The sequence below is a fragment of the Microbacterium sp. UNCCL10 genome (assembly GCF_000746195.1).
GTDB classification, from domain to species: Bacteria; Actinomycetota; Actinomycetes; order Actinomycetales; family Microbacteriaceae; genus Microbacterium; species Microbacterium saccharophilum.
The window spans coordinates 172717-216360 of sequence record NZ_JQKT01000010.1; the positions used below are offsets into that span (position 1 = coordinate 172717).

36 protein-coding genes (1 of these 36 only partly in view) are annotated in these 43644 nt (G+C 70.6%); 12 read left to right on the forward strand and 24 right to left on the reverse strand.

The window, feature by feature from the left end:
* A protein-coding gene (locus BR85_RS12680; RefSeq protein ID WP_028496870.1) for an FAD-binding oxidoreductase crosses the window boundary here: on the forward strand, positions 1–45 show its 3' end. Its footprint begins 1323 nt before the window's first position; 45 of the gene's 1368 nt are visible here — the last part of the coding sequence; its start codon lies beyond the left edge, outside the window; the stop codon is at positions 43–45.
* A 565-nt stretch (positions 46–610) separates the two neighbouring features.
* Here the strand turns inward: BR85_RS12680 and BR85_RS12685 are convergent.
* The 6 genes from BR85_RS12685 to BR85_RS12710 form a co-directional block, all read right to left on the reverse strand.
* On the reverse strand, positions 611–1390 hold the full coding sequence (locus BR85_RS12685) for a glucosamine-6-phosphate deaminase (protein ID WP_028496871.1): 780 nt from the start codon (positions 1388–1390) through the stop codon (positions 611–613).
* The gene (locus BR85_RS12690; RefSeq protein ID WP_028496872.1) at positions 1383–2312 is read right to left on the reverse strand and encodes an ROK family protein; all 930 of its coding nucleotides are present in this window, start codon (positions 2310–2312) and stop codon (positions 1383–1385) included. Before BR85_RS12690 ends, BR85_RS12685 begins: the two co-directional genes overlap by 8 nt.
* Positions 2312–3196: a carbohydrate ABC transporter permease gene (locus tag BR85_RS12695; protein WP_424960595.1), complete on the reverse strand. Its 885-nt coding sequence runs from the start codon at positions 3194–3196 to the stop codon at positions 2312–2314. Before BR85_RS12695 ends, BR85_RS12690 begins: the two co-directional genes overlap by 1 nt.
* A 68-nt stretch (positions 3197–3264) precedes the next feature.
* Positions 3265–4230, reverse strand: a complete 966-nt coding sequence (locus BR85_RS12700) for a carbohydrate ABC transporter permease (protein WP_028496874.1) — start codon at positions 4228–4230, stop codon at positions 3265–3267.
* 62 nt (positions 4231–4292) lie between these two features.
* Positions 4293–5573: an extracellular solute-binding protein gene (locus BR85_RS12705; protein ID WP_028496875.1), complete on the reverse strand. Its 1281-nt coding sequence runs from the start codon at positions 5571–5573 to the stop codon at positions 4293–4295.
* A 59-nt stretch (positions 5574–5632) separates the two neighbouring features.
* Positions 5633–6772 carry an ROK family transcriptional regulator gene (locus tag BR85_RS12710; protein ID WP_036273001.1) on the reverse strand — a complete coding sequence of 380 codons (1140 nt, stop codon included), beginning with the start codon at positions 6770–6772 and terminating at the stop codon, positions 5633–5635.
* Positions 6773–6995: 223 nt separating this feature from the next.
* Between BR85_RS12710 and BR85_RS12715 the strand changes: the two genes are divergently transcribed.
* Both BR85_RS12715 and BR85_RS12720 read left to right on the forward strand, forming a co-directional pair.
* A complete protein-coding gene (locus BR85_RS12715; protein WP_028496877.1) occupies positions 6996–8468 on the forward strand; it encodes a L,D-transpeptidase family protein in 1473 nt (490 codons plus the stop codon).
* A 26-nt stretch (positions 8469–8494) separates the two neighbouring features.
* Positions 8495–9463, forward strand: a complete 969-nt coding sequence (locus BR85_RS12720; RefSeq protein ID WP_028496878.1) for an acetylxylan esterase — start codon at positions 8495–8497, stop codon at positions 9461–9463.
* A 130-nt stretch (positions 9464–9593) separates the two neighbouring features.
* Here BR85_RS12720 and BR85_RS12725 read toward each other — a convergent pair whose 3' ends face one another.
* Both BR85_RS12725 and BR85_RS12730 read right to left on the reverse strand, forming a co-directional pair.
* On the reverse strand, positions 9594–11717 hold the full coding sequence (locus BR85_RS12725; RefSeq protein WP_028496879.1) for an alpha-galactosidase: 2124 nt from the start codon (positions 11715–11717) through the stop codon (positions 9594–9596).
* Positions 11714–12703: a LacI family DNA-binding transcriptional regulator gene (locus BR85_RS12730; protein WP_231478711.1), complete on the reverse strand. Its 990-nt coding sequence runs from the start codon at positions 12701–12703 to the stop codon at positions 11714–11716. Before BR85_RS12730 ends, BR85_RS12725 begins: the two co-directional genes overlap by 4 nt.
* A 336-nt stretch (positions 12704–13039) precedes the next feature.
* Here BR85_RS12730 and BR85_RS12735 point away from each other — a divergent pair, with 336 nt between their 5' ends.
* From BR85_RS12735 to BR85_RS12765, 7 genes are all read left to right on the forward strand, one after another.
* Positions 13040–14356, forward strand: coding sequence for an ABC transporter substrate-binding protein (locus BR85_RS12735; protein WP_028496881.1), 1317 nt, complete (start codon positions 13040–13042; stop codon positions 14354–14356).
* An 89-nt stretch (positions 14357–14445) separates the two neighbouring features.
* A complete protein-coding gene (locus tag BR85_RS12740) occupies positions 14446–15426 on the forward strand; it encodes a carbohydrate ABC transporter permease (RefSeq protein WP_028496882.1) in 981 nt (326 codons plus the stop codon).
* On the forward strand, positions 15423–16337 hold the full coding sequence (locus tag BR85_RS12745) for a carbohydrate ABC transporter permease (protein ID WP_051526363.1): 915 nt from the start codon (positions 15423–15425) through the stop codon (positions 16335–16337). Before BR85_RS12740 ends, BR85_RS12745 begins: the two co-directional genes overlap by 4 nt.
* Positions 16334–18853 carry a glycoside hydrolase family 2 protein gene (locus tag BR85_RS12750; protein WP_028496884.1) on the forward strand — a complete coding sequence of 840 codons (2520 nt, stop codon included), beginning with the start codon at positions 16334–16336 and terminating at the stop codon, positions 18851–18853. The genes BR85_RS12745 and BR85_RS12750 overlap by 4 nt, the downstream gene beginning before the upstream one ends.
* Before the next feature lie 35 nt (positions 18854–18888).
* Positions 18889–19812 (forward strand): glycoside hydrolase family 113, encoded by a 924-nt coding sequence (locus BR85_RS12755; RefSeq protein WP_036273003.1) that lies wholly within the window; start codon positions 18889–18891, stop codon positions 19810–19812.
* A complete protein-coding gene (locus tag BR85_RS12760) occupies positions 19809–20726 on the forward strand; it encodes a BadF/BadG/BcrA/BcrD ATPase family protein (RefSeq protein WP_028496886.1) in 918 nt (305 codons plus the stop codon). Before BR85_RS12755 ends, BR85_RS12760 begins: the two co-directional genes overlap by 4 nt.
* Positions 20719–22503 (forward strand): ABC transporter ATP-binding protein, encoded by a 1785-nt coding sequence (locus BR85_RS12765; protein ID WP_081782795.1) that lies wholly within the window; start codon positions 20719–20721, stop codon positions 22501–22503. The genes BR85_RS12760 and BR85_RS12765 overlap by 8 nt, the downstream gene beginning before the upstream one ends.
* Positions 22504–22602: 99 nt before the next feature.
* Here BR85_RS12765 and BR85_RS12770 read toward each other — a convergent pair whose 3' ends face one another.
* The gene (locus tag BR85_RS12770; RefSeq protein WP_028496888.1) at positions 22603–24822 is read right to left on the reverse strand and encodes an NADP-dependent isocitrate dehydrogenase; all 2220 of its coding nucleotides are present in this window, start codon (positions 24820–24822) and stop codon (positions 22603–22605) included.
* A gap of 117 nt (positions 24823–24939) precedes the next feature.
* On the opposite strand from BR85_RS12770, the gene BR85_RS12775 reads away from it, so the two are divergent.
* Entirely contained in the window at positions 24940–25392 is a 453-nt protein-coding gene (locus BR85_RS12775) for a GNAT family N-acetyltransferase (protein ID WP_028496889.1), read from the forward strand.
* Between the two features lie 130 nt (positions 25393–25522).
* On the opposite strand, the gene BR85_RS12780 is transcribed toward BR85_RS12775, so the two are convergent.
* The 9 genes from BR85_RS12780 to BR85_RS12820 form a co-directional block, all read right to left on the reverse strand.
* Positions 25523–27340, reverse strand: coding sequence for an ABC transporter ATP-binding protein (locus tag BR85_RS12780; protein ID WP_028496890.1), 1818 nt, complete (start codon positions 27338–27340; stop codon positions 25523–25525).
* Positions 27337–29145 carry an ABC transporter ATP-binding protein gene (locus tag BR85_RS12785; RefSeq protein WP_028496891.1) on the reverse strand — a complete coding sequence of 603 codons (1809 nt, stop codon included), beginning with the start codon at positions 29143–29145 and terminating at the stop codon, positions 27337–27339. Before BR85_RS12785 ends, BR85_RS12780 begins: the two co-directional genes overlap by 4 nt.
* A 310-nt stretch (positions 29146–29455) precedes the next feature.
* A complete protein-coding gene (locus tag BR85_RS12790; protein WP_028496892.1) occupies positions 29456–29938 on the reverse strand; it encodes a methylated-DNA--[protein]-cysteine S-methyltransferase in 483 nt (160 codons plus the stop codon).
* Positions 29935–31458: an AlkA N-terminal domain-containing protein gene (locus tag BR85_RS12795; protein WP_028496893.1), complete on the reverse strand. Its 1524-nt coding sequence runs from the start codon at positions 31456–31458 to the stop codon at positions 29935–29937. The genes BR85_RS12790 and BR85_RS12795 overlap by 4 nt, the downstream gene beginning before the upstream one ends.
* Positions 31459–31560: 102 nt before the next feature.
* Positions 31561–33618, reverse strand: coding sequence for a hypothetical protein (locus BR85_RS12800; RefSeq protein ID WP_028496894.1), 2058 nt, complete (start codon positions 33616–33618; stop codon positions 31561–31563).
* 34 nt (positions 33619–33652) lie between these two features.
* The gene (locus tag BR85_RS12805; RefSeq protein ID WP_028496895.1) at positions 33653–34717 is read right to left on the reverse strand and encodes a glycoside hydrolase family 130 protein; all 1065 of its coding nucleotides are present in this window, start codon (positions 34715–34717) and stop codon (positions 33653–33655) included.
* 1 nt (position 34718) lies between these two features.
* Positions 34719–35558, reverse strand: coding sequence for a carbohydrate ABC transporter permease (locus BR85_RS12810; RefSeq protein ID WP_028496896.1), 840 nt, complete (start codon positions 35556–35558; stop codon positions 34719–34721).
* Positions 35555–36538, reverse strand: coding sequence for a carbohydrate ABC transporter permease (locus tag BR85_RS12815; protein ID WP_028496897.1), 984 nt, complete (start codon positions 36536–36538; stop codon positions 35555–35557). Before BR85_RS12815 ends, BR85_RS12810 begins: the two co-directional genes overlap by 4 nt.
* Position 36539: 1 nt before the next feature.
* Positions 36540–37826: an extracellular solute-binding protein gene (locus BR85_RS12820; protein WP_028496898.1), complete on the reverse strand. Its 1287-nt coding sequence runs from the start codon at positions 37824–37826 to the stop codon at positions 36540–36542.
* Between the two features lie 200 nt (positions 37827–38026).
* On the opposite strand from BR85_RS12820, the gene BR85_RS12825 reads away from it, so the two are divergent.
* Positions 38027–39451, forward strand: a complete 1425-nt coding sequence (locus BR85_RS12825; RefSeq protein ID WP_028496899.1) for a dihydrolipoyl dehydrogenase family protein — start codon at positions 38027–38029, stop codon at positions 39449–39451.
* On the opposite strand, the gene BR85_RS12830 is transcribed toward BR85_RS12825, so the two are convergent.
* The 6 genes from BR85_RS12830 to BR85_RS12855 form a co-directional block, all read right to left on the reverse strand.
* Positions 39430–40119 carry a hypothetical protein gene (locus BR85_RS12830; protein ID WP_028496900.1) on the reverse strand — a complete coding sequence of 230 codons (690 nt, stop codon included), beginning with the start codon at positions 40117–40119 and terminating at the stop codon, positions 39430–39432. The two genes, BR85_RS12825 and BR85_RS12830, sit on opposite strands and share 22 nt — an antisense overlap.
* Positions 40120–40129: 10 nt before the next feature.
* Entirely contained in the window at positions 40130–40936 is an 807-nt protein-coding gene (locus tag BR85_RS12835) for a hypothetical protein (protein WP_028496901.1), read from the reverse strand.
* Positions 40933–41595 carry a hypothetical protein gene (locus BR85_RS12840; protein WP_028496902.1) on the reverse strand — a complete coding sequence of 221 codons (663 nt, stop codon included), beginning with the start codon at positions 41593–41595 and terminating at the stop codon, positions 40933–40935. The genes BR85_RS12835 and BR85_RS12840 overlap by 4 nt, the downstream gene beginning before the upstream one ends.
* Positions 41592–42812 carry a hypothetical protein gene (locus BR85_RS12845; RefSeq protein WP_028496903.1) on the reverse strand — a complete coding sequence of 407 codons (1221 nt, stop codon included), beginning with the start codon at positions 42810–42812 and terminating at the stop codon, positions 41592–41594. The genes BR85_RS12840 and BR85_RS12845 overlap by 4 nt, the downstream gene beginning before the upstream one ends.
* A 19-nt stretch (positions 42813–42831) precedes the next feature.
* Positions 42832–43173 carry a hypothetical protein gene (locus BR85_RS12850; RefSeq protein ID WP_028496904.1) on the reverse strand — a complete coding sequence of 114 codons (342 nt, stop codon included), beginning with the start codon at positions 43171–43173 and terminating at the stop codon, positions 42832–42834.
* Positions 43174–43315: 142 nt separating this feature from the next.
* On the reverse strand, positions 43316–43603 hold the full coding sequence (locus BR85_RS12855; RefSeq protein ID WP_028496905.1) for a WXG100 family type VII secretion target: 288 nt from the start codon (positions 43601–43603) through the stop codon (positions 43316–43318).
* Positions 43604–43644: the final 41 nt, after the last annotated feature.

Sequence of the window (43644 nt, forward strand, 5' to 3'; positions counted from 1 at the left end):
GACCCGACCGGCATCCTCAACCCCGGCAAGGTCTTCGACTCCTGACTCGGCGTGGGCCCCCCGCTTCGCTCACCCGCGCCGACCTCGCTCGCCCGCGCCGGCCTCGTTCCCCCGCGCCGACACGTGGGTGCGTCGCCGCTCGACCCGCAGTTCGGCGCGGATGAACCGGGGCCACCTCGTTCGCCCGCGCCGAATGGTGGGTGTGCCGCCGCGTCACCCGCAGTTCGGCGCGGATGAACCGGGGCCACCTCGTTCCCCGCAGGGGCACATTGTTCATCCGCGCCAAAAGGTGGGTGCACCCCGCCTCGACCCGCACTTCGGCGCGGATGAATCCCGGCCACATGGCTCGCCCCGAGGGCACCTTGCTCGCTCGCGCCGAATGGTGGGTGCGCCGCCCCGGCACCCGCAGTTCGGCGCGGATGCCCTGAGGGCACCTCGTTCGCCCGCGCCGAATGGTGGGTGCACCCCGCCTCGACCCGCAGTTCGGCGCGGATGAACCCCTGCCACCTGGTTCGCCCGCGCCGAAACGTGGGTGCACCGCGCCTCCACCCGCACTTCGGCGCGGATGAATCCCCGCGCCGGCGAGGCGCGAGCCCAGGCCCCCGGCGGCCTACAGCCCTTGCCAGGCCGGCTTGTTCGCGAAGGCGTAGCGGTAGTAGTCGGCGTGGGTGAGCTCGGATGCCGCTTCCTCGTCGACGACGACCGTGACGTGCTCGTGCAGCTGGATCGCGGAGCCCGGCAGCGACGAGGTCACGGGGCCCTCCACGGCCCCGGCGATCGCGTGCGCCTTGCCGGCGCCGAAGGCGAGGAGGAAGAGGTGCCGGGCATCCAGGATCGTCCCGAGGCCCTGCGTGATGCAGTGCATCGGCACGTCGTCCACGGAGTCGAAGAACCGCGCGTTGTCCTCCCGGGTCTGCTGGATGAGCGTCTTCACGCGGGTGCGCGAGGCGAACGACGACCCGGGCTCGTTGAACCCGATGTGCCCCGACGTGCCGATGCCGAGGATCTGCAGGTCGATGCCGCCGGCCGCGGCGATCGCGCGCTCGTAGTCCTCGCCGGCGTGCTCGATGGTCTCCAGCGCCCCGTTGGGGGTCTGGATGCGCGCCGGGTCGAGACCGAGCGGCTCGACGACCTGCCGCGTGATGACGGTGCGGTAGCTCTCCGGATGCTGCGGATCGATGCCGACGTACTCGTCCAGGGCGAAGCCGCGCACCTGAGACACGTCGACTCCGGACAGGCGCGACCGCAGCGCCGCGTACACGGGCTCGGGCGTCGACCCGGTCGCGAGACCGAGCACGGCGTCGGGGCGCCGGGCGATGAGCGCCGCGATCTCGTCGGCGACGAGCGCGCCGGCATCCGCGGCGGTGGGGACGATGACCACTTCAGCCATGCGCGACGGCCTCCTGTTCGACGGGTACGGCATCGGAGCCGATCAGCGCCGCTCCGAGGGCCGCGGCGGGCGACCCGGCCGGCAGCAGCTCCACGCGCTCGGCGAGCGCCAGCGAGCGGACGAAAGCGGATGCCACGGCTCCCGCCTCCAACTCTGCGACCACGAGGCTCAGCATACGGTCGCCGAGCGCCGACACGCCTCCCCCCAGCACGACGGCGTCGACGTCGACGGTGAGGACCAGGAGGCGCACCGCGGCGGCCACGCCGAACGCGAGGCCGGCGCGCAGCCCGGTGGCCTCCGCGTCGCCGGCGTCGGCGGCGTCGAACACGTCCCGCACCGGCAGCGCACCGCCCCGGCCCCAGCGCTCGGCGATCGCCCCGCCGCCGGCGAACACCTCGATGCAGCCGCGCTGACCGCACCGGCAGAGCGGTCCGGCGGGGTCGATCGAGATGTGCCCGACCTCTCCCGCCGTGCCGCGTGCCCCGCGCCACAGCCGTCCGTCACGGACGAAGCCGGCGGCGACGCCGGTGCCCAGATTGAGGTACGCGACCGTCCCGTCGCCGCCGTGCAGCGCGTACGCGCCGCGCGCGGCGGCCTTGACGTCGTTCTCGACACGCACCGGCACGCCGAAGACCGACGTGATCGCGGCGGCGAGATCGAGCCGCTCGACCCCGAGGTTCACGGCGTGGGTCACCGTCGCCCCGTCGACCACCTGGCCCGGTGTCCCGATGCCGATCGACACGGCGTCCCCCGGTGCGGCGCCGGCCGCGGCGGCGAGCTCGGCGACGGCATCCACGATCGTCTGCGTCACGGCATCCGGACCCCACCCGGTCGCGCGGCGCACGCGCGCGAGGATGGCGCCGTCCGGCGCGACGGCCACCGCGTCGGTCTTGGATCCGCCGACGTCCAGTCCGACGCGCATCAGCCCTTCACTGCTCCCGAGACGAGGCCGCCCGTCATCCGCCCCTGGACGATGAGGAAGAAGATCATGACGGGAAGGGCGATCATCGTCGAGCCGGCCATGACGGCGCCCCAGTTCACCCCTCCGCCGACGGACGAGGCCTGGAAGGCGTTGAGCCACGGCATGAGCGTCAGGTTGTACCCGCTCATGAGCAGCAGCGCCATCGTGAACTCGTTCCACGCCTGGATGAAGGCGAAGATGCCGGTGGAGACGAGGCCGGGGGCCAGCAGCGGGAAGGTGACCTTCCAGAACGCCTGCGCCTTCGTGCAGCCATCGATCATCGCCGCCTCCTCGAGGTCGGCGGGGACGCCGGCGACGAAGCCCCGGAGCGTCCAGATCGTGAACGGGATGACGGATGCCGTGTAGACGATCCCGAGTCCCAGCACGGTGTTCATCAGCTGCCAGTCGTCGATCATCCCGTAGATCGTGAACATCATCGCCTCGCCGGGGATCATCTGGACGATGAGGACCGACACGATGAACCCCCGCCGCCCCCGGAAGTGGAAGCGGGCGACGGCGACGGATGCCAGGAACGCGAACAGCAGGGTCACCACGAGGACGCCGGCGGTCACCGTGAGGGTCGTGCCGAGCGCGTGCGGGAAGTCCGTCTGCCCGGGGGCGGCCTCGCGGTTCCACGCGGTGAGGAAGTTCGCGACGGTGAAATCGGCGGGGAAGAAGCTCGGCGAGCGGCTGATGATCTTCGCGTTGGGTGTGAACGCGAGGTTGACCATCCAGTAGACGGGGAAGACGGAGCAGACGAACACGAGGAGGGCCGCCGCGTTCAGCAGCCAGCGCGAGGCGACCTTCCGGCCGGAGGACCGGCGCGGGCCGCCCGCGGCCGGCACGGCCGGGGCGGCGGCGACCTCGTCCACCCCGACGGTGCCGAGCTGGGTGACGGGCGTGACCTGCGTGCTCACAGCTCCTCCTCCCTCAGCGTCGTGCGGACATACCCCCAGGAGAGGATGAGCAGCAGGATGACCATGAACACGCCGATGGCGGCGGTCTCGCCGAACTCGCCGACGCCCTGCCGGAACAGGTAGGTGCCGAGCACGTTGGTGTCGGCGGCGATCCCACCGCGGCTCTGCAGGGCATACACCTGCGTGAAGATCCGCAGGTTCCAGATGATCTGCAGCACCAGCACGACGGTCAGGATGCTGCGCAGGTACGGGAAGACGACGAGCCGGAAGCGGCTCCAGCCGGTCGCGCCGTCCAGGGAGCTCGCCTCGAGAACTTCAGCGGGGACCTGACCGAGTCCCGCGAAGGTCGTGAACGCGACGAACGGGATGCCCTGCCACACGACGATGATCGTGAGGACGAGGGCGAAGGAGAGCGGGTCGAGGAGCCAGGAGTGGTTCGACCACTCCCCCGAGGCGGTGACCGTGTTGAGGAGCCAGTTCACGACGCCGTACTCGGTGTCGAAGATCCAGCCCCAGACGACGGTCGCCGTCAGCGGCGGCATCGCCCACGCGAGCAGCAGGCCCACCGACACGAGGACGCGCCAGGGCCGGGTGAGACGGGTCATCAGCAGCGCGACGAGCACGCCGATCACGACGATGAGCGCCGTCAGGACCACCATGAGCGCGAGGCTGCGGACCAGGACCGCGGGGAAGTCGGACTGCGTGAACAGGCCGACGTAGTTGTCGAGGCCGACGAAGTTCGGCGCCGTGCCCTGGACCTTGTTCTTGACCGTGTAGTCGGTGAAGGACTGGATCACCATCAGGACGGCGGGGTAGCCGACCATCACCCCGAGGATGACGAGGGCCGGGGCCAGCAGTGTCCAGGCGCTGCGTGCGTCGCGGCGGCGTTTGGCCCGCTCCCGCGGCGTCGGCGACGGCGGGGTGCGGCGGGCCGTCGCACCTCGCGTCGTGATCGCGGTCATGCTCGTCTCCTTCGACGTCGCGGGGGTCCCGGCCCGGAGCCGGGCGGAACCCCCGCGGGCCGTCACTTGTTGAGGATCGCCTCGATCGCGGTGTCCAGCTCGGTGGCGATCTCGGTGACGTCGCCGCCCTGCGCGATCTTCACGAGCGCGTCCGGGATCAGCTGCGCGGCCTCGACCTCACCCCACTGCGGGCTCGCGGGCGTCCCCTTCGAGTTGACGAGCGCGGCTGCCTGCGCCTGCGCGGACGCGGTGTCCGGGAGCGCCGAGGCCGCCTCGACGAGGCCCGGGATGAGGCTCTGCGCGGCGAGGAGCTCCTGGTAGCCGGCGGAGAGCATGATCTTCAGGGCCGCCTTGGCCTTGCCCTGCGCGTCGCTCTTGAAGGCGACGGCGATGTTCGAGCCGCCGGCGAAGATCGGCGCAGGCTCACCGGCGGTCGCGCCCGGCAGCGGCATGGCGCCGAGGTCCTTGGCGAACGTGTCGGGGCAGCCCTCGGAGGTCTCCTCGCCTTCGACCTCCCACGGCCAGGAGCCGTTGAGGTTGCCCTCGGCCCAGGCGGGGGTCGAGAGGAATCCGACCTCGCCGGCGCAGAAGGCGATGTTCGCGGCCTTCTCGTTGCCGTCCACGGGAGCGTTGGTCGCATTCTCGTAGACGTCCTGCAGCATCTCGAGGCCCTCGATGCTCTCCGGGCTGGACAGCTGCGCGTCCCACGTGTCGCCGTCCTGCACGGCGATCTCGCCGCCGGCCGACCAGATGTAGGGCAACGCGTTGTACCAGTCCTTGCCGGGCGCGTAGATGCCGGAGACCGTCGCGGTCGTGAGCTCCTTGCCCCGCTCGACGTACTGCTCGAGGGTCTGGGGCAGGGTGTCGCCGACGATCTGGGGCGTGTAGAAGACGACGCGTCCGCCCGCGTAGTACGGCGCCGCGTAGAGCGTCCCGTCGAGCGTGCCGGCATCCACGAGGCCGGCGACCATCTCGCCCAGGTCGCCCTCGATGTCGCTCAGGTCGGCGAACAGGCCGGCGTCGGCGAAGCCGAGGGCCTGCGTGTTGCCCACCTCGACGACGTCGGGGGCGCTGTTGGACGAGAGTGCGGCGGTGTACGTGTTGGACACGTCATCCCACGTCTTCTGCTCGATCGTCAGGGTCCAGCCTTCGTTCTCGTCCTCGAACGTCTCCTTCAGGTAGTCGCGTGCGGTCTGCGGCGTGTCCGCTCCGACGAGCCATACGGTGAGTTCACCGGTGGCCGCATCCGACTGCTCCGGAGCGGAGGTGCCGCTCGCTGCGCAGCCGGCGAGCACGACAGCCGAAGCGCCGAGAAGCGCGAGGGCTCCGAGCTTGGTGTTCATGGTGTCTTCCTTCTGTTCACGGTGGGATGCTCCGGGCGTGCGGCCCGGGAGCGCTGGCGTCAGGACACCCCGAGCTGTCCGGACAGGACCATGACGGCGGCGCCGCGGAGGACGATGTCCTCGCCTTGCTCCGTCATCCGCACCTGGACGCCGTCGTGGAACTCGGCGAGGGTCCGGGTGCGCAACGTCTCGACGGTCGCCTGCGCGAGTGGTCCGTCGAGAAGATCAGAGGGGCCGGAGAGCACGATCTCCGACAGGTCGAGCGCGCCGACGACCGGTGCGAGGGCGATGCCGAGGCGCTCGCCCGCGTCGCGGAGCACCTCGACGCGGTCCGCGCCGGAGTCGCGCAGCCGCGCCGTCAGGGAGGGCGCGGAGAGCCACGCCTCGAGGCAGCCGATCTTCCCGCACACGCACACCGGTCCCCCGTCGGTGCCGACCGTGACATGGCCGATCTCGCCTGCCGCGAAGCGGCTGCCGCGCATCGGCTGTCCGCCGGAGAGGAGGGCGGAACCCACACCGCGGCCGACCTTGACGAGCATCAGGTCGTCGCCGGCGCCACCGAACGTGTACTCCGCGAGGACCGCCGCGTTGGCGTCGTTGGCGACGAGCACCGGCAGCGCGAGCGCGTCGGACAGGATGCCCTGCAGGTCCAGGCCGACCCAGCCGAAGTTCGGTGCGGCGAGCACGACGCCGTGGTCGTCGACGACGCCGGGCGTTCCGACGCCGACGCCCAGCACGGGCGCGTGCGCGTCGGCGACGAGGGCGCGGGCCAACGCCGTCACGACGTCGATCAGGTCGGCCGGCGCGTCCGGCACGGCGGCCTCGTGACGGGCGACGATCTCCCCGTCGAGCGTGAGGACTGCGCCCAGGAACGTGTCCGTGCCGGAGAGGTCGAGGCCGACGATCCGGTGGCCTTCCCGGTCGAGGTCGACGAGGATGGCGGGTTTTCCGGGGCCGGTGACCTCCCGCATCCCGCGCTCGGCGACGTAGCCGTCGGCGATGAGCTCGGCGACGAGGTCGGAGATGGTGACGCGGGTGAGTCCGGTCTCCCGGGAGAGGTCTGCCCGGCTCATGGCACCCTGGTGGAAGAGGGTCTGCAGGACGAGGGAGCGGTTGTGCGCCCGGGCGTGCTCCGGGAGGACCTTTGCGCCGTGGCGCAGCGTCCGCCCGCCACCGAAGGATCGGTGGGCGACGGTCATCGTCTCGCTCGTGCGTCGTTGCATGTTTGTTAGTAGAGCTTACGAATTAGGGTCGCGCAACCCAGGAGCAGCAATTTGTGAGGCGTGTTTACAAAGTCGTTACATTCGGCGCGGGCCGACGAGGATGACCGGCATTCGTGTCCGAAGTGTGACGTGAGGTGGATGGGGGCCGTCGCGTACCATAGGCAGGACGCGAAACGCGCGCGGGATGACGGGGTGTCACGTGACGGATGTAGCCACGAAGAACGGGGCGGAGGACTCTCCGTCGACGGCTGAGACGACGACGGTTCTCCCCGCCGCGGACTGGGCCCCGACCGAGACGGCTCCCGCCGCACAGTGGGCGACCCCGGAACCCGCGCGCCGCAAGCGCCATCTCGGCCTCTGGATCGGCATCCCCGCCGGCCTCGTCGTGGCCGGCGCCGTTGCCGCCTCCCTCGTCCTCATCGCCCCGGGTACGGCCGTCGCCGGCGTCCCGGTGGGTTTCCTGACGCCCGGCGCCGCGACCGACGCCATCCAGAGCCGCCTCGCGGAGACCACCGTCACCCTGGGCGACGGCGGCCCGACCCTGTCCGGCGCCGACCTCGGCGCAGCCATCGACGCGGAGGCCGCCGCCTCGACGGCGTTCGGCGAGCGCCCGATGTGGAATGTCACGCAGTGGTTCGGCGACGGCTACGAGGTGCCGCTCACCATCGACACCGACACGGCGATCGCCGCGCTCCGCGACGCCGCCCCCACGATGTTCACCGACCCGGTGGGGGCGACCATCGCGTTCGACGGCACCGCGTATGCCGTGACGCCTGCCATCCCGGGCGAGGGCATCGATGTGGAGAGCATCCGCGGCGCCCTCGAGGATGCCTTCGCCTCCGGCGAGTCCACCGTGACCGTCGCCGCGGAGCCCGCCCTCATCGAGGCTGCGACGACCACCGAGATCGCGCAGGGCACGGCCGCCTCCCTCAACGCCATGCTCGAGAAGATCGGCTTCTATGTCGGCGAGGAGCGCACGGTGCCCGTGCCTGCTGCGACGGCGGCCGACTGGCTCACGGTCGAGGCCGATGAGACCGGTGCGTTCTCGATCACCGCCGACCCCGCGAAGATCCAGACGTTCGTCGACACGCTGAAGAGCCAGGTCGACCAGGCGCCCGCCAACGCGACCGTGCTCGTCAACTCCGCAGGAACCGTGCTGCGGACCGCCGTCGAAGGCCAGGACGGGCGCACCCTCGGCGACACCTCCGGCGTCGCGAAGGACTTCGCGGACCAGCTCGCCGGCGGCGACGGCGTCTACGCGCTGCCCGTCGAGGTCGCGCCCCACACGACGACCGAGATCGTGCGCCTGCTCGAGGTCGACCTCAGCCAGCAGCGCCTCTACCTCAAGGAGAACGACGCCGTCGTCGAGAGCTGGCCGATCTCCAGCGGGCTCGACGTCTCCCCCACCTACCAGGGCCGCTACATGGTCAACTGGCACGTCCGTTCGCAGACCATGACCGCCAGCAACCCCGACAACCCGTACTGGAACTACGAGGTCGAGAACGTCGAGTGGGTCATGTACTTCAACGGCGACCAGGCGTTCCACGGCGTGTACTGGCACAACAACTTCGGCAACAAGATGAGCCATGGCTGCGTCGGGATGCCGAACTGGCGCGCCCAGCAGATCTACAACTGGGCGCCGAACGGCGTCGACGTGTGGATCCACGCCTGATCCTCGCCGCTCAGTAGTCTGGGGCCGTGCCCCGCTTCGACCTCTCCCCCGCCGATCTCGAGACCTACCTCCCGGACATCCGCGAGCCCGCGGACTTCGACGCGTTCTGGCAGGAGACCCTCGCCGCCTCCCGCGCCGTCGCGCGGCCGCCGGTCGTCAGCGCGGCGCCCTCGCCGCTGCGCACCCTCGACGTCTTCGACGTCACGTTCTCCGGGTTCGCGGGCGACCCGATCCGCGCCTGGCTGACCGTCCCGCGCGGCATCGAGGGTCCCCTGCCGGCTGTCGTCGAATACAACGGCTACGGCGGCGGGCGGGGCCTCCCGTTCGAGCGGATCGGCTGGGCGTCATCGGGGTACGCGCACCTCTTCATGGACACCCGCGGCCAGGGATCGACGTGGGGAACCGGTGGCGCGACCCCCGACCCGCACGGCAGCGGCCCCTCGGCATCCGGTTTCATGACCCGCGGGATCGACGACCCCGCCGAGTACTACTACCGCCGGGTCTTCACGGATGCCGTGCTGGCCGTCGACGCCGTCCGCTCGCTCGATACCGTGGACGCCGCCCGGGTGGCGGTGGCCGGCGGCAGTCAGGGCGGCGGCATCGCGCTCGCCGCCGCGGGGCTGTCGGAGGGCCTTGTCGCGGCCATGCCGGACGTGCCGTTCCTGTGCCATTTCGAGCGCGCCGTCGGCCTCACCGACCGCGACCCCTACCAGGAGATCGTGCGCTACCTCTCGACCCATCGCGGCGCCGAGGATCGCGTCTTCGAGACCCTGTCGTACTTCGACGGCGTGACGCTGGGCGCACGGGCCCGGACGGCGGCGCTGTTCTCCGTCGGGCTCCTCGACCCGATCTGCCCGCCGTCGACGGTGTACGCCGCGTTCAACCACTTCGGCGGGGACGACAAGGCCATCGAGGTGTACGCGCACAACGAGCACGAGGGCGGGCAGTCGTTCCACTGGCTCGCACAGACCGAGTTCCTCGCCGCGCGCGTCTGACCCGACCGGCATCCCGGCTTTCCGGCATCACTCCCCGCGAGACATCAACGGTGCACCGAGACAGCAGCCGGTAGCTGCGGTCTCGGTGCACCGATGCGGTCTCGCGGACAGGCGTCCGCGCGGGGCGGCGTCAGCGCGGCAGTGCCGTGAGGTGCAGGACGAACGCCTGCACCGGCCAGAGGCACGGGAGCTGCAGACCCACCCGGCCGAGCACCGATCCCGGGAGTTCGATCTCGCCGGCCGCGAACCACTCCGGCGTGATCCAGCCGTGCTTCGCCTCGCCCACCTCCGTGCACACGCGCACGCGGTACCGGCGCGTCGGATCCAGCCCCGGCAGACGCAGGCGCTCCGCGCGTGCATCCTCGAGGCTGCGCACGGTGGCCGCCACGACCACCGCCTCCTCCGCGGTGGTCGTCATCGTCACCCGCCAGGCGGGGTCGCGCAGGAACGGGTGGCTGACCGTGCCGGAGTGGAGCACGGGCCGCAGCGCGCGGTACAGCGCGGCAAAGCGCTCCACCGTGGCGCGCTCGTCGTCCGAGAACACCGAGATGTCGCACTCGAAGCCCGCGGAGCCCAGAAGGCTCGTCGCGAGACGGTAGGACAGGTCCGTCGTGCGTCCGGAGCTGTGCGAGTGCGCCGGGCCGACGTGTGCGCCGACGAGCTCCGGCGGCAACAGCAGACCCGTCCACAGCTGGATGTCCTGCCGCTCGACGGGGTCGTTCGAGTCGCTCGCCCAGACGCGATCGGTCACCGCGAGGATGCCGAGATCCGTGCGCGCGCCCCCGCTCGAGCAGGACTCGATCTCGAGGGCCGGGTGACGGCGGTGCAGCTCCTCCAGCAGGGCGTAGACCGCGTGCATCTGCGCATGGCCGCCGGGGCGACCCTCATGGGCGCTGTCCACGAGGTCGCGGTTGTGGTCCCACTTGATGAAGTCGATGCCGAGTTCGGTGACGAGGGCCGAGATCTGGTCACGGACGTGCGCGGTCGCTGCGGGGTGCGCCAGATCCAGCACGTACTGCGAACGCCAGGAGAGCCCCTCGGCGTGATCGAGGTGTCCTGGATCGTGCAGCAGCCAGTCCGGGTGGGCGCGGGCCGCATCGGAGTCGAGGCTGATCATCTCCGGCTCGAACCACAGCCCGAACTGCATCCCGAGCTCGTGGACACGATTCGCGAGCGGCGCCAGCCCGTCGGGCCAGACCGAGCGATCCACGACCCAGTCGCCCAGGCTGGTCGTGTCGTCCCGGCGACCCGCGAACCATCCGTCGTCGAGCACGAACCGTTCGATCCCGACCGCCGCGGCCTGCTCGGCGAGCGCCAGCAGGTGATCGGGGTCGTGATCGAAGTAGACCGCCTCCCACGTGTTGAGGGTCAACGGCCGTGGTGTCGAAGGGTGGCCCGGACGCGCGCGCATCCAGGTGTGGAAGCGCTCCGCGACACCGTCGAGTCCTGCGTCGGACCACGTGAACGCGACGCGTGGCGCGGTGTAGGACGCGCCGGCATCCAACACCACTTCGCCGGAGCGCAGGTACTCCCCTCCGCCCAGGAACGTCACCGCGTCGGTGATCCGATCCGTCCGGTAGGTCGTGTCGGACGACCAGGCCACGTGGGTCGCCCACACCTCGCCGCCCTGCCAGGACGGCTCACCGACCGTGAGCAGGGCCGCGGCGGGTGAATCATGACCCGGCCGGCCGCGGCGAGACTGACGGGCGACGGCCCCGGCGGGTACCGGGGTGACGACCGGGCGCTTCTCTCGGGTCCAGCGCCCGTCGAAGGTGGTCAGGTGGGTGACGCTCGTCGGAACCGGCAGAGTCGCCTCCGCCCATTCGATCTCGATCGGCGCGCCGTCATTGCGCACGGTGAGATCGACCCAGACCACACCCCCCGCTTCGATCGTCGCCGCCCAGCGCAGAGTGAGTCCGGAAGTGCCGTCGTGCGCGGTGATCGCGACGTCGGCCTCACCGGCATCCACCGTGTCGACGGTCCACCGGCAGCGATGGATGCCGGCCGCGGTGCGCACCTGGAGCTGCGGTCGGCCGGTCCACCCGTCCGCCTCGCTCGCGACGACGGGCATCTGCCAGGCGGCGTCGAGCGTGCCGGGCGCGACCTGGCGACTGAGCGCCGCTTCCAGACCGTCGAGGTCGTGCGCGGTCACCGCGTCGAGGTCGGCGCCCCAGTGGAGCACGTGGGGAAGCCCGACGTCGGGGACGCCGAGCACGAGTGCGACGCCGTGCGCCCGGGTGAGGACGATCGTCATGCGGGAGCCTCCATGGATGCCGGGCGCTCGCCCGTACCTCGTTCGATGATCCACGTGGGGAGCGTGATCTGTTGGATGAAGCCGCTCGGGTCCGCGATGCGCTCGAGGGCGAGCTGCGCCGCGCGGCGTCCGAGCTCGACAGGATCGTAGCTGACGACGGAGACCCCCAGGACATCGGCGGTGTCGAAGTCGTCGAACCCGATCAGGGCGGTGCTCTCGTCTTCCCGCTCACGGAGCACCCGCAAGGCGCCGATCGTCATGCGGTTGTTGCCCGCGATCACGGCGGTGGGGCGATCCGGACGGGCCATGAGCTCGCGCATCATGTCGGTCGTCGACAGGGTGGGGTCGTCGCGCAGCGTCTCCCACGCCGACGTGTCGACGACACCCGCTGCGGCCATCGTCTGGCGGAACCCGGCCAGCCGTTCCATCTGCGTGTAGACCGAGCTGGGGTTGCAGGCATACGCGATGCGCCGATGCCCCCGCTCCAGCAGGCGCCGGGTCGCATCGATGACGGCGGTGCGGTTGTCGAGCACGATGGCGTCCGCAGCGAGGTTGCGGGCCGGCCGATCGATCGCGATCACCGGCGTGCCGAGCTGGCGTTCTCCCTCGAGGTACGACTGGTCATCGCTGACCGGGATGAGCAGAAGGGCGCCGATGCGCTGCGACAGCAGGGCGTTGGCCACCTGCTCCTCACCCTCGGCACTGTCGTCGGTCGTCGAGACGACGAGGCTGTAGCCGTGGGCCGCGAGCTCCTTCTCGATGCCGCTCGCGACCTTGTAGTAGAACGGGTTGCCGAGCTCACCCATGATGAAGCCGACCGTGCGGGTCCCACCCCCGCGCCGGAGCCCCTGGGCGAGCGTGTTCGGGCGAAAGCGCAGCCGCTTCGCCGCCGCGAGGACTCGGTCGACCGTCTGCGGCGCCACGAGCTCTCGCTGGGTGAACACCCGCGACACCGTCTTCGAGCTGACATCTGCCAGCCGGGCCACGTCTGAGAGCGTGGCGCGCTGTTGAACCGTCATCGGCCCTCCCGTCGTGGTCACTGTAGCACCGACACGCGAAATGACGACGATAGACATGTGAGAGACATTCAGTCCCAGTTCGAGAGAATTCATCCCAGTAAACTGCCAGACCAACGCCATATTCGCGAATATTCTTCGCGAGCGGACAAGCCAAGACAGCGCTGACATTTCTTCCTTGTGGACCTGAATTTCCGGGGTTACTGTGGCCCTCGCGGCGCTCCCGTTGCAGCGACAACGGACAGGCATCCCCACGCAATGGAGCGACGTGGCGGTTTCAAGGGTGAACCTGACAAGGAGAAGAACATGGCACGCACCACATTCGCGGCCATCGCGGCATTCGCCGCGGTCGGCCTCACGCTCGCCGGTTGTGCCGGCGGCGGCACGACGGAGCCCACCGACGACGGCACGGCGGGAGAGGTCAGCGGAGAGGTCACTTTCGTGACCTGGCGCACCGACCTCGTGCAGGACGGGACATTCGACGCGTACGCGGAGAAGTTCACCGAGATGTACCCGGACGCGAGCGTCACGTTCGAAGGCATCACGGACTATGAGGGCGAGATGACGACGCGCCTCAGCACGACGAACTACGGCGATGTCCTCGGCATCCCGAACAGTGTCTTCCCCGACCAGTTCGCCGACTACTTCGAGCCGATCGGCGAGACGGCCGACCTGGCCGACACGTATCGGTTCCTCTCGCCGAAGAGCTTCGAGGGCGTCCAGTACGGGCTGGCACTCGGCGGCAACGCGAACGGCGTGCTGTACAACAAGGACGTCTTCGAGGCGGCCGGGATCACCGCGCTGCCGACGACCGAGGATGAGTGGCTCGATGCGCTCGGCATGATCAAGGACAAGACCGACGCGATCCCCTACTACACCAACTACAAGGACGGATGGCCGCTCAGCCAGTGGTCGAGCAACATCGGCGCGATCACCGGTGACCCGGACGCGCAGAACGCCATGACGTCCGACGACGCTCCCTGGACCGAGGGGACCGACATCTATGCGATCGACTCCCTGATCTACGAGACCGTCGCCGCCGGCCTGACCGAGGAGGACCCGCTCACCACGAACTGGGAGCAGTCGAAGGTCGACTTCGCGACCGGCAAGATCGCCACCATGGCGCTCGGATCGTGGGCGATCTCGCAGATGCAGGCCGCTGCCACGGACAACGGCGTCGACCCGTCCGTCGTCGGCTACATGGCCTTCCCGGCCACGGCCGGGTCGTCGCAGTTCGCGACGGTCGGCGGTGACTACAGCCTCGGCATCAACAAGAACTCCGACGTCAAGGCAGCGGCGAAGGCGTGGATCGACTTCCTCCTCGAGGAGTCCGGCTTCACCGAGACGCAGGGCATGGTCTCGGCGCTGATCGCCGACCCGCTTCCCGAGAACCTCGGCGGCCTGAGCGACGCAGGCGTCGAACTGCTGGAGATGAACCCGGCCCCGGCCGGCGAGGAGGCGCTGTTCAACAACATCGCCAACACCGCGCAGATCGACATCTGGGGCGCGATCTACCGCCAGAAGCTCGTGGACATCGCACGGGGCGCGGCGGACGGTGACAAGGCGTCGTACTTCGACGACCTGAACACGCGCTGGGCCGACGCGATCGCGCAGAACGGCTGACCCCCGCCACCTCCGGGGACCGGGGCGAGCTCCTCCTCGCCCCGGTCCCCGGAGAAGGCCCCGCATCACCTCACGCTCGGGAGAGCCTCATGTCCCTCATCACCAGCGGCGCGAGCGCCACCGGGATCCCCGCACCGCTCATCGCAGCCACCCCGGGCCGGCGGCGGCGCTTCGGTCGCCGCTCCCCCAAGCGGTCCGCCGGACGCGGTCCCCTGTCGAAGCTCACGCCCTACCTCTTCCTCGCTGCAGCGGTCGCCCTGCTGCTCCTGCTGACCTACCTGCCCGCGGCGAACATGATCTGGTACAGCCTGCACGAGTGGCGGGGCCTCGGCCCGCTCGGCGACTTCGTCGGGGTCGACAACTACGTGCAGGTCTTCACCAACCCGCAGATCTTCAGCGTCTTCTTCGTGAGCCTCTACTACTTCGCCGCGTCGTTCCTCCAGATGGCGATCGCCCTGTACTTCGCGGCCCTGCTGAGCTTCTCGACCCGCTTCTCGAACTTCTTCCGCGGTGTGCTCTTCTTCCCGTACCTGATCAACGGTGTCGCGATCGGGTTCGTGTTCCTCTACCTCTTCCAGCCGGGCGGCACACTCGACACGGTGCTCGGCTGGTTCGGCGTGGTCGAGACGCCGAAGTGGCTGGGCGATCCCACCGTGGCCAACTTCTCCCTCGCCGGGACGAGCGTCTGGCGGTACACCGGTCTGAACTTCGTCCTGTTCCTCGGCGCGATGCAGTCGATCCCGAGCGAACAGTACGAGGCCGCCGAGATCGACGGCGCCTCGAAGTGGCAGCAATTCTGGGCGCTGACCTTCCCCGGCATCCGCCGCATCATCGGCCTCTCGTTCATCCTGGCGATCGCCGGCAGCCTGTCCGTCTTCGAGATCCCGTTCATCATGACGGGCGGCGCCAACGGCACTTCGACGTTCGTCATCCAGACCTTGCAGACGGCGTTCACGTTCCGACAGGTCGGCCTCGCATCCGCGATGGCCGTCGTCCTCCTGCTCATCGTGCTGACCGTGACCTGGGTCCAACGACGACTCTTCCCCGACGAGAAGGTGGATCTGACATGAGCGCCGTGACACACTCCGAGCGCGCCGTCCGCGAGGGCGCGCCCGCTCCCCGCCCGACGGATCGCCGTCAGCGCAGCGCCCTGCGGATCGCGCTCACGCAGCGCTCCGCCGTGACCGTGAAGTACGTCTCGCTGATCGTCGCGGTCATCCTCACCGTGCTGCCGCTGAGCGTGCTGTTCATCGCGAGCTTCAAGTCGTCGCAGGAGTTCGGGCAGACCGGTCCGTTCGACATGCCCGCCGACTGGCTGAACTTCGACAACTTCGTCGAGGCGTTCACCAAGGGGGGAATGGTCGAGGGCTTCGTCAACACCACGATCATCCTGGTCTTCTCGCTGATCGGCACGATCCTGATCGGCACGATGGCCGCCTACGCGATCGACCGGTTCCAGTTCCGCGGACGCAAGGTCGTGGTCGCGCTGTTCCTCATCGCCACCCTGATCCCCGGAGTGACGAGCCAGGTGGCGACGTTCCAGATCATCAACGGTCTCGGGTTGTACAACTCGATGGGAGCGCTGATCCTGCTCTTCCTCGGCACGGACATCGTGTCGATCTACATCTTCATCCAGTTCATGCAGTCGATCCCGGTCTCGCTCGACGAAGCCGCGATGATCGACGGCGCGAACCGGTGGACGATCTACTGGCGCATCGTGCTGCCGCTGCTGAAGCCGGCGATCGCGACGGTGGTGATCATCAAGGGCATCGCCATCTACAACGAGTTCTATCTGCCGTTCCTGTACTGGCCCTCGGAGGGGACGATCTCCACCTCGCTGTTCCGCTTCAAAGGCCCGTTCGGCGCACACTGGGAAGTCATCGCGGCCGGCACCGTCCTGGTCATCGTCCCCACGCTCATCGCATTCATCCTGTTGCAGCGGTTCATCTATCGCGGCATGACCTCTGGAGCCGTCAAGTGATCTCCCGCCCCCTCCACGACGACTGGACCCTTCAGGCTGTCGCGGGTCCTGCGCCGGCGCACATCGCCGGACGCGCGATCTCCGCGACCGTTCCGGGAACGGTGCACATCGATCTGCTGCGCGACGGCCTCATCCCCGAGCCGTACCAGGGCGAGAACGAGGCGCTCATCGCGTGGGTGGGCCGCGTCGATTGGACCTACCGCACCGCGTTCGTGTGGTCCCCTGATTCCGAAGAGCGTCACGATCTCGTCTTCGACGGGATCGACACGGTCGCCGACATCGTGCTCAACGGCGGTGTCCTCGCCTCCGTCGCCAACCAGCACCGTTCCTACCGGATCCCCGTCGATGCGGTGCTGCGCGAGGGGTGGAACGAACTCGAGGTGCGCTTCCGCGCGCCCGTCCCCTACGCCAACGCGCAGAGCCTGGAACTCGGCGTGCGCCCGCGTCCCTACCCCCTGCCGTACGAGGCGATCCGCAAGTCGGCCTGCAACTTCGGGTGGGACTGGGGCATCGCGACGTTCACGAGCGGTCTGTGGAAGGGCGTCCGCCTCGAGTCCTGGTCGATCGCGCGACTCGACGAGGTGCGGGTCACCGCGACGCCTGACGGCGACGGCGGCACGGTGCGCGTCGATGCCCGCATCGAGCGGTCGGGCTCCGACGTCGCGAGCGCGATCTCGCTGCACGCGACCGTCGTCGATCCCGGAACGGATGCCGGCGCGCTCGCCGCGGTCACCGTCCCGGCCGACGGCGAGCACGTCAGCCTGACGCTCTCACTGGACGACGTCGCCCGCTGGTGGCCGGTCGGCTACGGCGACCCCCATCTTTACCGGGTGGACATCGCCCTCCGCGGCGCGGACACCCTCGAGGCCCGCCGGCACACCGTGGGCTTCCGCACCGTGCACTGGGACACCGCGCCCGACGACATCGGCGCGCCGTTCACGCTCGTCGTCAACGATCAGCCGGTGTTCGTCAAGGGCGTCAACTGGATCCCGGACGACGCCCTGCCGGTCCGCGTCGACCGCGCGCGCCTCGCGCAGCGCCTCGATCAGGCGCTGGCCGCGAACCTGAACCTCATCCGCGTGTGGGGTGGGGGACTCTACGAGTCCGATGACTTCTACGACCTCTGCGACGAGCGCGGACTGCTCGTCTGGCAGGACTTCCTGTTCGCGTGCGCGGCGTACCCCGAGGAGGAGCCGCTGAGATCGGAGATCGAGGCGGAGGCCCGGGAGAACATCGTGCGGCTCGCGTCGCACGCCTCTCTCGTGCTCCTCACCGGCAACAACGAGAACCTCTGGGGCTTCGAGGACTGGGCATGGAAGGAGCGACTCGACGGGAAGACCTGGGGCGCGTACTACTACTACGACCTCTTTCCGCGACTGGTCGACGAGCTCGCGCCGCACGTCCCCTACTCCCCCGGGAGTCCGTTCAGCCCCGGCGGCGGCTGGGAGGGACCGTTCTCGACGGGGCCCGACGGCGGTCGCCAGACCGGTCCTCACCCGAACGCCGAGACGCACGGGACCATGCACCTGTGGGAGCAGTGGAACCGCGAGGACTACCCCACCTATCGCACCTTCCGGCCCCGGTTCGTCGCGGAGTTCGGGTGGCAGGGGCCCCCGACGTGGACCACGCTGACCCGCTGGATCGACGATGACCCGCTGACGCCCGAGTCCCCCGGCATGATCGTCCATCAGAAGGCCATGGAGGGCAACGTCAAGCTGACCAGTGGCCTGGTCCCCCACTTCCGCGTGCCCGAGGACATGGAGACCTGGCATTGGGCCATGCAGCTCAACCAGGCCCACGCCGTCCGCTTCGCGCTCGAGTGGTTCCGCGCGCTGGCGCCCCACACGATGGGCGCGGTCGTCTGGCAGCTCAACGATTGCTGGCCCGTCACCTCGTGGGCCGCCGTCGACGGCGACGGACGGGTCAAGCCGCTGTTCCACGCCCTCCGCGCCGCCTACGCGGATCGGGTGGTCACCGTGCAGCCGCTGGGCGAGCACGGCGAACCGGTGGCCGTTCTCGGCAACGACACCGCCGACGTCTGGCAGACCGCGCTGCACGCACGACGGGTGCGCTACGACGGCGTCGTCCTGGCATCCTTCGACGCGGACGTCGTCGTCGGTGCCCGTGGCACCCGGCGGGTGGCTCTCCCCGCGGACCTCCTCACCGCGGTGGAGCCCGCCCGCGAGTACGTCGTCGTCGACACCGGTGACGCGCGCGGCACGTGGTACTTCGCCGAACCGCGCGACAGTGCGCTGCCCGCCCAGCAGGTGTCGGTCGCCGTCGAACCCGCCCCAGGCGGGAGCATCGTCACCCTCACCGCGCACGCGTTCGCCCGCGATCTGACGCTCCTCGTCGACAAGGTCTCCCCGGACGCGCAAGCCACGGACGCGCTCATCACGCTGCTCGCGGGTGAGTCCGCCACGGTGTTCGTGCGCCACGGCGGCGACACCCTCGACTCCGCCGCGCTGGCCGACCCCCGTGTCCTCCGTTCCGCGAATCAGCTGGTGACGCCGTGAACGGCGGCGCGGACCTGGGCGCCCCGATCTGCGGCATGACCTGGGGGTGGGTGGGTGTGCGCGGCACGTGGGCGACTCCCTCCGCTGCCGCATCGATGTCCGCGATGGCCGAGCACAGCGTCACGTGGACGGCGCTGGCGTACGCCGCGATGCAGGCGACGGCGTTCTCGACGGTCATCGACCGCGAGCTGCAGCCGACGGTGACCGACGAGGAGATCACCTGGGCGATCCGTGAGGCGCACCGGCTGGGCATGAAGGTGTGCCTGAAGCCCGTGGTCAATGTGGCCGACGGCACCTGGCGCGCACACATCGGGTTCTTCGACTGGGATGTGCCGAACGAGCCGTCCTGGACCCAGTGGTTCGCCTCCTATCGGACGTTCATCCTGGACGCGGCACGCCTGGCCCAGGACGAACAATGCGCCATGCTCTGCATCGGGTGCGAGATGGTGCGCGCCGATGGACAGGAAGCGCACTGGCGTGCGCTCATCGCGGACGTCCGCGAGATCTACAGCGGGATCGTGACCTACAACTGCGACAAGTACCAGGAAGATCATGTGACCTGGTGGGACGCGGTGGACGTCATCTCCTCGAGCGGCTACTACCCGGTCGACCAGTGGGAGCGGCAGCTCGACCGCATCGCGCCGGTCGTGCAGGCCGCGGGCAAGCCCTTCTTCTTCATGGAGGCCGGGTGCCCGTCGCGCGTCGGGTCGGCGATGCTCCCCAACGACTGGGCCCTTCCGGGCGCACCGTCGGGGTCCGAACAGCTCGCCTACTACCGCGTGATGTTCGACGCGTGTGCCGCCCGCGAGTGGGTGGGCGGCTTCATGCTGTGGGACTGGCCGGCCGAACTCTACGGTCTCGCCGATGCCGAGACGAACGACGACTACTGCCCGTACGGCAAGCCCGCCGGCGCGTGGCTGCGCGAGCGGTACGCCGCGATGACGGAGGGCGCGAAGTGAGCGCAGTGCTGGCTGTGGATGCCGGGCAGACCGCGATGAAGGTACGGGTCCGATCGGCGGACGGCGTGTTCGAGGAGCGGCTCCCCGGCATCCGCACCGACGAGCCGCTCCTGCCGCAGCTGGCCGACGTCGCCCGCACCGCCCTCGCCCTGTCGGGCGTCGCGGCCGATGTGCTCACGGCCGGCGTGTCGGGGCTGACGGCGAAGGATGCCGACGCCTCCGCCCTCGCCGCGTTGCTGGACGGCACACCGTTGCGGCGCGTCGTGCTCGCGCACGACTCCACGACCTCCTTCCTCGGAGCCCTCGGCACCGCCCGCGGAGTGGTGGTCGCGGCCGGCACCGGCGTGGTCACGCTCGGTGTCGGCCGGGAGCGGATCGCCCGTGTCGACGGCTGGGGCCACACGATGGGCGACGCGGGCAGCGGCTTCTGGATCGGGCGCGAGGCCCTGGCGGCAGTCATGCGCGCCCACGATGGTCGTGGTCCGCAGACGACCCTGACCGACGCGGTGCGCGCCGTATGGCCGTCTCTGCCCGACGCCTACATCGAACTGCAATCGGACCCGGACTGGGTGAGGCGCGTCGCGGCGTTCGCCGCCGCCGTCGCCGACCTCACGACGGCGGGCGATGCGGTCGCGGCCGGCATCACGGACCGGGCGGCGCACGAATTGGCACACAGCGCCATCACGGCACTCACCCGCGTCGACGAGTCCGATGATCCCGACGCGCGCGTCTGCATCGTCGGCGGGGTCTTCCGCTCCGAGTCGCTCCGCTCCGCCTTCACGGCGACACTTCGCGATGCGGGCGTCGCGGCGCGGCTCGAACCGTCCCACGGCGAGGGCATCGACGGCGCGATGGCACTGGCCACCCTCAGCGCCGACCACCCGTTCGCGACCCACACGTCCGTGTATGGCTGACGCCGGTCACGAGCTTCCCCCCGGAGACCCCGAACGCGCGCTGACGTCGAGCGTTCGGCGCGCCCAGCCGCTGCGATCGCTGTTCCGACTGCTCCGGCCGCATCGCGCGGGGATGATCACCGCCGTCTTCGCGTTCATCATCAAGGACAGCCCCGGCTGGGTCCTCCCCGCGGTGACCGCCGCCATCATCGACATCGTCGTGCTGGGCGGACCGGTCGAGCGCGTGTGGCTCTGGGGCGCGCTCGCCCTCGGGCTGATCGCGCTCAACTACCCGTTCCAGATGATCGTGGTGCGGCTCACCAGCACCGCCACCCGCACGGTGGCGTACACGGTGCGCACGGGTCTCGCGGCCCGGCTCCAGCGCCTGTCGCTCGGATTCCACAACCGACAGAGCGCCTCACTCGTGCAGACGAAGATCGTCCGTGACGTCGAGAACCTCGAACTCATGCTCGCGCAGCTGTTCCCGACGATCGTGTCGGCGACCGCGACACTCACCGGGGCACTGGTCGTGACGGCGTTCGTCGTGCCCGCGTTCGTGCCCGTCTACGTCGTGACGATCCCGATCGCGGCGGCGCTCATCGTCTACATCCGGAGGCGCGCGAGTTCCCGCAACGAGGAGTTCCGCCACGAGGTGGAGCGGCTGTCGGCGCAGGTGTCCGAGATGGCGGCGCTGCTGCCCATCACGCGCGGCCACGGGCTGGAGGACGTCGCGATCGCGCGGGTCGCGGAGCGTGCGGAGTCCGTGCGCCGGGCCGGGCGCGAGCTGGACATGCTCAACGGGCGATTCGGGGCGCTGTCATGGATCTCCTACCAGCTGCTCGGATTGCTGTGCCTGGTGGGTGCCGCGTCGGTCGCGATCGCCGGCATCCTGCCGATCACCCCGGGCGAGGTCGTCCTGCTCAGCACCTACTTCGGCATGCTCACCAATGCGATCGTGATGCTGATGAACGCCGCCCCGATCTTCACCCGGGGAATGGATGCCATGCGCTCCATCGCCGACGTCGCCGAGGAGCTCGACGTCGAGGACAACGCCGGCAAGCGCCCGGTCACCGCGGTGCGGGGCGACATCTCCCTGCACGCGCTCGAGGTGCGGTACGAGGACGGACCGCCCGCACTCGACGGCATCGACTTCGAGATCCGGGCGGGAGAGACGATCGCGTTCGTGGGGCCGTCGGGCTCAGGGAAATCGACGCTGCTCAACGCGATCTTGGGCTTCGTCCGCCCGACGGGCGGGCGGGTGCTGCTGGACGGTGTCGATGCCGCGACACTCGACCTCCGGTCACTCCGCCGCTTCGTGTCGATCGTGCCGCAGGAGACGGTGCTCCTGGCCGGAAGTGTGCGCGAGAACGTCGCCTACGGCGCGCCGGGGGTCACCGACGTGCAGGTGATCGCGGCGCTCAGCGAGGCGTTCGCGCTCGACATCATCCAGGGCGACGCGGGGCTGGACACCATCGTGGGTGAGCGCGGCACGAGCCTGTCGGGCGGGCAGCGGCAGCGGTTGGCGATCGCTCGGGCGCTGATCCGCGACCCGCGCATCCTGGTTCTCGACGAGGCCACGAGTGCCCTCGACTCCGAGTCCGAGGCGCGCGTGACCGAAGCGCTCGATCGCGCCCGTCGCGGGCGCACGACACTCGTCGTCGCGCACCGACTGTCGACGGTCCGCCGCGCGGACCGGATCGTGGTGATCCAGCGTGGGCGCATCATCGAGTCGGGGACGCACGACGAGTTGGTCGCCGCGGGCGGCGCCTACTCGCGTTTGGCCTTCGCGCACCCGTGACCTGGGCCCCGCGGCATCCCTCCCCCGCGACATCCCTCCCCCGCGGGTGGGCCGCCGGGCAAGCGGTCTCGCCGGCGGGCGGGCCGGCGGGTGCGGGTGTCAGGCCAGGGCGTCGATGACGGAGTTGAGCGTGGCCGAGGGGCGCATGACCGCCGCCACCTTCGCCGTGTCGGGGTGGTAGTAGCCGCCGATGTCGACCGACCGACCCTGCACGGCATTGAGCTCCGCCACGATCGCATCCTGCTGCGCGGTGAGCGCCTCGGTGACCGGGGCGAACGCCGCCGCAAGCGCCGGATCGGTCGTCTGCGCCGCAAGCTCCTGCGCCCAGTAGAGCGCCAGGAAGAAGTGGCTGCCGCGGTTGTCGATCGTCCCGATCGCGCGCCCCGGCGACTTGTCGTTCTCGAGGAACGTCCCCGTCGCGGCATCCAACGTGTCGGCGAGGACCTTCGCGCCGGCGTTGCCGGTGAACTCCGACAGGTGCTCGAGCGAGGCTGCGATCGCGAAGAACTCACCCAGCGAATCCCACCGCAGGTAGTCCTCCTCCACGAGCTGCTGCACGTGCTTGGGGGCAGAGCCGCCGGCTCCGGTCTCGAACAGGCCGCCGCCCGCGAGGAGCGGGACGATCGAGAGCATCTTCGCCGATGTGCCGACCTCGAGGATCGGGAACAGGTCGGTCAGGTAGTCGCGCAGCACGTTGCCGGTGACCGAGATCGTGTCCAGGCCCTGACGCAGGCGCGCCAGGGTGTAGCGGGTCGCCTCTGCCGGGGGCAGGATCGTGATCTGGATGCCGGCGGTGTCGAGGGTCGCGAGACCCTGGTGCACCTTGGCGATCAGCTGCGCGTCGTGCGCGCGGTTGACGTCCAACCAGAAGACGGCGGGCGCACCGGTGGCACGGGCACGGGTGACGGCGAGCTTCACCCAGTCCATGACGGCGATGTGCTTCGTCTGCGTGGCACGCCAGATGTCGCCGGCGCCGACCTCGTGCTCGATGAGCACGGTGCCCTCGCCGTCGAGCACCTGCACGACGCCCGCGGACGGGATCTCGAAGGTCTTGTCGTGGCTGCCGTACTCCTCGGCCGCCTGCGCCATCAGACCGACGTTCGGCACGGTGCCGATCGTGGTGGGGTCGAGCGGACCGTTCGCGATGACGTCGTCGATGACCGCCTGGTACACGCCGGCGTACGACGAGTCGGGGATGACCGCGATCGTGTCGTCTTCGCCGCCGTCGGCGCCCCAGAGCTTGCCGCCGTTGCGGACGAGCGCGGGCATCGAGGCATCTACGATGACGTCGCTGGGCACGTGCAGGTTCGTGATGCCCTTGTCGCTGTTGGTGTACGACAGGCGGGGGCCGTTCTGCAGCGCGGCGGTGAACGCCGCGGCGATCTCCTCGCCCTCGGCGACCTCGGAGAGCCCGGAGAGGATCGCGCCGAGGCCGTCGTTGGCGGTGAGTCCTGCCGCGGCGAGCGCGTCGCCGTAGCGGGCGAAGACGTCGGCGAAGAACGTGCGCACGACATGACCGAAGATGATGGGGTCGCTGACCTTCATCATCGTGGCCTTCAGGTGCACCGAGTACAGGACGTCGTCGGCCTTCGCCTGCGCGATGGTCTCGGCCAGGAACGCATCCAGCGCCGCGGCGGAGAGGAACGTCGCGTCGATGACCTCGCGCGGCAGCACCTTCAGGTTCTCCTTCAGCACCGTGACGGTGCCGTCGGCCGCCGTGTGCCGGATGCTGAGCAGGTCGTCGTGGGCGGCGACCCAGGACTTCTCGTTGGCCTTGAAGTCGTCGTGCCCCATGGTGGCGACGCGGGTCTTCGAACCGGCCGGGAACGGCTTGTTCAGGTGCGGGTGCTTGCGGGCGTAGTTCTTCACCGACAGCGGCGCGCGGCGGTCGCTGTTGCCCTCACGGAGCACGGGGTTCACCGCCGACCCCTTGATGCGGTCGTAGCGGGCGCGGACGTCCTTCTCCTCGACCGTCGTGGGGTCATCCGGGTAGTCCGGGATGTCATAGCCCTGGGCCTGCAGCTCGGCGACGGCCGCCTTCAGCTGCGGGATGGAGGCGGAGATGTTCGGGAGCTTGATGATGTTCGCCTCGGGGAGCGTGGCGAGGCCGCCGAGCTCGGCGAGCGCGTCGCCGACCTGCTGCTCGGGGGTGAGTCGCTGCGGGAAGGCCGCGAGGATGCGACCGGCCAGCGAGATGTCCCGCGTCTGCACGGACACCCCTGCCTGTCCGGTGTAGGCCTGCACGATCGGCAGGAACGACGCGGTCGCCAGTGCCGGTGCTTCGTCGGTGTACGTGTAGATGATGGTGGGCTCGGGCACGTGTCGTCTCTTTCGTTCGCGAGCGGAGTTGTCTCGATATCAAGATACCGGAGGCCTCAGGTGAACGACGCGGAAACAGATGTGCCGGGGTTGCGTCGGCCCGATAGCCTGGAGGACATGTCTGAGCTGCGAGTAGTGGAGCTGTCCGCATCGACCATCGTCGCGGTGAACAACATGTCCCTCAAACCCGGTCAGGAGCAGTACCTCGCGCCGACGAGCTACGCGGTCGCCGGCGCCGTCGTGAACCCCGCCACGGCGTGGCAGCGCGTCGTGATGGACGGCGACGAGGTCGTCGGGTTCGTGAGCGCGAACTTCGACCAGGAGGCCCCGCAGGAGCACTTCCGCTCCGTGCTGTGGCGCATCAACGTCGACGCCGACGACCAGGGCCGCGGCGTCGGGCGCTTCGCGGTGAAGCAGCTGCTCGAAGAGGCCCGCGCCCGCGGCATGGACCACGTCAACGTCATCTACGAGGCCGGTGACGGCGGCCCGGAGGCCTTCTTCCGCCGCGTGGGCTTCACCCCGGTCGATGAGACCGAGTTCGGCGAGGTCGTCGCCGAGATCCGCCTGTAGCCCCGGTTCGCACCCGCGCCGGCCGCCGCCTCGGGAGGAGATGACGCCTCGGGAGGACGGCATCCCGGCATCCATCCTCCCCGGCTGCCATGTCCTCCCGAAGCGTCACGTCGACGCGGATGCCGAGGCGTCAGACGAGCGATTCCCGCCAGGCCGCATGCAGCTGTGCGAACTTGCCGGTGCCCGCGATGAGGGCATCCGGGGCGTCGTCCTCGATGATGCGGCCGTGCTCCATCACCAGCACCCGATCGGCGATCGCGACCGTCGACAGGCGGTGCGCGATGATGATCGCCGTCCGGTCGGCGAGCAGCGTCTGCAGGGCATCCTGGATCTGCCGCTCACTGGGCATGTCGAGGGATGCCGTCGCCTCGTCGAGGATCAGCACCGCGGGGTCGGCGAGGAACGCGCGCGCGAACGAGATCAGCTGACGCTGCCCCGCGGAGACCCGCCCGCCGCGCTTGTTGACGTCGGTCGCGTACCCGTCCGGCAGCTTCGAGATGAACTCGTCCGCGCCGACGGCGCGTGCGGCCGCCTTGATCTCGTCGAGCGTCGCCTCGGGCTTGCCGAGCGCGATGTTGTCGGCGACGGTGCCGCTGAAGAGATACGCCTCCTGCGTCACCATGACGATCGCGCGGCGCAGGTCCTTCGGATGCATTGACCGCAGGTCGACGCCGTCGAGGGTCACCGCCCCACGCGACGGGTCGTAGAACCGCGACACGAGCTTGGCGAGGGTCGACTTGCCGGCACCGGTCGTGCCGACGAGCGCGACCGTCTCCCCCGCCGGGATGTCGAGGGAGAAGTCCGGCAGGATGACGCGGTCGTTCGCGTAGCCGAACTGCACGCCCCGGAACTCGATGTGCCCCTTCGCCGCCCACAGGTCCACCGGCTTCGCGGGGTCGGGGACGGTCGGGGCCTCCTCCAGGACGCCGGACACCTTCTCCAGGGCGGCCGTGGCCGACTGGTAGGAGTTCAGGAACATCGCCACCTCTTCGAGCGGGCTGAAGAAGTTGCGGACGTACATGACCGCCGCCAGCAGCGCGCCGAGCGCGAGGGCGCCGTCGACGACGCGGAACGCGCCCCAGAGCAGGACGATCGCCATCGTCACGTTCGCGAGCAGGATGAGGCCCGGGTCGAGCACGCCGTACAGCTTCACGAGCTTGAGGTTCACACGGCGGTACTCCGCGGAGATCTCGCCGAACTCCTCGTCGTTGCGCTTCTCCTTGCGGAACGCCTTGACCGCCCGGATGCCGGTCATCGTCTCCACGAACTGCACGATGAGCTTCGCGCTCACGACCCGCGAGACGCGGAAGCCCTTCTGCGACTCGATGTAGAACCAGCGCATGAGCAGCCCGAGCGGGACGCCCATGACGAGGAGGACCACGCCGCTCTGCCAGTCGAGCAGGAACAGCGCCACGAGCGTGAAGACGCCGTAGAGCGCGCCCTGCACGAGCTGGTTCAGCCCGCCGTCGAGGAGCTCCCGGATGGATTCCAGGTCGCTCGTCTGGCGGGAGATGATGCGCCCCGACGTGTAGGTCTCGTGGAACTCCAGGCTGAGCCGCTGCGTGTGCCGGAAGATGCGGGTGCGCAGGTCCATGAGGATCGCCTGCGTCAGTCGTGCGGAGAGCACGACGTACCAGCCGATGAGCCCGGCGCCGGCGATGCCGGTGACGAGGTAGATGACCGTGACGCCGACGGCCGGCAGCCAGTCCATCTGCTCGACGGCGCGCGGCAGCGCCGTGTCGATGCCGTACGCGATGAGCGCGGGGCCGAGGACGCGGAACGCCGTGGAGACGACGATCACCGAGGCGGTGAGCGCCAGGAGGCCGCGCATGTTGGAGACGAGGGAGCCCAGCAGGCGGAGCGACCGGCGGCGGATCGCGCGGCTCTCGTTCTTCGTGTAATCGCTGCGGTCTTCGCCGCGGGTCCCCTGGACGGATTCCTCGCTCACAGGTTCACCTCCATCTCTCGGTGACGGTTATCCTCTGCCTCGAGGCTCGAGATGACGTGCCGGTAGTGCTCGCTCGTGCGCAGCAGGTCGACGTGCGTGCCGACGGCGGTGATGCGGCCGGCTTCGAGCACGGCGACCCGGTCGGCAAGGGCGACGGTGGAGGGCCGGTGCGCGACGATGAGCGCCGTCGTGGTGGCGAGGACCCGTCGCAGGGCCGCCTCCACGAGCGCCTCGGTGTCGACGTCGAGCGCCGACAGCGGGTCGTCGAGGACCAGCACGGTCGGCCGCGCAGCGACGGCGCGCGCGAGCGCGAGCCGCTGGCGCTGGCCGCCGGAGAGGCTCAGCCCCTCCTCCCCGACCGTCGTGTCGACGCCGTTCGGCAGGTCGTGGACGAACTGGGCCTGCGCGATCTGCAGCGCCTCGGCCAGCACGGCGTCGGCTTCGGGGCTGTCCAGCGCGAGGTCGTCGCGGCCGAGCAGCACGTTCTCCCGCACGGTCGCGGAGAAGAGCGTCGCATCCTCGAACGCCATCGCGATGTGCCGACGGAGGTCGTCGAGGGTGAGGTCCCGCACGTCGACGCCGTCGAGTTCGACGGCGCCCTCCGTCACGTCGTACAACCGGGTCGGCAGCGTCGTCAGGGTCGTCTTGCCGGAACCGGTCAAGCCGACGAGGGCCATGGTCTCGCCGGGCTCGAGCACGAGGTCGATGCCGTCGAGCAGGTCGCGCTCGGTGGCCGCGGCATCCTGGTACCGGAAGTGGACGCCGCGGAACGCGAGCTCACCGCGCGGCTCGGCGATGGTCTTCGGCTCCGCCGCGTCGACGATCGCGTTCTCCTCGTCCAGCACCTCGTAGATGCGGTCGATGGCCGTGCGGGTGTCGACGAGGAAGGAGAAGAGGAAGCCGAGCGACTCCAACGGCCACCGCAGCGCCGTCGCCATCGCGAAGAAGCCGAGCATCTCACCGACGGTGAGCTCGCCCTGCGTCGCCAGCCAGATGCCGATGAGCAGGCACAGCGCGAACGCGACCATCGGGACGACCTCGAGCCAGAACCACAGCAGGCCGACCTCGCGGGCCTTGCCGAGCTCGGTCTGGCGGAGGCTCTCCACCTGGCGCGTGAACTTCTGCAGCGCGTGCTTGCCGCGGCCGAATGCCTTGAGCACCCGGATGCCGTGCACGCTCTCCTCGACGGAGGTCGCGAGGTCACCGGCCTGGTCCTGGCTCTGCCGGGCCAGGACGTTGTAGTGGCGTTCGAAGCGGTAGCCGAAGAACCACAGCGGGATCGACACGATGAGGAACGTCGTGCCGAGCGCCCAGTGCCAGCGGAACAGCAGCACGGCGCCCATGACGACCGTCAGCATGTTGACGATCAGCAGGATCGAGCCGAACGCGAGCCAGCGCCGGATGAGGTTGATGTCCTGCATCATGCGGCTCAGCAGCTGACCCGACTGCCAGCGGTCGTGGAAGGCGACGGGCAGGCGCTGCAGCCGGCGGTAGAAGTGCTGGCGGATCTCGTACTCGACGCCGGTCGCGGGCGTCAGCACGAACGCGCGCCGGAGGTAGACGAACAGCGCCTCGAGCGAGCCGAGGACGAGCACGCCGATCGAGGCCCAGACGATGATCGCGAGGTCGCCGGAGGCGATCGGCCCGTCCACCGTCGCTTGCAGGACGAGCGGGATCATGAGCGAGACGACGGCGGCGCCGAGCGCGCTCAGCGCGCCGGCGAACAGTCGCGGCATGACGGGCTTGGCGAACGGGAGGATGCGGGCGAGAGCCCGGAGGGTGGAGAGACGTTCCGGAGGGGTCATGGTCCTTGGAGGGTGGTGGCGGATCGCGAGGCGACAGGTCGTGGGAGGGCGCGGCGGCGCGGCAGGTGCGATGCCCTGACGGAGTGAACGCGGGGTGCGGCGGGTCTATGCCGCCGAGGAGGTGCGGATCGCCGCGTTAACCCTCGAAGGTCCCGAACCCACCGACGGCGAGGAGCACGGGCTTCGTGGTGACGATGGCCTGATACATGGCGTCCTCCTGGTCCGGTGAGTGGGGCTGTCGCGCGCCGAGGCGACGCGACAGCCCTCCAGACTATGTCTGGGAGTTCGCTGAGCGCAACCTCCGATGTGCTCAGGCCTCGCGGGCGAGGAGCGCGCGCTTGACGTCGGTCCCCCACGCGAAGCCGCCGAGGGACCCGTCGGAGCGGAGGACGCGGTGGCACGGGACGAAGAGGGCGGGGGCGTTGCGCGCACAGATCGAGGCGGCCGCGCGCACCGCGCGGGGCTGCCCGATCACGGCGGCCAGCTCGGTGTAGGTGAGCGGCCGCCCGGGAGCGATACGGCGGAGGGCGGCCCAGCCGGCGGTCTGCAGCGGCGTCCCGCTCTGGACGACCTCGACGGCGTCGATCGCCGCGAGGTCGCCGTCGTAGTAGCGGCGGACGGCGTCGGCGGCCGCAGTCTCCCCCGCCTGCACGCCGTCGGGCAGCACGCGCAGTCGCCCGAGGATCGCCTCGGCGTCCGCGGTCCACCCGGAGGCGAGGACGCGTCCCGCCTCGTCGGCGAGCAGGGTGAAGGGGCCGTCCGGAGTGTCGAGGGTCTGGATCACGGCGGTCATGTCTGCTCCTGGCTGATGTCGGTGCGCGTCGGCGGGGTCGGTCGTGTCGTCCGGCGCGGGCGTGGTGCGGTGGATGCGGCGCGCCAGAGGTGGGCCGTGAGGTAGCTGCGCCACGGGGCGACACCCGCGGACCACTCCTCGAGCCCGCGGGGGTCCGCCGGGATGCCGGCCGCCGCGGCGCCGGTGCGGACGGCGACGTCGCCGGGCAGCGAGACGTCGGGATCGCCGAGCACGCGCATCCGGACGTAGTCCGCCGTCCACGGGCCGATCCCGGGCATCGCGAGCAAGGCCGACCGCTGGGTGGGGCCGTCGTCGCCGGCGGTGAGGGGCAGGCTGCCGTCCGCGAGGGCGGCCGCGGCGCCGGTCAGCGCGCGGATGCGCGCGCCCGGGCCCCGCAGCACCTCGTGGCCGCGCTCGGCGATCGCGGCCATGGTGGGGAAGAGCAGCGGGGTCTCCACGAGGCCGGGCGCGGGCTCGCCGAGCGCCTCGGACAGCGCGGTCAGCGCGGTGCGGGCGGCGCCGACGGTGATCTGCTGGCCGACCATCGCCCGGATGAGCATCTCGTGCGGGTCGGCGGCGCCGGGCACGCGGATGCCGGGAACCGCGGCGACGAGCGGCGCCAGCTCGGGGCGGCCGCCGAGCGCCGCGTCCACGGCGACGGGGTCGGCGTCGAGATCGAACAGCCGACGCGCCCGCGCCACGACGGTCGGCAGGTCGCGCAACTGGGTGAGGCGCGTGCGGAGCCGCATCCGTCCCCCCTCGTCCGCGCGGAGCTCGAACCAGGCCGGACCGCCGTCCAGCCGCAGCGAGCGGGCGAACGAGGTGGCCGTGGCGACCTCGACGCCCGGGATCGCGCGCGCGGCCATCCACGCGAAGAGCCCCTCGGTGTCCAGCGGCGCGCGGTGCGGCAGCACGAGGTCGATCGTGCCGGGCTCGCCGGCCGCACCGTTGCGGTGCCGGCGGGCGCGCAGCGCGAGCGGCGGCATGCCGAACACCTCGCGGACCGTGTCGTTGAACTGACGGACGCTCGCGAAGCCGGCGGAGAACGCGACCTCGGACGCGGGAAGGTCGGTGCCCACGAGCAGCATCCGCGCCGTGTGCGCGCGATGTGCGCGGGCCAGCGCGAGCGGTCCGGCGCCGAGCTCCGCGGACAGCATCCGTGTGAGGTGGCGCGGCGAGTAGCCGAGGCGCGCGGCGAGACCGGACACCCCCTCGCGTTCGACGACGCCGTCGGCGATGAGGCGCATGGCGCGGGCCGCGACGTCGCCGCGGACGTCCCACTCCGGCGAACCCGGCGCCGCCTCGGGGAGACAGCGACGGCACGCGCGGTAGCCGGCCTCGTGCGCCGCCGCGGAGGTCGGGTAGAAGGTGACGTTGCCGGGCTTCGGGGTGCGAGCCGGGCAGCTGGGCCGGCAGTAGATGCCGGTCGTGCGCACCGCGGTCACGAACTGGCCGTCGAAGCGGGTGTCCCGCGCGTCGATCGCACGGTACCGCTCGTCGAAGGTCATGCTCATCGGCATGCCTCTACTCTGGCACGCCCGACGGGTCCGGTCTCGCGGAAATCGGACACGGCTGTTCGGGCCCCACCCGGCCTCCGCAGGAAGGGCGGGCGGGGCCGCGCGTCACCGCTCCAGGAGGGCGAACCCGCCGGCGGGCAGCACGATCATGCGGTCACCGCGGAGCTGCTTCGTGTCCGTGAGCCGGCCCTGCGCATCGTAGATGTACGCCACGGCGCGCTCGCCGTGCACCCCCACGACGACCGGCTCCCGGCGCGTCGATGCGGAGTGCACGAGCTCCGTGCGCCCCTCGCCGGTCAGCACGAGGCGGGAGACGACGGGGCGGATGAGCAGGGCGTCCAGCTGCAGCGTCCCACTGGTGACCTCGACCTGCACGGTGGGCTGCTTCCCGCGGACGGTGCGCTCCAGACTCCGCGGCAGCAGCACGCCGGGAGTCGGGGAGATCCCCTGCGCGGGTGCCGTCTCGCGCAGCTCGCCGAGCCGCTGCCGTTCCGCGCGCCACGTCGAGCTGCTGGCGCGGTCCGGTGCCGACCAGACGACCGGCTGGACGATGCGGTCCTGCGGGTGGACGCCGATCGTGAAGGCGGCGTGCTGCCCCGTGGCCAGGGCCAGCCCGCCGCCGGACCACAGCGACTCACCCGTCCACGCCTCCGGGGTGATCACGGTGCCGTCGGTCGTCGCGGTCTCCGCTTCGACGACGCGCAGCCCATCCCGGTCGGCGACGTCCGTGACCGATGTCGCCCGGGCGGCGAGCGCCGGGTGCGCGTCCAGCGCGATCATCGTGAGGAGGCCGTGGATCGTGCTCTCCGCGCCGCTGTTGCGGTTGACCGAGCCGTCGGGCTGCAGCCCGTCGTAGGTGACGCCGGTGGCGGGGATGTACATGTCGACGCCCGCGCGATTCGCGCCGAAGAACCAGGCTGCCTGCACGGCGGCCAGCTGATCGAAGCCCGTCGAGCCGGTGGCGTCCGCGACGGCGAGCAGCGATTGCACGCGGGAGTCCGCGCCGTACGCGATCTGCACACGGTCGGCGGGCGTCGGGAACCATCCGTTGTCCGGCCCGCCCGCGGTCAGCAGCGTCGTCGTGAAGCTGGCGGCGTCGCGGACGGCCGGAGCCAGGAGACTCGGGGCGCTCAGCGTCTCCGATGCGACGGCGAGCGCCGCCGGCATCTGCGAACCCCACGCGTGCCACATGCTGCGCGAGAGCGCCCACGGAAGCACCGCCCCGTACGGCCAGGACTGCTGATCGTCGGCGCCCATCGCCGCGATCCCCTCCGCGAGCTTGCTCAGGGCGTCCTGCACCTGCGCCCCGGCACCGCCGGCCTCGACGCGGGCCGCGAGGCCGAGGACGGCTTCCGCGGACGCGTCGGCGCCGTCGACGATGAGCCACGCAGGCACGCGCATGCCGTCGGCCTGCGTCCAGACGCCGTAGTCGACGAGCTCCTGCCGGGTGACGGCATCCACCGCGAGGGTGAGCCGTTCATCCAGGAAGGCCGCGAACGCGGGATCGGCGCCCGCGAAGGCCGCGTAGCCCTCGCCGAACGCCCAGATCGTGCGGGCGAGCCAGTAGCTGGGGCCGGAGTCGGACGGGTCGGGGAGTTCGACGGGTTCGGGCGAGGGGTTCAGGGTGCCGTCCGGCTGCATCCACAGGACGACGTTGCCGGCGTTCGGACCCTCGGTGGTCTGCAGGTAGGCGAGGGCGCGCAGCAGCTCGTATGCGCTGTCGCGGCTGCTCGCCTCCCCCGTGAGCTCCCAGTGCCGCAGGTACACGACGGCCGCGCGGGAGATGTCGTCCGCGTTGTACGCGCCCTGCCCCCAGTAGCCTGTCGCGGGGTCGAGCGGGCCGCCGCCGACCCGTTCGAAGGTGCCGCCGTCGCGCGCATCGGCGTAGGTCCACGGCATCACGAGCGTCGGCTCCTCCGCGAGCCGGTACGTCGTGTGACCGGGGACGTCCGCCGGCGGGGTCGCCTCGTCGAGGAGGAAGTCCAGGTGCGCAAGGTTGGTCAGCGGGGGCACGGATGCCGTGGCCGCCGGAGCGGAACCGGCGGGGGCCGCCGCAGGGGCGGGTGCCGCGGCTGCCGCCGTCGGCACGGCGAGCGCCGTGGCGGTGACGATGGCGAGCACGGCGCCGAGCACACACCCTCGCCGTCGGGGCTGCTGGTTCATGATTCCTCCGATGGTTCCGGGCGTCGTCGCCCGTTCAGGTCTGGTCGGTCCGCTCCAGCAGGGCGACGCCGATCTTCGAGTCCGCCATGCCGTAGAAGACGTAGTGGCGGCCGTCGATCTCCTCGATGGCGGTCGGGAAGACCACGTTCGGGACGATGCCGCTGCGTTCGTCGTCGGTCTCCGGGGCGAGGAGCGGCTCGCTCGTCCGGTCCAGGACGCGGGTGGGGTCGTCGGCATCCAGGATCATCGCGCCGGCGGCGTAGTTGACGTTCTGCTGCTGCGCGAAGGCGTTGTCGATGACGCCCGTGACCCCGTGATGGATCACGAGCCAGCCCTCCGGCACGCGCAGCGGCGCAGGTCCGCCACCGATCTTGAGCTCCTCGAACGCGTACTTCGGCCCCGCGAGCATGCGGCTCTGCTCCCACAGGACCAGTGCGGAGAGGTCCGCGCGGACGGCGTCGAGCGGGATGTAGGCGATCCAGATCGACTGCCGCTCGTCGGTGACGCCGGCGGGCACCCGGACACCCTCCCCCGGCTTCGTCTCGCCGAGGTTCCACATCGGCCGGTGCAGCACGGCGAGCGCCTCCCTGCCGTCCGGCGCGGTGACCGGCTCGGGGAAGAAGACGGTGTCCTTGTTGTGGAACAGGTTGAGGTCCATGTCCAGGTCGTCGTCGAAACGGAACAGTGCGGGGCCGAGCCGCCGCCACTGCGTGAGGTCCTCCGACACCGCGACCGCCGTCCGCGGCCCCAGCGGCCCGAACGCGACGTAGGTCATGACGTGGAGTCCGAGCGCCTCGATCCACGTCACCCGGGGGTCTTCGACGCCGGCGTTGCCGACCCCGCGCTCCCATCCGCGATCCGGTTCCAGGACGACGCCGCGGCGCTCGACGCCGACCGGGACGCCGTCCTCGACGAGGACGCGGGCGAGCCCCACCCGTGAGACGTTGCCGGCGGCGACGAGCCGCGGCAGCAGATACACCTCGCCGTCGGGCCCCCGGCCGGAGCCGGGGTTCAGCACGCCTTCCGCCTCGTGCGGGTCGTCGGGGTCCGGCGTCATCACGACACCGACGCGGGACAGACGGTAGGGGAACGCGGTCATGTCAGCCTTTCACTCCGGAGCCGATGTCGTTCGACGTGAAGTAGCGCTGCGACAGCAGGAACAGCACGACGGCCGGGACGGCGAGCACGACCGCGCCGGCCATCATGGCGCCGAACGGGTTCGCCGTGGACGCGGCGATGTTCGAGATGAAGTTCGCGAGCGACACCGCCAGGGGCTGCATCGACGCTTCCTTCGTGATGAGGAACGGCCAGAGGAACTCGTTCCACGGACCGATGAAGGTCAGCAGCACCGCGGTCAGCAGCGCCGGCCGCACGAGCGGCAGCGCGACGCTCCACAGCAGCCGGAACTCGCCCGCCCCGTCGATGCGGGCCGCGTCGAACATCTCCTTCGGCAGCTGCAGGAAGTACTGCCGGAAGATCAGCACCGCCGTGGAGTTGATGAAGAACGGCAGGATCATGCCGAAGTAGCTGTCGGCCATCCCGAAGTCGCGCGCGATCATGACGTACAGCGGGATCATCAGCAACTGGAACGGGATGACCTGCACCAGCAGCACGAGACCGAACGCGACGCCCCGGCCGCGCCAGTGCAGCACGGCGAGCGCGTACCCGGCGAGGACGCCGAACACGACCGTCCCGAGCAGCACGCCGCCGGTGAAGATGCCCGAGTTCGCGAGGCCCTGCAGCAGGTTGATCCGGTCGTTGATGGCGACGTAGTTGTCGACGGACAGGTTGGCCGGGTTCGGGAAGGCGCCGCCGATCGACGGGTCGACCTTCGTCTGCAGCGATCCCACGATCATGTAGTAGAAGGGGAACAGGAAGAACAGCGCGCCGAGACTCAGCACGACGTACAGCGCGATCTTGCTTCCGAGTGCGCGTTTCACGATTCCTCACCTCCCACGAGCTTGCGCTGGATGGCGGCTATCACGAGCACGAAGATGATCAGGATGACCCCGATCGCCGCCGCGATGTCGGGATTGCCCTGCTCGATGCCGCGCTGGTAGATCAGCAGCACGGGCGAGGTGGATGCTCCGTTCGGCCCGCCGCCGCCGGTCAGCAGATAGGGCTCGGTGAAGAGGTTCGCGCCGGTGATGGTCGCCAGCAGCACGACGAGCAGCGTCGCGGGGCGGACGCCCGGGACGACGACGGAGAAGAACTGGCGCATCCGCCCGCCCCCGTCCACCGACACCGACTCGTACAGCTCGTTGGGGACGTTCTGCAGCGCGGCGAGGTAGAGCAGGATGTAGAAGCCCAAGCCCTTCCACGTGACGAAGAACGCGATCGTCGGCATCGCGAGCCACGAGTTGATGACCCACGACGGGGTGGGTGCGAGCGGCCCGAGCACGTTGTTGACGAGGCCGTTCTCGGCGAAGAGGAAGAGCCACACCGCCACGACGGCGACGGATGCCGTGACGTACGGCACGTAGTAGGCGACCCGGAAGAAGGTACGGGCGTGCACGACGCGGTTCAGCGCCGTGGCGAGCACGATCGAGAGCACGACCGTCAGCGGCACGTTGATGAGGAGGAAGATCCCGACGTTGAGGAACGAGCGCCAGACGGCGGGGTCGGAGAGCACCTTTGCGAAGTTGTCGAACCCGACGAACGGGCGGTCGACGACGGCGCCGGGAGCGGCGAAGAAGTAGTCGTGGAACGACATCCATACCGCGAAGACGATCGGGTACGCGAAGACGATCCCGAGGAAGACCAGGTACGGGGCGATGAACACCATCCCGAGCGGCTGCGAGCCGAGGATGCTTCCCCGGCGGCGCTGCTTCTCGGGGGCGGGCGGGGCGGCCGACGCGACCGGCCGGGAGGGCTGCGCTGCGCCCTCCCGGTCCGGCGCGCCGGTGACGCCGGCGGTCATGTCAGTTCCCCGCCGCGAGCTCGTCGACCTTGGCGGCCGTGTCGGAGAGGAAGGAGTCCACGTCCCCCTCGCCGAAGATGATCGCCTTCGAGTAGCCGTCGCGGAACGCCTGCCAGATCTCGACCGAGTTCGGCACGTTCGGCACCTCGACGGTGCGCGCAGCCTGGTCGCCGAAGACCTCGTACGCGGGGTTGGCGGTGAAGTAGTCCGGGAAGGTGCCGGTGAGGTCCTGCCGCAACGGCATCTGCCCCGTGGCCTCGAGCCACTGACCGTCCTGCTCCTCGCTCGTGGCGAACTTCAGCACGTCCCACGCGGTGGCCTGGTTCTCGCAGGCCGTGAACATCCCGACGTTCTTCGCGTCGCTGAAGGTCCACGTGTCGGCGGGGTCCGTGCCGTCCTTCGTCGGGATCGGGACCGACCCCCAGTTCACGCCGTCGCCGTACACCGAGATGGCCCACGGGCCGACGATAGACATCGCGGCGTACCCGTCGGCGAACGCGTCGCCCTGGTACTGCTCCTGGCCCGCCAGCTTCTCCTCGTACAGCGTCCGCCAGAACTCGGCGACCGCCTTGCCCTCTTCGCTGTCGAACGTCGCCTTGCCGTCCTCGAGCAGCAGGGTGCCGCCGGTCTGGGCCGCGTACAGCGGGTAGAAGTCGAACCACGACTGGAAGAACTCGCTCGTGGGAGCCGGGTTGATCGCGTACTGCGCGACGCCCTTCTCCTTCAGCGTCCGCGCGGTCTGGAGGAACTCGTCGTAGGTCGACAGCGACGGGTTCTCCGGGTCGAGGCCGGCCTGCTGGAACATGTCCTTGTTGTAGAAGATCATGACCGGGTTGGACTTCCACGGCATCTGATAGAACGAGCCGTCCTCGGACCGGTACTGGTCGGCGAGGTCCCCGCTGCGCTCCGTGATGTAGTCGTCGCCGTCGGGGAAGTCCGACAGGTTGACCAGGCCGCCCTGCTTCTGGAACTGCGGGACGGCGGCGGGCGCGGTGTTGAAGATGAGGCACGGGGCGTTGCCGGCCGTGATGGCGGCGCCGATGACCTCTTCGCTGGAGGATCCGGCGGGGATCTCCTGCGCCTTGACCTGCTCGTCGGGGTTGTCCTTGTTCCACGCCTCGACCATCTGCTTGCCCCAGGTGATCTCCTGCTCGTTGTTGGAGTACCAGATGGTGATGTCGCCGCGACCCTCCGGGTCGGCGGCCTGATTGCCGCCTCCGCCGCCGCAGGCGGTGAGGGCGAGGGTGGATGCCGCTGCTGCGGCGATGACCAGTGTGCGTCGTTGCATTGTCGTGCTCCTCCATGTGCGTCGCGGCTCAGGCCGCGGGACACCGTTGGCTGGGACCGACGGTGGTCTCGACCGATGCTGGTGCCCACGCTCGTCGGCCCGTCGGTGCACGACAAGCCGGTTGTGCGGACGGGGAACCGGGTGTATACCCGCACACCAGTCCGGTGTTGCGACGGCCCCCGCGTGGGTAGCGTGTGCGCATGACTTCACGCGAGTACGACCTCATCGTGATCGGCGCCGGCGCGGTCGGCGAGAACGTGGCGGACCGTGCCGTGCAGGGCGGCCTGTCCACGGTCATCGTCGAATCCGAGCTCGTGGGCGGGGACTGCTCCTATTGGGCGTGCATGCCGTCGAAGACGCTGCTGCGGAGCGCGGCGAGCCTGCGCGCGGCGCGCAGCGTCGACGGCGCGCGACAGGCGGTCACGGGAGAGCTCGACGTCGCCGCCGTGTTCGCGCGCCGGGACCGGATCGTGCACGACTGGGACGACGGCGGGCAGGTGCGGTGGCTGGAGGGCGCGGGCATCGATCTGGTCCGCGGACACGGCGCGCTGACGGGGCCGAAGAAGGTCACGGTGACCTCACCGGAGGGCGGGGAGACGCGGCTCGTCGCCCGGCATGCCGTGGCGGTCTGCACCGGCTCGGCCGCGCTGATGCCCGACGTCCCGGGGCTTCTCGAGGTCGAGCCGTGGACGAGCCGGGATGCGACGTCGTCGCCGTCCGCGCCGGTGTCGCTCGTCATCCTGGGCGGCGGGGTGGTCGCCGTGGAGATGGCGACCGCCTATGCGGGTTTCGGCACCGACGTGACGATCGTGGCGCGATCGGGACTGCTCTCCGGTGTGGAGGACTTCGCGGGGGACGCCGTGCGCCAGGGCCTGGAGGCCCTGGGGGTCACGGTGCGCCTCGGAGCGACGGCATCCGCGGTGCACGGCACCGATGACGGTGCGGTCGTCGTGCTCTCCGACGGCGGCCGGGTCGCGGCCGAGCGCGTGCTCGTGGCGACCGGGCGCGTCCCGCGCACGATGCGCATCGGGTTGGAGACGGTGGGGCTCATGCCCGGCGAGTGGCTCGATGTCGACGACACGCTGCGCGTGCCGGGGACGGACTGGCTGTACGCCGTGGGCGACGTCAACCACCGCGCCCTGCTGACGCACCAGGGGAAGTACCAGGCTCGCGCCGCCGGCGACGTCATCGCGGCGCGGGCGCGCGGCGCGGCGGTCGACGACGGCCCGTGGGGCACGCATGCCGCGACCGCCGACCACGCCGCGGTGCCGCAGGTGGTCTTCGCCGACCCGGAGGTGGCGTCCGTCGGGATCAGCTCGACGAAGGCCGCGGACGAGGGCCGGCCGGTGCGGGTGCTGGATGTCGACCTCGCCGAGCTGGCCGGGTCGAGCACCTACTCCGACGCCTACCGGGGACAGGCCCGGGCGGTGGTCGACACCGACCGGCACGTGCTCATCGGGGCGACGTTCGTCGGCCCCGATGTCGCCGAGCTGCTGCACGCGGCGACGATCGCGATCGTCGGCGAGGTGCCCCTGCAGCGCCTCTGGCATGCCGTGCCGCCGTACCCGACGGTCAGCGAGCTGTGGCTGCGCTGGCTGGAGGACTACGGCCGGCCGGCCGGCTGAGCCGGCGCCGTCCAGGTCAGGGACGAGACGGAGAGATCCAGCAGAGTCCGGATGAGGACGAGGGGACGATCGTCGGCGGGCACATCGACCGGCCGGGCGATCGTGGCCGTGAGCTGCAGACCGCGGCGTCGCCCGGTGCCGGGGATCGGCGTGAGGTACACGATCTGCGTGCTGAGGAACTCGGCGTCGTCGAGCCGTTGACGCGACTCGCGCTCGAACCGGAGGAAACGCTTGTCGCCGAGGAGCGGGGTCGCGCCGGCCTCCCGGATGAGCGCCTGCACGAGCGGATCGAGCGTGCCGCCGGGCGACGCCGGGGTGCGCACGGACGCCACGAGCGAGGCCGGCAGGGCGAGGGCCTCGTCGTCTCCCGTCGCCGGGGTGAAGAACGCGATGACCGAGGCCGACGCCATCTGCTGGAACGCGTCGTCCAGCATCGGGCGGACGCGGGCGAACAGATCGGGGCGGTGCGCCTGCAGGAGCCGGCCGCGCACGGCGTCGACCATCTCGTCGCGCTGGGCGGCCGAGGCGTCGCGGCGCACCCACCCGGTCGGCAGGGCGAGGGAGAAGGCCGGGTCGGCCGCCCCGAGACGCGCGCGCAGGCTGACCCGCTCCGGCGTGCGCTGCAGGGCGTCGTGCGTGGTGGCGTCGTGCGTGGTGGCGTCGTTCACCGGGGTCTCCTCATGACTCGTCGTCCAGCACGAACAGGGTGCCGGGCTGGGCGGTGCGGGCGCGCTCGAGGAGCCCGGATTCGATGACGCCCCGTTCGTGCAGGACGGCGAGGGCGGCGTCACGGTCGGCCGTGATGGCGATGCGCTCCTCGTACGGCAGCGCCGCCGTCTTCGCACGGATCTGGGCGACGGCGACCGTCGACGGCATGGTCTCCGGGGCCGCGGCGACGGTCTCCGGGGCGCGCGTGCGGAACCGGAGCAGCATCGCGATCGCGGTCACGACGGCGATCGCGAGACACGCGAGGACAGGCGGGTACCAGGCCGCCCACGCGTCGAAGCCGTCCGCGGCGGCGGTGTTCGGCATCCCCACGACGGCGAACCCGGAGAAGACGACGGCGACCAGCACGATCCCGAGGAGGAGCCCGTCGTAGCGGGCGCCGCCCCGCAGCCAGCCGATGAGCAGGACCAGCTGGGCGACGGCGGCGACGATGAACATGACACCCGCGAGGGGCACGGATGCCGAGGCATCCATCCGGAAGAAGTTGAACCGGTCCCCGCCCATCGCGGCGACGGCGACCACGGGGGCGGCGGCGGCGACGATGGCGAGGACGACCGCCAGCGCCGTGCCCGCGCGGCGCACCGGCGAAGGGCGGCGTGCCGTCTCGCGCGCGGCGAGCGCCGCCCCGTCGGCGCCGAAGAGGGCGTAGATGTCCGGATGGCGCTGGAACGCCATGACCTCCAGGAGCCCGAAACGTACGGGGGCGGCCAGCGAGTGCTCCTGCGCCCACTCCCGGGCGCTCGCGTGACGGAAACTCATCGTGTCGGCACGGTATCAGCCCAGTCCGCATCCGCGGAGGCGTCCAGGAACCCGGCCGGCGCCGACGCGCGCACGGGGGTCCCGTCCGGGGCGATGAACTCGAGGGTCTGGACGAACGCGTGGAACTGCCCGATCAGCAGGGCGAACAGTTCCGGGACCGTGGGCTCGAACGAGGCGACGACGGCGGACTCGCCGGCGACGAAGGCGATGTCCAGGCCCACGAGATCGACCTCCTCCGCGCGGACGCGGCGCACGACCTGCACGCCGACACCGAGCCCCTCGGCCTCGTATAGGCTCCCGGCGCCGGGACCGGGAGCGACCTCCGGCGCGGCGCCGAAGGCGGCGTGCACGTGGGCGACGAGGGGCGCCGGGACCGGCCACAGCTGGAAGGCGAGCGCCGCGTCGACGGGGCGCGCGTCGAGCCCGAGACGCAGCAGCGCCCGCACGGACGGCTCCGTCTCGGAACGCCAGCGCGCCCCCCAGGCCTCCTGCAGCTCCGCGGTCTGCGCGTCGACCCAGGCCTCGGCATCCTCGACGCGGTGCGGCTGCAGGAGCCAGCCGGCGGTCTCGCTGCGGCCGGACAGCCGCCAGAGGCCGTCGCCCCATCCGGGCGGCGGCGCCAGGGGGGCATCTGCCCCCACGGTGCTCGCGTGCGTCACAGCAGCGCCCCGACCCACGGGAACATGCTGCTGGGCTTCTGGTCCTTGTTGCCGGTCCAGGTCGCGATCTTGTCGCCGACGCCCCACGCGCCGGAGATCATCATGTAGCCGCCCTCCCAGGCCGCGGACACCGTGCTGGAGGTGCACCAGCCGTTGACCGACCCGCCGACGGTCTCGGCCAGGTCGGTGAGGCCCGCAGAGTTCCGGCCGAACATGAACCGGCACATGATGTCGCCCGCCCCGGCGGGGTTGTTCATGCTCCACAGCCCCCGGAACGCGGCCGACGCCCCGTTCAGGCCGCCGCCGGCGAAGCGGGACAGGATCGACATGTTGCGCAGCTGCCCGCCGGCCGCCGACCACGCGGACGGGCGGAAGGCGGTGACCATGTCACCGCCGAAGGAGATGAGGCCGGTGCGCCCCTGGAAGAGCTTGCCGACCTTCCCGAACGGGATGACGCCGACGATCGCGATGATGAGCTTGTCCATGCCGGCGTCGTCCCGGAGCACCTGATAGGCGGTCAGCAGCAGCGTCGCGACCCCGAGAACCGCGCCGATGAGCGCGAAGATCGGGCCGCCGATGATGATCCCGGCGATCGCGATGACGAGGGAGACCCAGCCGAGGACCTCGAGCACGACGGCGACGACACCGTCGACGTTGTCCCAGAAGCTGTCCTTGATCGCGCCGTCGAGGACGTCGCCGATGCCGGTGACGGCCGCGTCGAACGCGTCCTCCCACGTGTCGTAGTGCCGGTCGAAGGCGCGCGCCTCGAGGACCCAGTCGTCGTAGAGCTCCTCCTTGCGCTCGTTGTCCTCCTGGCGGCTCTCCGCGAGGTCCGGGAAGGCCTCCAGGGACAGCAGCGCCGTGGGGTGGTGCGGGGCCGCCGCGTAGTCGGCCCAGGCCTGCCGGCACGCGGAGACCGCCGTGCGGATGAGCGGCTGAACCTCGCTGACGGCCCGGCCGTAGTCGACCAGGACCGGGCCGGTCGGCTCGTACATCTCCCCCGCGCGGCGCAGCTCGACATACGTGTCGCCGACGATCTCGCGGATCTTCTCGATCGCCTTGCCGCGCTGGTCGTCGCCGTCGACGAGATCCTGCAGCACGTCCGCGCTCTGGACCATCTGCCGCCCGATCGACTCGATGCGACGTCCGCGTCGCGTGATCGTGGCGCCGTCGCCCTCGAGCTCCTCGATGTGCCGGCCGGCCGGGGAACGTTCCATGCGTATGGTCCTCTCCGTGTCAGGCCGGGGTCGGCCGGGTCGCGTCGCTGAGTCCGGAGGCGTCGACATCCATGCCCGCGGCGGTCTCGGCATCCCACTCGGCGAAGCCGTCGACGACGCCGACGACGTGCTCGTGGATCTTCGTGATGTCGCGGATGAGGTCACCGCGCCGGTTGTCCCAGCGCGACTCGAAATCGCCGACCTTGTCGCGCAGCCGGTCCTTCCCGAAGGGGGTGCCGATCGCGTCGCGCAGCTCGTCGGAGAGGCTCCCGGCTTCCTCGAGCTCGTCGAGGATCCGGGCGAGGCGGCCGCTCGTGCGGCGCAGCGTCGCGTAGTTGATCCAGACGGCGTCGTCGGCCATGCGCGGTCCCTTCCTCGTCGTGCGGCGGTTCCCTCACGCTAACGACACGCGGGCCGGGGCGTCGATGGGGAGCACTGCCCATCGCCCCGGACGCACGGAACGGGGGCCGACCGCGTGGTCGACCCCCGTTCGAAAGCGTGTGTCAGCTGCCGGCGAGCTGCTGGTCCAGGTCCTGGATCGCGCGCATCATGCCCAGCAGAGCCTCGGACATGTCGTTGATGCCATCGACGGCGTTCTTCAGACCCGTCGTCAGCTCCCCGTAACCCTCACCGAACTTCCCCGACGCGTGCTGCGTCTTGAAGTCCTCACCCAGCAGGGTGTCCACCTGGGACTTCAGGGTGTCCAACTGACCCTGAATGTCATCACGAGCCTGCGACAGCGACGACGCCACCTGCTCCATCTCCGCATACGACGCTCCGAAATCAGCCATCGTCAACTCCCTCAGTCAGTGTCCCGACCCGCACCGGGCCG

Bases quoted from the DNA above. Each gene is read 5' to 3' on its own strand.
- BR85_RS12740 (WP_028496882.1), top strand. From the start codon at position 14,446: ATGTCCCTCATCACCAGCGGCGCGAGCGCCACCGGGATCCCCGCACCG.
- BR85_RS12835 (WP_028496901.1), bottom strand. From the start codon at position 40,936: ATGAGTTTCCGTCACGCGAGCGCCCGGGAGTGGGCGCAGGAGCACTCG.
- BR85_RS12790 (WP_028496892.1), bottom strand. From the start codon at position 29,938: ATGACCGCCGTGATCCAGACCCTCGACACTCCGGACGGCCCCTTCACC.
- BR85_RS12855 (WP_028496905.1), bottom strand. From the start codon at position 43,603: ATGGCTGATTTCGGAGCGTCGTATGCGGAGATGGAGCAGGTGGCGTCG.
- BR85_RS12690 (WP_028496872.1), bottom strand. From the start codon at position 2,312: ATGCGCGTCGGACTGGACGTCGGCGGATCCAAGACCGACGCGGTGGCC.
- BR85_RS12700 (WP_028496874.1), bottom strand. From the start codon at position 4,230: ATGACCGCGATCACGACGCGAGGTGCGACGGCCCGCCGCACCCCGCCG.
- BR85_RS12755 (WP_036273003.1), top strand. From the start codon at position 18,889: ATGACCTGGGGGTGGGTGGGTGTGCGCGGCACGTGGGCGACTCCCTCC.
- BR85_RS12850 (WP_028496904.1), bottom strand. From the start codon at position 43,173: ATGGCCGACGACGCCGTCTGGATCAACTACGCGACGCTGCGCCGCACG.
- BR85_RS12685 (WP_028496871.1), bottom strand. From the start codon at position 1,390: ATGGCTGAAGTGGTCATCGTCCCCACCGCCGCGGATGCCGGCGCGCTC.
- BR85_RS12705 (WP_028496875.1), bottom strand. From the start codon at position 5,573: ATGAACACCAAGCTCGGAGCCCTCGCGCTTCTCGGCGCTTCGGCTGTC.
- BR85_RS12710 (WP_036273001.1), bottom strand. From the start codon at position 6,772: ATGACCGTCGCCCACCGATCCTTCGGTGGCGGGCGGACGCTGCGCCAC.
- BR85_RS12785 (WP_028496891.1), bottom strand. From the start codon at position 29,145: ATGACCCCTCCGGAACGTCTCTCCACCCTCCGGGCTCTCGCCCGCATC.
- BR85_RS12820 (WP_028496898.1), bottom strand. From the start codon at position 37,826: ATGCAACGACGCACACTGGTCATCGCCGCAGCAGCGGCATCCACCCTC.
- BR85_RS12845 (WP_028496903.1), bottom strand. From the start codon at position 42,812: ATGGAACGTTCCCCGGCCGGCCGGCACATCGAGGAGCTCGAGGGCGAC.
- BR85_RS12765 (WP_081782795.1), top strand. From the start codon at position 20,719: ATGGCTGACGCCGGTCACGAGCTTCCCCCCGGAGACCCCGAACGCGCG.
- BR85_RS12735 (WP_028496881.1), top strand. From the start codon at position 13,040: ATGGCACGCACCACATTCGCGGCCATCGCGGCATTCGCCGCGGTCGGC.
- BR85_RS12745 (WP_051526363.1), top strand. From the start codon at position 15,423: ATGAGCGCCGTGACACACTCCGAGCGCGCCGTCCGCGAGGGCGCGCCC.
- BR85_RS12805 (WP_028496895.1), bottom strand. From the start codon at position 34,717: ATGACCGCGTTCCCCTACCGTCTGTCCCGCGTCGGTGTCGTGATGACG.
- BR85_RS12800 (WP_028496894.1), bottom strand. From the start codon at position 33,618: ATGAACCAGCAGCCCCGACGGCGAGGGTGTGTGCTCGGCGCCGTGCTC.
- BR85_RS12775 (WP_028496889.1), top strand. From the start codon at position 24,940: ATGTCTGAGCTGCGAGTAGTGGAGCTGTCCGCATCGACCATCGTCGCG.
- BR85_RS12795 (WP_028496893.1), bottom strand. From the start codon at position 31,458: ATGCCGATGAGCATGACCTTCGACGAGCGGTACCGTGCGATCGACGCG.
- BR85_RS12725 (WP_028496879.1), bottom strand. From the start codon at position 11,717: ATGACGATCGTCCTCACCCGGGCGCACGGCGTCGCACTCGTGCTCGGC.
- BR85_RS12825 (WP_028496899.1), top strand. From the start codon at position 38,027: ATGACTTCACGCGAGTACGACCTCATCGTGATCGGCGCCGGCGCGGTC.
- BR85_RS12815 (WP_028496897.1), bottom strand. From the start codon at position 36,538: ATGACCGCCGGCGTCACCGGCGCGCCGGACCGGGAGGGCGCAGCGCAG.